This window comes from Aurantimonas endophytica (assembly GCF_014196845.1).
Classification (GTDB): Bacteria; Pseudomonadota; Alphaproteobacteria; order Rhizobiales; family Rhizobiaceae; genus Aurantimonas; species Aurantimonas endophytica.
In genome coordinates this window covers 1-56,741 of record NZ_JACIEM010000005.1, presented here as the reverse complement: position 1 = coordinate 56,741, position 56,741 = coordinate 1, and the positions used below count along the sequence as shown (strand labels likewise).

Annotated in this window: 50 protein-coding genes, 1 tRNA gene and 1 riboswitch (1 of these 52 running past the window's edge); of the genes, 22 read left to right on the top strand and 29 right to left on the bottom strand. The window is 68.0% G+C overall.

The genetic code is table 11. The features are described from left to right. A protein-coding gene (xth, locus tag GGR03_RS17830) for an exodeoxyribonuclease III (protein ID WP_183210139.1) crosses the window boundary here: on the bottom strand, window positions 1-414 show its 5' portion. Its footprint begins 399 nt before the window's first position; the window shows 414 of its 813 coding nt (coding positions 1-414); the start codon lies at window positions 412-414; its stop codon lies beyond the left edge, outside the window. An 11-nt stretch (window positions 415-425) separates the two neighbouring features. After that, entirely contained in the window at window positions 426-1,196 is a 771-nt protein-coding gene (locus GGR03_RS17825; RefSeq protein WP_183210138.1) for a hydroxypyruvate isomerase family protein, read from the bottom strand. A 239-nt stretch (window positions 1,197-1,435) separates the two neighbouring features. Here GGR03_RS17825 and GGR03_RS17820 point away from each other — a divergent pair, with 239 nt between their 5' ends. From GGR03_RS17820 to GGR03_RS17805, 4 genes are all read left to right on the top strand, one after another. After that, window positions 1,436-2,428, top strand: coding sequence for a threo-3-hydroxy-L-aspartate ammonia-lyase (locus GGR03_RS17820; RefSeq protein ID WP_183210137.1), 993 nt, complete (start codon window positions 1,436-1,438; stop codon window positions 2,426-2,428). Between the two features lie 113 nt (window positions 2,429-2,541). Continuing rightward, window positions 2,542-3,054: a FecR domain-containing protein gene (locus GGR03_RS17815; RefSeq protein WP_183210603.1), complete on the top strand. Its 513-nt coding sequence runs from the start codon at window positions 2,542-2,544 to the stop codon at window positions 3,052-3,054. Further along, complete coding sequence (locus GGR03_RS17810; protein WP_183210136.1) at window positions 3,051-4,910, top strand: CHASE2 domain-containing protein; 1,860 nt, start codon at window positions 3,051-3,053, stop codon at window positions 4,908-4,910. The genes GGR03_RS17815 and GGR03_RS17810 overlap by 4 nt, the downstream gene beginning before the upstream one ends. Before the next feature lie 70 nt (window positions 4,911-4,980). Beyond that, window positions 4,981-6,150 carry an FAD-dependent oxidoreductase gene (locus GGR03_RS17805; protein ID WP_183210602.1) on the top strand — a complete coding sequence of 390 codons (1,170 nt, stop codon included), beginning with the start codon at window positions 4,981-4,983 and terminating at the stop codon, window positions 6,148-6,150. Window positions 6,151-6,157: 7 nt separating this feature from the next. On the opposite strand, the gene GGR03_RS17800 is transcribed toward GGR03_RS17805, so the two are convergent. After that, a complete protein-coding gene (locus tag GGR03_RS17800; protein WP_252920294.1) occupies window positions 6,158-7,111 on the bottom strand; it encodes a serine hydrolase in 954 nt (317 codons plus the stop codon). 290 nt (window positions 7,112-7,401) lie between these two features. Here GGR03_RS17800 and purU point away from each other — a divergent pair, with 290 nt between their 5' ends. Next, window positions 7,402-8,256 (top strand): formyltetrahydrofolate deformylase, encoded by an 855-nt coding sequence (purU, locus tag GGR03_RS17795; protein ID WP_183210135.1) that lies wholly within the window; start codon window positions 7,402-7,404, stop codon window positions 8,254-8,256. A 30-nt stretch (window positions 8,257-8,286) separates the two neighbouring features. Here purU and GGR03_RS17790 read toward each other — a convergent pair whose 3' ends face one another. The 4 genes from GGR03_RS17790 to GGR03_RS17775 all read right to left on the bottom strand — a co-directional run bounded on the left by GGR03_RS17790 (window position 8,287) and on the right by GGR03_RS17775 (window position 12,295). Beyond that, on the bottom strand, window positions 8,287-9,372 hold the full coding sequence (locus GGR03_RS17790) for an ABC transporter ATP-binding protein (RefSeq protein WP_183210134.1): 1,086 nt from the start codon (window positions 9,370-9,372) through the stop codon (window positions 8,287-8,289). After that, a complete protein-coding gene (locus GGR03_RS17785) occupies window positions 9,369-10,193 on the bottom strand; it encodes an ABC transporter permease (protein ID WP_183210133.1) in 825 nt (274 codons plus the stop codon). Before GGR03_RS17785 ends, GGR03_RS17790 begins: the two co-directional genes overlap by 4 nt. Then, window positions 10,190-11,101, bottom strand: coding sequence for an ABC transporter permease (locus GGR03_RS17780; RefSeq protein ID WP_183210132.1), 912 nt, complete (start codon window positions 11,099-11,101; stop codon window positions 10,190-10,192). Before GGR03_RS17780 ends, GGR03_RS17785 begins: the two co-directional genes overlap by 4 nt. 69 nt (window positions 11,102-11,170) lie before the next feature. Then, entirely contained in the window at window positions 11,171-12,295 is a 1,125-nt protein-coding gene (locus tag GGR03_RS17775; RefSeq protein ID WP_183210131.1) for an ABC transporter substrate-binding protein, read from the bottom strand. Window positions 12,296-12,513: 218 nt separating this feature from the next. Here GGR03_RS17775 and GGR03_RS17770 point away from each other — a divergent pair, with 218 nt between their 5' ends. The 3 genes from GGR03_RS17770 (at window position 12,514) to GGR03_RS17760 (ending at window position 15,190) form a co-directional block, all read left to right on the top strand. Then, a complete protein-coding gene (locus GGR03_RS17770) occupies window positions 12,514-13,413 on the top strand; it encodes a CehA/McbA family metallohydrolase (RefSeq protein ID WP_183210130.1) in 900 nt (299 codons plus the stop codon). A gap of 132 nt (window positions 13,414-13,545) precedes the next feature. Next, window positions 13,546-14,253 (top strand): DUF1045 domain-containing protein, encoded by a 708-nt coding sequence (locus GGR03_RS17765; RefSeq protein WP_183210129.1) that lies wholly within the window; start codon window positions 13,546-13,548, stop codon window positions 14,251-14,253. A gap of 58 nt (window positions 14,254-14,311) precedes the next feature. Further along, window positions 14,312-15,190 (top strand): SMP-30/gluconolactonase/LRE family protein, encoded by an 879-nt coding sequence (locus GGR03_RS17760; protein ID WP_183210128.1) that lies wholly within the window; start codon window positions 14,312-14,314, stop codon window positions 15,188-15,190. Window positions 15,191-15,199: 9 nt separating this feature from the next. On the opposite strand, the gene kduD is transcribed toward GGR03_RS17760, so the two are convergent. The 8 genes from kduD to uxaC form a co-directional block, all read right to left on the bottom strand. Next, window positions 15,200-15,958 (bottom strand): 2-dehydro-3-deoxy-D-gluconate 5-dehydrogenase KduD, encoded by a 759-nt coding sequence (kduD, locus tag GGR03_RS17755; protein ID WP_183210127.1) that lies wholly within the window; start codon window positions 15,956-15,958, stop codon window positions 15,200-15,202. Next, window positions 15,955-16,779: a 5-dehydro-4-deoxy-D-glucuronate isomerase gene (gene kduI, locus GGR03_RS17750; protein ID WP_183210126.1), complete on the bottom strand. Its 825-nt coding sequence runs from the start codon at window positions 16,777-16,779 to the stop codon at window positions 15,955-15,957. Before kduI ends, kduD begins: the two co-directional genes overlap by 4 nt. A gap of 80 nt (window positions 16,780-16,859) precedes the next feature. Further along, entirely contained in the window at window positions 16,860-17,192 is a 333-nt protein-coding gene (locus GGR03_RS17745; RefSeq protein ID WP_183210125.1) for a cupin domain-containing protein, read from the bottom strand. Window positions 17,193-17,217: 25 nt separating this feature from the next. Next, a complete protein-coding gene (locus tag GGR03_RS17740) occupies window positions 17,218-18,696 on the bottom strand; it encodes a mannitol dehydrogenase family protein (RefSeq protein WP_183210124.1) in 1,479 nt (492 codons plus the stop codon). Between the two features lie 5 nt (window positions 18,697-18,701). Further along, complete coding sequence (locus GGR03_RS17735) at window positions 18,702-19,982, bottom strand: TRAP transporter large permease (RefSeq protein WP_183210123.1); 1,281 nt, start codon at window positions 19,980-19,982, stop codon at window positions 18,702-18,704. Between the two features lie 7 nt (window positions 19,983-19,989). Then, complete coding sequence (locus GGR03_RS17730) at window positions 19,990-20,505, bottom strand: TRAP transporter small permease (RefSeq protein ID WP_183210122.1); 516 nt, start codon at window positions 20,503-20,505, stop codon at window positions 19,990-19,992. An 82-nt stretch (window positions 20,506-20,587) separates the two neighbouring features. Beyond that, window positions 20,588-21,577 carry a TRAP transporter substrate-binding protein gene (locus tag GGR03_RS17725; RefSeq protein WP_210292200.1) on the bottom strand — a complete coding sequence of 330 codons (990 nt, stop codon included), beginning with the start codon at window positions 21,575-21,577 and terminating at the stop codon, window positions 20,588-20,590. A gap of 38 nt (window positions 21,578-21,615) precedes the next feature. Then, on the bottom strand, window positions 21,616-23,022 hold the full coding sequence (uxaC, locus tag GGR03_RS17720; protein ID WP_183210121.1) for a glucuronate isomerase: 1,407 nt from the start codon (window positions 23,020-23,022) through the stop codon (window positions 21,616-21,618). Window positions 23,023-23,091: 69 nt separating this feature from the next. Between uxaC and GGR03_RS17715 the strand changes: the two genes are divergently transcribed. The 4 genes from GGR03_RS17715 to GGR03_RS17700 all read left to right on the top strand — a co-directional run bounded on the left by GGR03_RS17715 (window position 23,092) and on the right by GGR03_RS17700 (window position 27,679). Next, complete coding sequence (locus GGR03_RS17715; RefSeq protein ID WP_183210120.1) at window positions 23,092-23,796, top strand: GntR family transcriptional regulator; 705 nt, start codon at window positions 23,092-23,094, stop codon at window positions 23,794-23,796. A gap of 54 nt (window positions 23,797-23,850) precedes the next feature. After that, window positions 23,851-25,047: a mannonate dehydratase gene (uxuA, locus tag GGR03_RS17710; protein ID WP_183210119.1), complete on the top strand. Its 1,197-nt coding sequence runs from the start codon at window positions 23,851-23,853 to the stop codon at window positions 25,045-25,047. Beyond that, on the top strand, window positions 25,044-25,943 hold the full coding sequence (locus GGR03_RS17705) for a PfkB family carbohydrate kinase (RefSeq protein ID WP_252920293.1): 900 nt from the start codon (window positions 25,044-25,046) through the stop codon (window positions 25,941-25,943). Before uxuA ends, GGR03_RS17705 begins: the two co-directional genes overlap by 4 nt. Before the next feature lie 107 nt (window positions 25,944-26,050). Beyond that, complete coding sequence (locus tag GGR03_RS17700) at window positions 26,051-27,679, top strand: serine hydrolase (RefSeq protein WP_183210118.1); 1,629 nt, start codon at window positions 26,051-26,053, stop codon at window positions 27,677-27,679. 9 nt (window positions 27,680-27,688) lie between these two features. Here the strand turns inward: GGR03_RS17700 and GGR03_RS17695 are convergent, their stop codons facing one another. Next, window positions 27,689-29,203 carry a UxaA family hydrolase gene (locus tag GGR03_RS17695; protein WP_210292199.1) on the bottom strand — a complete coding sequence of 505 codons (1,515 nt, stop codon included), beginning with the start codon at window positions 29,201-29,203 and terminating at the stop codon, window positions 27,689-27,691. Window positions 29,204-29,389: 186 nt separating this feature from the next. On the opposite strand from GGR03_RS17695, the gene GGR03_RS17690 reads away from it, so the two are divergent. From GGR03_RS17690 to GGR03_RS17670, 5 genes are all read left to right on the top strand, one after another. Continuing rightward, window positions 29,390-30,370 (top strand): sialic acid TRAP transporter substrate-binding protein SiaP, encoded by a 981-nt coding sequence (locus tag GGR03_RS17690; protein ID WP_183210117.1) that lies wholly within the window; start codon window positions 29,390-29,392, stop codon window positions 30,368-30,370. Between the two features lie 70 nt (window positions 30,371-30,440). Further along, the gene (locus GGR03_RS17685; RefSeq protein WP_183210116.1) at window positions 30,441-31,022 is read left to right on the top strand and encodes a TRAP transporter small permease; all 582 of its coding nucleotides are present in this window, start codon (window positions 30,441-30,443) and stop codon (window positions 31,020-31,022) included. A gap of 94 nt (window positions 31,023-31,116) precedes the next feature. Then, window positions 31,117-32,397: a TRAP transporter large permease gene (locus GGR03_RS17680; RefSeq protein ID WP_183210115.1), complete on the top strand. Its 1,281-nt coding sequence runs from the start codon at window positions 31,117-31,119 to the stop codon at window positions 32,395-32,397. 73 nt (window positions 32,398-32,470) lie between these two features. Beyond that, complete coding sequence (locus tag GGR03_RS17675) at window positions 32,471-33,085, top strand: glutathione S-transferase family protein (RefSeq protein ID WP_183210114.1); 615 nt, start codon at window positions 32,471-32,473, stop codon at window positions 33,083-33,085. A gap of 5 nt (window positions 33,086-33,090) precedes the next feature. Beyond that, complete coding sequence (locus tag GGR03_RS17670) at window positions 33,091-34,281, top strand: acetyl-CoA C-acyltransferase (protein WP_210292197.1); 1,191 nt, start codon at window positions 33,091-33,093, stop codon at window positions 34,279-34,281. A 69-nt stretch (window positions 34,282-34,350) separates the two neighbouring features. Here the strand turns inward: GGR03_RS17670 and GGR03_RS17665 are convergent, their stop codons facing one another. Beyond that, on the bottom strand, window positions 34,351-35,241 hold the full coding sequence (locus GGR03_RS17665) for a hypothetical protein (protein ID WP_183210113.1): 891 nt from the start codon (window positions 35,239-35,241) through the stop codon (window positions 34,351-34,353). Between the two features lie 213 nt (window positions 35,242-35,454). Between GGR03_RS17665 and GGR03_RS17660 the strand changes: the two genes are divergently transcribed. From GGR03_RS17660 to GGR03_RS17650, 3 genes are all read left to right on the top strand, one after another. Beyond that, window positions 35,455-36,180, top strand: coding sequence for a response regulator transcription factor (locus GGR03_RS17660; RefSeq protein ID WP_183210112.1), 726 nt, complete (start codon window positions 35,455-35,457; stop codon window positions 36,178-36,180). Continuing rightward, window positions 36,177-37,433, top strand: coding sequence for an ATP-binding protein (locus tag GGR03_RS17655; RefSeq protein WP_183210111.1), 1,257 nt, complete (start codon window positions 36,177-36,179; stop codon window positions 37,431-37,433). The genes GGR03_RS17660 and GGR03_RS17655 overlap by 4 nt, the downstream gene beginning before the upstream one ends. A 90-nt stretch (window positions 37,434-37,523) precedes the next feature. After that, the gene (locus GGR03_RS17650) at window positions 37,524-37,886 is read left to right on the top strand and encodes an RcnB family protein (protein WP_183210110.1); all 363 of its coding nucleotides are present in this window, start codon (window positions 37,524-37,526) and stop codon (window positions 37,884-37,886) included. Window positions 37,887-37,981: 95 nt separating this feature from the next. Here the strand turns inward: GGR03_RS17650 and GGR03_RS17645 are convergent, their stop codons facing one another. After that, the gene (locus tag GGR03_RS17645; RefSeq protein ID WP_183210109.1) at window positions 37,982-38,782 is read right to left on the bottom strand and encodes a polyphosphate kinase 2 family protein; all 801 of its coding nucleotides are present in this window, start codon (window positions 38,780-38,782) and stop codon (window positions 37,982-37,984) included. 175 nt (window positions 38,783-38,957) lie between these two features. Between GGR03_RS17645 and GGR03_RS17640 the strand changes: the two genes are divergently transcribed. Next, window positions 38,958-40,109 (top strand): YbfB/YjiJ family MFS transporter, encoded by a 1,152-nt coding sequence (locus GGR03_RS17640; RefSeq protein ID WP_183210108.1) that lies wholly within the window; start codon window positions 38,958-38,960, stop codon window positions 40,107-40,109. Here the strand turns inward: GGR03_RS17640 and GGR03_RS17635 are convergent. The 9 genes from GGR03_RS17635 to betC all read right to left on the bottom strand — a co-directional run bounded on the left by GGR03_RS17635 (window position 40,084) and on the right by betC (window position 50,912). Next, on the bottom strand, window positions 40,084-41,496 hold the full coding sequence (locus GGR03_RS17635; protein ID WP_183210107.1) for an alpha,alpha-trehalose-phosphate synthase (UDP-forming): 1,413 nt from the start codon (window positions 41,494-41,496) through the stop codon (window positions 40,084-40,086). The two genes, GGR03_RS17640 and GGR03_RS17635, sit on opposite strands and share 26 nt — an antisense overlap. A 72-nt stretch (window positions 41,497-41,568) precedes the next feature. Continuing rightward, window positions 41,569-42,294 carry a trehalose-phosphatase gene (gene otsB, locus GGR03_RS17630; protein WP_183210106.1) on the bottom strand — a complete coding sequence of 242 codons (726 nt, stop codon included), beginning with the start codon at window positions 42,292-42,294 and terminating at the stop codon, window positions 41,569-41,571. 46 nt (window positions 42,295-42,340) lie between these two features. Then, window positions 42,341-43,162 carry an N-acetylmuramidase domain-containing protein gene (locus GGR03_RS17625; protein ID WP_183210105.1) on the bottom strand — a complete coding sequence of 274 codons (822 nt, stop codon included), beginning with the start codon at window positions 43,160-43,162 and terminating at the stop codon, window positions 42,341-42,343. A 104-nt stretch (window positions 43,163-43,266) separates the two neighbouring features. Then, the gene (locus GGR03_RS17620; protein ID WP_183210104.1) at window positions 43,267-44,565 is read right to left on the bottom strand and encodes a D-amino acid dehydrogenase; all 1,299 of its coding nucleotides are present in this window, start codon (window positions 44,563-44,565) and stop codon (window positions 43,267-43,269) included. Window positions 44,566-44,713: 148 nt separating this feature from the next. Then, a riboswitch (glycine riboswitch) is annotated at window positions 44,714-44,802 on the bottom strand. Between the two features lie 156 nt (window positions 44,803-44,958). Further along, the gene (ugpC, locus tag GGR03_RS17615; protein ID WP_183210103.1) at window positions 44,959-46,029 is read right to left on the bottom strand and encodes a sn-glycerol-3-phosphate ABC transporter ATP-binding protein UgpC; all 1,071 of its coding nucleotides are present in this window, start codon (window positions 46,027-46,029) and stop codon (window positions 44,959-44,961) included. Between the two features lie 2 nt (window positions 46,030-46,031). Continuing rightward, window positions 46,032-46,880 (bottom strand): sn-glycerol-3-phosphate ABC transporter permease UgpE, encoded by an 849-nt coding sequence (ugpE, locus tag GGR03_RS17610; protein ID WP_163045273.1) that lies wholly within the window; start codon window positions 46,878-46,880, stop codon window positions 46,032-46,034. 18 nt (window positions 46,881-46,898) lie between these two features. Beyond that, window positions 46,899-47,780 carry a sn-glycerol-3-phosphate ABC transporter permease UgpA gene (gene ugpA, locus GGR03_RS17605; protein ID WP_183210596.1) on the bottom strand — a complete coding sequence of 294 codons (882 nt, stop codon included), beginning with the start codon at window positions 47,778-47,780 and terminating at the stop codon, window positions 46,899-46,901. Window positions 47,781-47,869: 89 nt separating this feature from the next. Next, on the bottom strand, window positions 47,870-49,174 hold the full coding sequence (gene ugpB / locus GGR03_RS17600; RefSeq protein WP_183210102.1) for a sn-glycerol-3-phosphate ABC transporter substrate-binding protein UgpB: 1,305 nt from the start codon (window positions 49,172-49,174) through the stop codon (window positions 47,870-47,872). Window positions 49,175-49,397: 223 nt separating this feature from the next. Beyond that, entirely contained in the window at window positions 49,398-50,912 is a 1,515-nt protein-coding gene (betC, locus tag GGR03_RS17595) for a choline-sulfatase (protein WP_183210101.1), read from the bottom strand. Window positions 50,913-51,211: 299 nt separating this feature from the next. Between betC and GGR03_RS17590 the strand changes: the two genes are divergently transcribed. Next, window positions 51,212-53,902 (top strand): cation-transporting P-type ATPase, encoded by a 2,691-nt coding sequence (locus GGR03_RS17590; RefSeq protein WP_183210100.1) that lies wholly within the window; start codon window positions 51,212-51,214, stop codon window positions 53,900-53,902. A 429-nt stretch (window positions 53,903-54,331) separates the two neighbouring features. Here the strand turns inward: GGR03_RS17590 and GGR03_RS17585 are convergent. Both GGR03_RS17585 and GGR03_RS17580 read right to left on the bottom strand, forming a co-directional pair. Next, window positions 54,332-54,408 (bottom strand) — tRNA-Met (locus GGR03_RS17585). Between the two features lie 213 nt (window positions 54,409-54,621). Continuing rightward, a complete protein-coding gene (locus GGR03_RS17580) occupies window positions 54,622-56,289 on the bottom strand; it encodes a long-chain-fatty-acid--CoA ligase (RefSeq protein ID WP_183210099.1) in 1,668 nt (555 codons plus the stop codon). Window positions 56,290-56,741: the final 452 nt, after the last annotated feature.

The following is a 56,741-nucleotide window of genomic DNA, read 5'->3' as shown; positions in this document are numbered from 1 at the left end:
GGTCTCGATCAGCATCTTGGCATGGTCGGCGAGGCGCTGGAACCAGCGCAGCTTGTAGTCGAATTTCGGCCCCGGGGCGGGGTTGCCGTTCGGCAGGTACAGGCAGCCGATCAGGACGCCCCGCACCGCCGCCTCGATATAGCGGCTCTGCTCGTCCGCGTCCTCGCCCGGCAGGCCCCGCATCGTTTCCAGCGGCCGGGTGCCGCGCGCGAGGATCGCGACGCCGTTCCAGCTGCGCTGCCCGTGCCAGATCGCGCCATAGCCGGCCTTCTCGAGCGCTGTGGCCGGAAACTTGCCGTCCGGGGCCTTCAGCTCCTGCAGGCAGACGACGTCCGGCGTCGTCTCCTCCAGCCAGCGCAGCAGGACGGCGAGCCGCCCGTTGACGCCGTTTACGTTGAAGGTCGCGATCCGCATCGCTGGCGCCGTCAGGCGGCCTGCATCCGGGCGAGCCAGCTGAGCCCTGCGTCCGTGCCGGCGCGCGGCCGGTACTCGGCCCCGACATAGCCGTCATAGCCCAGCGCATCGATCGCCGGCAGCAGCCAGTCATAGGCGACCTCGCCTTCGTCCGGTTCGGCGCGCGACGGCACCGCGGCGATCTGCACATGGCCGATCAGCGCCCGGTGCGCCTCGAAGCGCCGCAGCAGGTCTCCCTGCGTGATCTGCGTGTGGTAGCAGTCGAACATGATCTTCAGCTCCGGCCGGCCGACACGCGCGACGATCGCGGCCGCGTTTTCGATGCCGACGAGGAAATAGCCGGGCGCGTCGCGGTGGTTCAGCGGCTCGATCAGCACCGTCATCCCATGTCCCGCCGCCAGGTCGCAGGCATGGTGCAGATTGGCCTCGAACGCTTCCGCTGCGCCCTCCAGCCCCAGCGATTTCCCGGCCATCACATGGACGGCGGACGCGCCGATTGCGCCACCGTAGGCGAAGGCCTCGTCGATCGCGGCGCGCGCCTCCGGCTCGCGTCCCGGCAGGGCGGCAAGTCCGAAATCGCCGGCATCGGGCCCTTTTCGCGTATTGATCCCGAGCATCGGCAGCCCGGTCTCGTCGAGCGCTGCGCGCACGGCGCCGCTGTCCTCCTCATAGGGCCAGTGGCATTCGACGGCCGCGAAACCGGCGCGATGGGCGCGGCGGATCGCATCGGGCAGACCCATCTCCGTCCACAGGAAGCCGAGATTGGCGGAAAAGCGCGGCATCGGGGAACTCCCTGGCGGTATTCGCGCCACGAAAGCGGCGGCAGAGCCAGCAGCTGTTAACGGCAACGACAGGGTGCATCCATAGCTGAATCGGAAGCCGGAGTGGAAGCCGGGTCTTCCCCATTGCGTTTGCGCTGTAACGGACGCGCTTGGAATTCGGGCGCGCCGGGGTATCATGCGCCGCCATGCGCAACGCCTTCGGGCGGGCGCCATTCGAATGCCGCGGAGATCGCCTCTTCATGACAGCCTCGATTCTGGAAGCCGGCAGCAGCACCGGCTTGCCGGTCTTCGCCGACATTGGAGCGGCACGCCGGCGTCTCGAGGGCGTTGCACATCGCACACCCGTGCTCACCTCCCGCTTTGCTGACGAGCGTACCGGCGGCCAGCTCTTCTTCAAATGCGAGAACCTGCAGCGGGCCGGCGCCTTCAAGTTCCGCGGCGCCTACAACGCCATTTCGGCGCTGCCAGCCGAGGCCCGGCGCCGCGGCGTCATGGCCTATTCCTCCGGCAACCACGCCCAGGCGATCGCCCTGGCAAGCCGGCTGCTGGACGTCGCCGCAACGATCCTGATGCCGATCGATTCGCCGGCGATGAAGATGGCCGCGACGCGCGGCTACGGCGCCGAGGTGGTGACCTATGATCGCTACACGGAAGATCGCGAGACGCTGGCCCGCGATCTTGCGGCCGAGCGCGGTCTGACGCTGATCCCGCCTTACGACCATTTCGACGTCATCGCCGGCCAGGGCACGGCGGCGGCCGAGCTCATCGAGGAGACCGGGCCGCTCGACATGCTCCTCGTCTGCCTCGGCGGCGGCGGCCTCCTGTCCGGATGCGCCCTTGCCGCCACCGCGATGTCGCCCGGCTGCCAGGTGATCGGCGTCGAGCCGGAAGCCGGCGACGACGGCCGGCAGTCCCTGGCGAAGGGCGAGGTCGTGACCATTCCGGTGCCGCGATCCATCGCCGACGGCGCGCTGACGACGCATCTCGGCGAGCTTACTTTTCCGATCGTCCGCGAACTGGCGAGCGAGATCGTCACCGTATCGGATGAAGCGCTGGTCGAGGCGATGCGCTTTTTTGCCGAGCGAATGAAGATGGTGGTCGAGCCGACCGGCTGCCTTGCGGCAGCGGCCGCCTTCAGCGGCGCCGTTTCGTGCGAAGATCGCCGCGTCGGGGTGATCGTCAGCGGCGGCAATGTCGACCTGGCGAGCTACGCCCGCTTTCTCGCCGGTTGAAGCGTCCGCCGGGCGGCACGCAACCGTCGAATGTCGCGCGAAGCAGGCGCATAGGGTTAGTCGAGTGGCAGCCAATTAACAGGATGGCTGTCGGGTTCGAGGAGTGACGCGTGATGTCGGGATTTGCGGCCAAGATTGTGGCGAGCCTCGCCTTCGTCTGCCTGTCGGTCGGGGCGGCGACAGCCCAGCAGGCCGCGGCCTGCACCTCATCCACGCTGGGCAATCCGCCCCGCGAAACGATCCGTTGTCCGGGCGGACTGGTGATCGAGGCGGAGGCCGCCGCCGACATCACCATCCGGGCGCCGGCCGCGAACGCCGCCCCCACCAGCGTCGCTTTGACCGGCCGCGCTGTGCTGATCGATCTGACACCGGCCCGCAGCTTCCAGATCCTGACGCCGCACGCCATCGCCTCGGTGCGCGGCACCGTCTACGCCGTGGATGTCGAGACCGACACCACGGCGGTGTTCGTCTCGCGAGGCGCGGTGCAGGTCGCCGCGCGCCAGGGTCCCGGCGTCGTGACGCTCGGCCCCGGCGAGGGCGTCGACGTCCGCCCGGGCGAGCCGCTCGTCGTGCGCCGCTGGCCGCAGGAGCGGGTCGCGCGGCTCCTGGCCCGCTTCGGGCGATGATCCTGCGGCGGCCCGCCGGATACCTCCTGTGGACCGCCGTCGCCGTCCTTGCCACCATCGCCTGGTCAGGCTGGCTCGCCGCCATGCATCTTGCGGGTGAACGCAGCCTGGTCGACCGCATCGAGGAGCCGCTGACCGATCTCCGGCTGCTCGTCGCCGGGCCGCTGCCGCCGCCCGCCAATGTCGCCATCGTCGCCATCGATGATGCGACCGTGGCCTCGGAAGGCGGCTATCCGCTGCCTCGCAGCCGGCTCGCCGCTCTCGTGCGCGCCATCGATGCCGCCGGCGCCCGCGCGCTCGCCATCGATCTCCTGCTGGTCGATCCGACCACGCCGCAGGATGATGCCGCATTGGCGGAGGCGCTCGCGAGCATCCCGACCGTCATCGCCGCCGCCGGCCGGTTCGACCGCAGCGACGCGGCGGCCGGCGCCTTTCCGGCAACGGCAGACGAGCTGTGGCCGCTGCCTGCCTTCACCGCCGCGGCGTCGGTCGGATTCGCTAATGTCTCCACCGATGCCGCCGGCACGCCGCGCCACCTTCCCCTCCTCTTCCAAACCTCGCGCGGCCCGATGCCGGGCTTCGCGCTGCGGGCGGTCGGGCTCTACGACGGCATCGACCCGGTGCTCGGCCGCGACGGGGTCACGACGGCCGGCTCCGTCGTGCCGCTGGATCTTGGCTGGAACCTTCCGCTTCGCATCCATGGCCCGGCGCGCAGCATCGGAACCGTCAGCGCGGCCGATGTGCTGGCGGGAAACGGCCGGGCACTCGGGGGTCGCCTCGCGCTCCTTGGCGTCTCCGCGACGGCGGTCGGCGATACGTTCGCCACGCCGTTCGATCCGGTCACGCCCGGCGTCGAGATCCTGGCGACCGGCATCGCCAACCTCCTCGATGGCACCGCCCTCGTGCGGGACGTGGCGATCCGCCGGATCGACGCTGCGGCCGCGCTGGTCCTCTCGGTCGGCGGCGTGGCGCTGGTCTCGCTGCTGCCGCTCACCGCAGGGCTGGTCATCGCGGCGAGCGCCCTTCTCCTCTGGATCGCCGCAACCTTCGTGCTTCTCGGTGAGGGTCTCTGGCTGAGCGCCGGGCTGCCGCTCGCAGCCGCGCTGCCGCCGATCGGCATCGCCGTCCTGGCGCGCCAGATGCACGAACGCCGCGTGACGCGCCGGCTCGAAGAGGCCGAGCGAAGCCTCCGCCGTTTCCAGCCGCCGGCGCTCGCCCGGCGCATCGCCCGTGATCCGCAGTTCCTGCGAGAGCCGATCGAGCAACCGGCGGCGATCCTCTTCATCGACCTGTCCGGCTTCACCACCCGCAGCGAGGAACTCGGCCCGCTGCGCACGCGCGCCTTCTTGAAGGAGTTCCATACGATCGTCGTCGAGGAGACCGCAGCCCGTCAGGGCGTGGTGCTGAACTTCATGGGCGACGGCGCGATGACGGTGTTCGGCGTGCCGGATGCCGCGCCGGACACCACCTCGCAGGCGCTCGCCGCCGCCTTCGCACTGACGCGGCGCGTCGGCACTTGGCTGCGCACGGCGGCGGGCGTCTCCCATGGGATCGGGGTCCGGGTGGGCCTGCACTACGGCACCGTCGTGCTCTCCCGGCTCGGCCACGACGCCCACCAGCAGATCACCGTCAGCGGCGACAACGTCAATGTCGCGAGCCGGCTGACGGAAGTCGCCAAGGCGCATGGCGCGACGCTGGCCGTGTCGGCGGAGCTTCTCGATACGCTGGACAAGGATCGGGCCGGCTTCGGCGAGCCGGACTCGGTCCAACTGATCGAGATCCGGGGCCGGCGGCAGCCAGTCACGGTCGCGCTCTGGCTCGGCGGGAATCGCGACTCCGACGGGTCGCTCGCCTGACACGCCACCCCGCGTCCTGAACGAGCCGCATCCGCTCCTATCTAAGGGTCGACGAGATGGGAGAGCCCATCTGCCCGCCACCGACGAGGAAACCGAACTGTCCCCACCCGCTCCTGACCGCCATGTCGTCCTGCTGGGCGCCGGCCACGCGCATGTGGCGGTGCTGAAGGCCTTCGGCGAGCGACCGATGCCCGGCGTCCGGCTGTCTCTGGTGACGCGCGACGTCCGCACGCCCTATTCGGGCATGCTGCCCGGCTTCGTCGCCCGCCTTTACGACTATGACGAGCTGCTGATCGATGCGGCCGGCCTGGCGCGCTACGCCGGCGCGACGCTGCTGCGCGGCGAGGCCATCGGCCTCGACCCGCAGGCGAGAACGCTCTCGGTGCGTGGCCAGGGCGAGCTCGGCTACGACCTGTTGTCGATCGATATCGGCTCGGTGCCCAATCGCGCGCCGGACGCGGCCGGGATCCCGGTCAAACCGATCGGCGATTTCGTCGACCGGCTGGATGCGCTCGGCGGAGCGGCAGCCGCCGGCAGCAGCGACGACTTCACGGTCGCGATCGTCGGGACCGGGCCAGCCGGCGTCGAGCTTGCCTTCGCCCTCGCCCGACGCCTGCAAGGGGTGGGAGACGGCCGCGGAGCGACGATCGTCCTGGCGGGACGGGACCCGGAGATCCTGTGCGAACGCAGCCTCCGGACCCGCCGGCGACTGGCCCGCGCGCTCGCGGACAAGGGCATCCGGCTTGAAACCGGCTTCGATGTGACGGGCTTCGAGCATGGCGAACTCCGTGCCGCCGACGGCCGTCGCATCCGGGCCGACACCGTGCTCTGGGCCACCGAGAGCGCGGCGGCGCCCTGGCTGCGCGGCACCGGCCTGGCGCTGGACGCGAGTGGCTTCATCGCCGTCGATGCGACGCTGCGCTCGCTCTCGCACCCCGCGGTCTTCGCCGCCGGCGACATCGCCGCCCTGCCCGATCCGCGGCCCAAGGCCGGGGTCTTCGCCGTCCGGCAGGGCGCGGTGCTGGCGCGCAACATCCGCCACGCCCTGGAGGCAACGCCGCTCGAGCCCTACCGGCCACAGCGCCACTGGTTGACGCTGCTGTCGACCGCCGACGGGCGCGCCGTCGCCGACAAATGGGGACTCTCCCTCGAGGGACACTGGGTCTGGCGCTGGAAGGACTGGAACGACCGCCGCTTCGTCGACGGTTACAATGCGGTCGCGCGCCGCGCCTCGTTATAGTCCCGGCCTATTCGACCGTGATGCCGGGCGCGTACGACGGCGCGCCCGAGAACGCCACAATCGGTGCCGCGCCGAGATAGCGATCGATCAGTTCGGTGACATACGCATCCCGTTCGCGGCCGGAGCGGCCACCCATGACGACGACGAGAATGCGATGTCCGCCCCGCGTCGCGGTCGCGATGAGGTGGAACCCGGAGTCGCGGATGTAACCGGTTTTCAGGCCGTCGACGCCCGGCACCTTCCCGAGCAGCTTGTTGGTCGCGGTGTAGTGGCGGCCGCCGTAGTCGAAGCCGGTCTTCGAGAACATCGGCGCATAGGCCGGGAAACGCGCCAGCAGAGCGCGGGCGAGCGTCGCGAGGTCACGCGCCGTCGAGACCTGGCGCGGATCCGGCAGGCCGGAGGCGTTGACGAAGCGGGTGTGCCGCATGCCGAGCGAGCGGGCCTTGGCTGTCATCGCCGCGGCGAAGGCGGGCTCCGAGCCGCCGAGATTTTCGGCGATCGTCGTCGCGACGTCGTTCGCGGATTTCACCGCCAGCGCCTGCGCCGCATCGGCGACGCGGATCGTCGACCCGGGCTTCAGCCCCAGCTTCGACGGCACCTGCGCGGCCGCGTTTTCGCTGACGACGAGTTCGCTCCCGAGCGACAGCTTGCCGCTCGCCACCGTCTCGAACAGCAGATACAGCGTCATCATCTTGGTCAGCGACGCCGGATAGCGCAGCCCGTCCTCGGCGTCGGCATAGAGCGTCCGGCCGCTCTGATAGTCGAGCACGAGCGTCGAGACACCACGAATCTCCGGCTCGCCGAGGGCGATGTCGGTCGCCGACGTCGAGGCATAGGGCAGCAGCCCCGCCGAGGTCAGCTCCGTCGACCGGCAGGCGACGAGCGACAAGGCGAGGAAGGCGACGACCGCAGCCTTGGGGGCGTCGATCAGGCAGAACCGGCGAAAGCGGTTTCCGTTCACGGGGCGAACCTCGGTGTGGTTTCAATGAGCTAGGCGCGCCCGGCTTGGCCTGTCAAACTGACAGCATCCCCTTCAGGCTTGCTTAACGCTCCCTGTGCCCCGGCGAGCACAATTCGACTGACATTGCGTCGGCCCGAGTCGCTGTCCGGCCTGCGCAGCGCCGTGTCGCAGCCGCACGATGCTTTGCTGCAGTGCACCGCCTATGCTGCGGCAACCAGCGCGATTCGCTTGCCGGCACAAGCCGGCGGCGGTGATCGCCCTGCCCTGCAGACGAGACCGACAGGCCTGCCATGACCGACAACGCTTTCATCCTGACGCTCGCCTCGAAGGACCAGCCCGGCATCGTCGCCGCGGTGACGACCGAACTTGCCGACGCGGGCGCGAACATTGCCGAGAGCGCCCAGTTCTGGGACCGGCAGAGCGACCGGTTCTTCCTGCGCATCGCCTTCACCGCGCCGGCGGGAACGCAGCGCGACGCGCTGGAGCGGCAGCTCGCGCCGGTCGTCTCTCGCTTCGACCTTAAGACCACGATTGCCGACCTGTCGCGCGTGCCGCGGATCGTGCTGATGGTCTCGAAATTCGACCACGCGCTGCTGCACCTCCTCTACCAGATCCGGGTCGGCTGGCTGCGCGCCGAGATCGTCGCCATCGTCTCCAACCACGAGGATTCGCGCCGCACCGCCGAGTACGAAGGCGTGCCGTTCCATCACTGGCCGGTGACGCGCGAGACCAAGGCCGATCAGGAAGAGAAGCTCCTGACTCTGGTGCGCGAGAGCGATGCCGATCTCGTCGTGCTCGCCCGCTACATGCAGGTCCTGTCGGACAATCTCTCCCGCCGTCTCTCCGGCAAGATCATCAACATCCACCACTCGTTCCTGCCGAGCTTCAAGGGCGCCAAGCCCTATCACCAGGCGCACGAACGCGGCGTCAAGCTGATCGGCGCGACGGCGCACTACGTCACCGCCGATCTCGACGAGGGCCCGATCATCGAGCAGGAAACCGAGCGGGTGACGCATGCGATGTCGCCGGACGATCTCGTCGCCGTCGGCCGGGACGTCGAAAGCCGCGTCCTCGCGCGTGCGGTGAAGATGCATCTGGAGCAGCGGGTGATGATCAACGGCCACCGCACGGTGGTGTTTCAGTAGCCGCCCCGCCGCTCAGTACGGCAGCTCGGCTCAGGCCACCGCCGCCATCGTCGCCGGCGCCGCGCCCGGCTGCAGCGCGAAGACGTCGTGCGGCGAGAAGAACAGATCGACGACCGCGCCTCGGACGGGCGGCGGCGAGGTCGGGCGGTTGAACGTGTCGGCGAGGATCGTGCCGCCGGCGACGGAGAGACGCAGCCGTACCACCGAGCCGAGGAAATGCGCGTCCTCGACGCGGCCACTGAGCCGGTTGATCCGCTCCGGCGACGGCTCGAGCTTCACCGCCTCCGGCCGCAGCGCCAGCGTAACCGGCGAGCCGGTGGCCCCAGGGCTCGGCTCGGCGAGCGTCACCGGACTGCCGTCCACCGTCACGCTGCCGCCGGCCGTCCGCACCCCCTCGATCAGGCTGAGCGTGCCGACGAAGCCGGCGACGAAGCGGTTGTTCGGCCGGTTGTAGATCTCGAACGGCGCGCCGCACTGCTCGATCCGGCCCTCGCTCATCACCACGATGCGGTCGGACATCGACAGCGCCTCTTCCTGGTCGTGGGTGACGAAGATCGTGGTGATCCCGAGCTCGCGCTGCAGGGCGCGGATCTCCTCGCGCAGCGACAGGCGGATCTTGGCGTCCAGCGCCGAGAGCGGCTCGTCGAGCAGCAGCACCCGCGGGCTCGGCGCCAGCGCCCGCGCCAGTGCCACGCGCTGCTGCTGGCCACCGGAGAGCTGGTAGGGATAGCGGTCGGCGAGATGCGGCAGCTTGATCAGCTGCAGCATCTCCTCGACCCGCGGCGCAATCTCGCTTTTCGGCTTGCCGGCGACCTTCAGCCCGAACGCGACATTGTCGGCGACCGAGAGATTGGGAAACAGCGCATAGGCCTGGAACACCATGCCGATCCGCCGGCGGTTCGGCTGCTGGTGCGTGACGTCCTCGCCGTCGATGCGGATCGTCCCGGAACTCGGGATCTCGAAACCAGCGACCATCCGCAGCATCGTCGTCTTGCCGCAGCCGGAGGGCCCGAGAAAGGAGACGAACTCGCCCTTCTGGATGGCAAGGTCGAAGCCGTGCACCACCGTGTTGGGGCCGAAGCTCTTGGTGACGCCGGAAATGTCGAGAAAGCTCATCTTGCGGCACGCCTGGACAGGGTGAACAGGGAACGGGGCAAGCGGCGCCCGCCGGTCGCCTTGCGGCCGGAGAGCTGGATCAGCGCCATGCAGGCCCAGGTGATGGCAAAGGCGATCACCGCCAGCGCCGCCGGCTCGTAGGCCCGGTTGGCGCCGACCAGCGCCAGATAGGGACCGAAGGCCGGACGGTTGAGCAGGCTCGCCAGCACGAACTCGCCGATGACGATCGCAAAGGTCAGGAACGCGCCCGACAGCACCGCGGCCCGCACGTTCGGCAGGATGATCTTGAACAGGATGGTGCTGCGCTTCGCCCCGAGGCTCTCGGCCGCCTCGGTCAGCGTGCGGATGTCGATCGCCGCCATGCCGGTATCGACCGCCCGGAACATATAGGGCAGCGACAGAACCACATAGCCGAAGACGAGCAGGAGGTTGGTGCCGTTGGCGCTACCGGTAAAGGGCAGGAACGAGGAGGAATTGTAGAGCCGCAGATAGCCGAACACGAGGACGATGGGCGGGATCACCAGCGGTAAGAGCGTGATGAACTCGACTACCGGCCGCAGCTTGGGGAATTTTAGCCGCACCCAGTAGGCGGTCGGCACGACCAGCAGCGCCCCCAGCACGATGGTGGCCGACGCCGCGACGATCGAGAACAGGAACGTTTCGCGGAAGCGCGGGTCGGCGAAGACCACCCGATAGGCCTCGAAGCTCCAGATGCCGCGCAGCATCGACAGCGAGAACTCGAATGTCGCGACCAGCGGCAGCAGGAAATACAGCGCGCCGATCAGGACGACGAGATAGGGGCCGACTGTCGAGGCCTTCATCGCTGCCACCGCTCGGCGCGGGCCCGCAGCCACAGATAAAGAAGGTTCGAGCAGCCGGTGATGACGATCATCCCGAAGGCCAGCGCATAGCCGAGATTGGGGTTGTAGAGCACGTCGCCGCGGATCTGCGCGTAGAGCAGGATCGGCACGATGTTGAGCGACGACCCGGTCAGCGCATAGGCGGTGGCGATCGCCCCGAAGGCGTTGGCGAAGAGCAGCAGGAAGCAGCCGAGGATCGAGGGCGCCAGCACCGGCAACCCGACCATCCGCCAATACTGCCAGCTGGTGGCGCCGAGGATCGACGAGGCCTCGCGCCATTCCTTCTTCAGCCCGTCCAGCGCCGGCGCGATGATCAGCACCATCAGCGGGATCTGGAAATAGAGATAGGTGATCGTCAGGCCCCAGAACGACAGGAGGTTGAAGCCGAGCCGGTAGATGTTGATGCCGAAGCTCTCGTTGAGGAACACCGTGACGAGGCCCAGCCGGCCGAGCGTCGCCAGGAACGCGAAGGCGAGCGGGATACCGGCGAAGTTCGAGGCGACGCCGGAGAAGGTGAGGATGGTCGGGCGGATCCAGGCCGGCAGTCCGCCATGGACGATCGCATAGGCGATGAAGAAGCCGATCAGCGCCCCGAGCGCCGCCGAGGCGGCGCTGATCTTGATGGAGATCCAGTAGGCCGCCATGATCTGCGGCGTGAACAGGCCATGGATATTGGCGAGCGTCAGCGCCCCGGTCGGATCCTGAAAGGCACCGAAGACCAGGTAGACCGTCGGGCCGACCAGGAAGAGTAGCGCGAAAAGGAAGAACGGGACGATGCCGAGCCAGGCAAGCGAGGCCGACGGGCCTTTCGCAGGCGGCCCCGCGACCGACCGTGCATCCGGCAGAACTCCGTCGACGACTGACGCCATGCTTCCCCGCTCCGACGCCTTGCCTGATGGGACCGCCGGCTGGCGGCGGTCCCCTTGTTCAGACCGAGATTACTGGACGGTGGCGCCGACGACGCTGTCCCACTGGCTGGTGATCGCCGCCTTGGCGGCATCCTGGTCCTCGAGGCTCGGGAACTTCGCCTTGTCGTAGGCGGCGGCCGGCGGCAGACGGTCGAGCAGGTCCTGCGGGATCTTGCCGGCGGCCGACATCGCGTTGAAGCGGATCGGGTGGCAGTAGCCCTTCAGCCAGGTCAGCTGGCCCTCGTCCGAATAGAGATACTCCATCCAGAGCTTGGCAGCGTTCGGATGCGGCGCGTAGGCGCTGATCCCCTGGACGTAGACGCCGGCGACGACGCCGGAATTCGGCACGACGACTTCCGTCGGGGGGTTGCCGGCGAGCGTGTCGCGCGAGGAAAGCGCGTTGTAGTCCCAGTGGATCAGCACCGGCGTCGTGCCCTGCGCCAGCGTCGCGGTGGTGCCGACCACCGGCACGAAATTGCCGGCTTCGTTGAGCTGCTTGAAGAAGTCGAGACCGGCCGTGCCGACAGCCGCCGCGTCAGCGTCGGGGCTCTGCGCGAGGCCAGCTGCGTAGACGGCCTGGATCGCCTGGTTCGAGGTGCGCGGATCGCCGGCGAGCGCGACCGAGTTGGCGAATTCCGGCTTCAGGAGATCGGCCCAGTCCTGCGGGACCTCCTCGACGATGTCCTTGTTCACCTGGAAGGAAAGCACGCCGTAATAGTCACCGTACCAGTGGCCGTCGGCATCCTTGGCCTCGTCCGGGATCTCGTCCCAGGTCGCGACCTTGTAGGGCATCAGCAGGCCCTCGGCCTGGGCTGCCGGGCCGAAGGAAAGGCCGACGTCGATGACGTCCGGCGCCTGCGGGCCGGTATTGCCCTGGTTGGCCTTGATCGCCTCGATCTCGTCGCCGGAGCCGGCGTTCGGGTTGAGCTCGTTGATCTCGATGCCGTACTTCGCCTTGAAGCCGGAAATCATCTCGCCGTAATTGCACCAGTCGTGCGGCAGGGCAATCGTCGTCAGCTGGCCTTCTTCCTTGGCCGCGGCGACGAGTTCGTCCATCGACATCGCCGCTCCGTCGGCAGTCTGGGCGAAGGCCGCGCTGGTCGAAAGCGACAGGATCGCGGCGAGTGAAGCGATACGTTTGCAGGACCTGTTCATAACGAAACCCTCTCTGGCCGTCCGCCGCGATTGGCGAAGGCGATCAACCCCAGTCGTCTCACTCGGAGCGCCGGTGCGGTAGCACCGCCGCATGACACTTCGATGTCGCTTTCCGGCCGCAATGTTCCGGTCGCCTGCCAGGGCGCCTCCAAGGCGATCCGTCATCAATCCGATATTAAGCACCGCTAACCCGTCATCCGGCAAGAGCAGGGAAAACCATGACCGGATTGTCCGCCTTCACGGCTGCCGGCCGCTTCTATCGCGGCAACATCCACACCCATTCCGACCGCTCCGACGGGGCGCTGTCGCCGCATGAGGTCTGCCGCCATTACGAGGAGGCAGGCTACGATTTCCTGTGCCTCTCGGACCACTTCCTGGAGCGCTTCGGCTTTCCCGTCACCGACACGACGGCCTTCCGCAGCAACCAGCTGACGACGATCTACGGCGCCGAGATCCACGCGCCCGAGAACAGCCACGGCGAAATCTGGCATCTGCTCGCCTGCGGCCTGCCGCTGGATTTCGCGCCGCTGCAGCCCGGCGAGGATGCCGTGGCGCTGGCGACGCGCGCCGTGGCCGCCGGCGCCTTCCTCGGCATCGCGCATCCGCAATGGTCGTCGCTGAGCATCGAGGACGGGCGCCAGATGGCCGGCATCGCCCATGCGGTGGAGATCTGGAACACCGGCTGCGACGTCGAATGCGCCCGCGGCGACGGCACGATGCTGCTCGACGCGCTGCTCAACGAGGGCCACCGCCTGACCGGCTACGCCGCCGACGACGCGCATTTCAAGCTGGCCGACTACAATGGCGGCTGGATGATGGTGAAGGCCGAGGCGAACGAGCCCGAGGCGCTGCTCGCGGCGATGAAGGCCGGCGCCTATTACTCGACGCAAGGGCCGGTGATCCTCGGTCTTGTCGTCGACGCCGATCAGATCGAGATCACGTCCTCCGCGGCCGTCACGGTCTCGCTCGTCGGGCGCGGCTCGCGGGCGGAATGCGTGACCGGCCGCCAGCTGACCCGCGCTACCCTGCCGCTGACGCGCTTCGCCGGCGACTGGTGCCGGGTGGTGGTCACCGATGCCGCCGGCAAACGCGCCTGGTCGAACCCGATCTGGCTCTGAGGGTACCACCCGAAGCGGCCAGCGCTGGGCAAATCGGGTCGGAGGGCCTATGTCCGCCCCGCCGCCACATAATGTGGTCCCCGACGAGGCTCCTGCGGCCACCGCACCACCAAGCTGACTGTGACCCCGCCCATGCGCGCCGCCATCTATTTCACGCCCCCCGCCGGCGCCGCCCTGACCCGGGCGGCTGCGGAATGGCTCGGCCGCGGCGCCTTCGACGGCGAGCCGACCCGGCCGCGCGACAAGCGCCTCGATCCGCTGGTCGAACAGCCGGCGCGCTACGGCTTCCACGCCACGATGAAGGCCCCCTTCCGCCTCGCCGAGAGTACTGACCTCGCCGATCTCGATGCCCGGCTGGCGGCTTTCTGCGCCTCGCGGGATGCGTTCGACATCGACCGGCTGGTCATTGCCAGGCTCGGATCGTTCTTCGCCTTCGTCCCCGAGACCCCGCCGGTCGCGCTGGCTGAACTCGCCGAAGCCGTCGTGCGAACCTTCGAGCCGATGCGCGCGCCGACGAGCGAGGAGGAAATCCGCCGCCGCGACCCGGACAAGCTCAGCGAGCGCCAGCGCGAACAGCTGGCAGAATGGGGCTACCCGTACGTGTTCCACGATTTCCGCTTCCACATGACGCTGACCGGTTCGGTCGAGAAGGCCGAGCGGGCCAAGGTGGAGAAGCGGCTCGCCAAGCATTTCGGCTCGCTCGACGGCGCCCCCATCGCCATCGACCGGCTGGCGATCTTCATCGAGCCGGAGCCCGGCGCGCCGTTCCGGCTGCATTCGATGCACCCGTTCGATCCCCGCCGCGACAGGGCGGAGGTCGCCGGCGCGCTTGTCGCTTGACTTGCCGGCCGGCGCCGTTCTTGCCTCATCCAGACTGTCGTTACCGGGAGGAATCGAGATGACGGATGTAAGCGTCGGGGTGTTTTCCAGCATTGCCTGCCGGCTCGGCGAGGGCGCGACCTACGACCCGGCGACCGGCACCGCCTGGTGGTTCGACATCGAGGGCAAGGCGCTCCTCGAAAAGCCGACCGATGCCGACGAGGCGACCGTCCACCCTTTGCCCTTCATGGCGAGCGCGCTGGCGGTGATCGATGGCGACCGCCAGCTGATCGCCGCGCAGGACGGGCTCTACGTCCGCGACCGCCGCAGCGGCCGTCTGTCGCTGCACAAGCCGTTGGAAGCCGAGAACACCGCCACGCGCTCCAATGACGGGCGCGTGCATCCTTCCGGCGCGCTGTGGATCGGCACGATGGGGATCGAAGGCGAGCCCGGGCTCGGCGCCATCTACTGGTATCGCGCCGGCGAATTGCGCCAGCTCTATCCGGGCATCGGCATTCCGAACTCGATCTGCTTTTCGCCGGACGGCCGCATCGCCTATTTCACCGACACCAAGCTCTACCGGCTGATGCGCGTCGCGGTCGACCCGGCAAACGGCCTGCCGATCGGCGAGCCGCAGACCTTCTTCAACCATACCAGCCGCGAGGGCGGCATCGACGGCTCGGTCTGCGACGTCGACGGGCAGGTCTGGAACGCCCGCTGGGGCTCGGGCATGCTCGACACCTACGCGCCGGACGGCACCCGCATCGGCTCGGTCGCCATCGGCGCCCGCCAGGTCACCTGCCCGGCCTTCATCGGCCAGAGCGCCGACCGGCTGATCGTCACCTCCGCCTGGAGCGGCATGTCGGACGCCGAGCGTCGGGAAGACCCCGACGCCGGCAAGACCTTCCTCCTCGACCTGCCGGTCAAGGGCCGGCACGAGCCGAAGGTGCTGCTGTAGGCTCGCGGCTCAGCGGGCGAGCCAGCCGCCATCCACCGGCAGCACGGCACCGTGGATGTAGCGCGCCGCATCCGACGCCAGGAACACCGCGGCGCCGCCGATATCGGATGCCTCGCCCCAGCGCCCGGCCGGAATGCGCGACAGGATCGCCGCGGTGCGGTCGGGATCGTCGCGTAAGGCCGCCGTGTTGTTGGTGACGATATAGCCTGGTGCGATGGCGTTGACGTTGATGTCCTTGCCGGCCCACTCGCAGGCGAGCAGCTTGGTCACGCCGGCGATGCCGTGCTTGGAGGCGGTGTAGCTGGCGACACGGATGCCGCCCTGGAAGGTCAGCACCGAGGCGATGTTGACGATCGAGCCACGCCGGCTGTCCGCGATCGCCGTCTTGCCGAAGGCCTGCGACAGGAAGAACGCGGTCTTCAGGTTGAGATCGAGCACGTCGTCCCAATCCGCCTCGGTGAAGTCCACCGCGTCGGCCCGGCGGATGATACCGGCATTGTTGACCAGGATGTCGAACGGGCCTTGCTCGGCAGCGGCCGCCGCGAAGAGGTCGACCGCCACGTCCTTGTCGGCCAAGTCACCCAGCCACTCGCTTGCGGTGCCGCCGGCGGCGGCAATCGTCGCCAGCGTCTCGTCCATCGACGAGCGCCCGGCGCAGGCGACCGTCGCCCCGGCCTCGGCCAGCGCCAGCGCGATGCCCTGGCCGATGCCGGTATTGGCGCCGGTGACGAAGGCACGCTTGCCGGAAAGGTCGAAGCGTCCGCTCATTTGAGGTCGCTCATCGCGACCATGTCGACGTCGCGATAGTCGACATTGTCGCCGGCCATCGCCCAGATGAAGGTGTAGGAGGCAGTGCCGGCGCCGCAGTGAATCGACCAGGGCGGCGAGAGGACCGCGTCCTCGTTCTTCACCACCAGATGCCGGGTCTCCGCGGGATCGCCCATCATGTGGAATACCCGCGCCTCTTGCGGCAGGTCGAAATAGAGATAGGCCTCGGAGCGGCGGTCATGCAGATGCGCCGGCATGGTGTTCCAGACCGAGCCGTTGTGCAGCGTCGTCATGCCGACGACGATCTGGCAGCTCTCCATCACGTCGGGATGCACGAACTGGAAGATCGAGCGGTCGTTGGAGGTCTCGGCGGCGCCGAGATCCACCCGCTTGGCGGCGTCGATGGTCACTAGCCGCGTGTCGAAGCGGCGATGTGCCGGCGCCGAGAGGATGTAGAAGCGCGCGCCCTCTCCGGAAAAGGTTAGGGGCCCGTCGCCGAGCCCGACATAGAGCATGTCGCGATTGCCGAGATCGAAGGTGCCGCTCCCCGTTCGCACGCTGCCGGCCGTGCCGACATTGACCACCACCGCCTCGCGCCGGTCGAGGAAGGCCGGCGTGCCGGTCTCCTTGGCGCTGTCCAGCACAAGCTCGCCGCCGGCTGGCACGGCACCGCCGACGATCAAGCGGTCGTAATGGCTGTAGACGAGGCTGATCTCGCCCGGCAGGAACAATCCCTCCATAAGGAACTCGCTGCGCAGCCCTCCGGTGTCGAGGGTCTTGGCGTGGCGCGGGTCGATCGCCTGGCGTGTTTCGATCTTCATGGGGTCTCGTCCTTCAGGTGTCTTGGTGGGTGCGCAAGGCGCAGCAGCGCCGCAGTGAGGATCGACGGCGCTGCCGGATGTCAGCGCGTCAGAAAATCTTCCCGCGCCGGGGCGAAGACGTCGATCAGGCGGCCGCCGCTGGCGCTCTCGCAGGAATGCAAGGAATTCGACGGCACGACGATGCTGTCGCCCTCGCCAATCGTCCGCATCTCGCCGGAGACGGTGAAGTCGAAGCTGCCGGACTTCACGTAGGTGGACTGCAGATGCGGGTGGGCGTGCGGCGGACCGTAGCCGCCCGGCTGGAACTCGACCTCGACGACCATCATCTCCGGCGTGTGCGACAGGATCCGGCGCCGGACCTTCTCGTCCACCTGCGTCCACGCGCCGGCGGTCTGGGCGGTTGCGTTGCTCATGTTCTCTCCTTCGGGCCGTTGCGGCTCAATGCCCGCCGCGGCCGTATTGCGAAACGGTGGCCGCAGCGCCGCGATCGAGCAGCGCCGCGAGTGCGGCGACGACGGGGCGGACGAAGTCGTCCGAGGCCGCCAGGTCGCGACCGAATATCTCCTCGACGCCGAGATAGGCCGCAGCCAGTTTCTCGGGATCGCGGCCGGCCACCTCGCCGATCGCCTTCAGCCGGTCGGCCATCGGGTCCCTGACGTCGATCGCGGCGCCCTTCTCGTCGACGGCCGTGACATAGCGCATCCAGGCGGCGACACCGAGAGCCAGCCGGTCGATCGGCGCGCCAGCCCCCAGCCGGTCGCGGACCGTGCCGAGCAGCCGTTGCGGCAGCTTCTGCGAACCGTCCATGGCGATCTGCCATGTCCGGTGCTTCAGCGCCGGATTGTTGAAGCGCCGGACGAGCGCGTCGCGATAGGCGCCGAGATCGGCCCCGGGCACGTCGAGCGTCGGCATGACTTCCTCGGTCATCAGGCCCATTATCAGCCGTGCGAAATCGGGGGCGGCCATGGTCTGCGCCACGGTCTCGTAGCCGGCGAGATAGCCGAGATAGGCCAGCGTCGAGTGCGAGCCGTTGAGCATCCGGAGCTTCATCCGCTCGAACGGCTCGACGTCGCCCACCATCTCGGCGCCGACGGCGGCGAAGTCCGGGCGGCCGGTGGGAAAGCGATCCTCGATCACCCATTGGGTGAAGGGCTCGGTCATCACCGGCCAGGCATCCTCGACGCCGAGTTTCGCCGAGATCTCGGCGATGTCCGCCTCGCTTGTAGCCGGCACGATCCGGTCGACCATCGTCCCTGCGAAGGCGACGTCGTTCTCGACGAAGCGCGCCAGGCCGCCGTCGATCAGCGCGGCGTATTGCGCAACGATCCGGTGCACGGTCGGCCCGTTCTCCGGCAGGTTGTCGCAGGGCATCACCGTAAACGGAACGATCTTCGCCTCCCGCCGCCGCCGCAACGCCTCCGCCAGCAGGCCGGGCGTCGAAATCGGGGCGCGCGGCCGCACGAGATCGGCGGCAACATCCGGATGGGCCGGGTCGAGATCGCCCGTCGCCGGGTCGTGGCAATAGCCCTTTTCCGTGACGGTCATCGAGACGATGCGCACCGCCGGGTCGCACATCGCGGTCAGCAGCGCTTCCGGGTCTTCCGGCGCGACGTAGATTGTCTTCAGCGAGCCGACGACGCGCAGCTTCGTTTCGTCGCCGGAGCGGATGGCGACCGTGAAGAGATTGTCCTGCGCAGCCAGCGCGTCGCGCATGTCGGCACGGCGCAGCGATGCGCCGACGATCGCCCATTGCGGGTCGTCGGCGAGTATATCATCGAGATAGACCGCCTGATGGGCGCGGTGGAACGCCCCGACACCGAGATGCACGATACCGGCGGCCGTCATGCGCGAGTCGTAGGCGGGTCTGCGGATCTGGGGATCCAAGTCCGGCAGGGCCCGGAGCGACAGTCGATGCATCGCGCTCACCGGAACAGCGACGGTAACCAGAGCGACACGGCCGGAACATAGGTCACGAGGCCCAGCACGAAGACCGCGGCGCCGTAGAATGGCCAGATCGAGCGCATCGCCTGCCACACCGAGATCTTGCCGATGGCGCAGCCGACGAAGAGCACCGCGCCGACCGGCGGCGTGCAGAGGCCGATGCCGAGATTGAGCACCATGATCACCCCGAACTGCACCGGGTCGACGCCATAGGCGGTGACCACCGGCAGGAAGATCGGCGTGGTGATGATGATCAGCGGCGACATGTCCATGAAGGTGCCGAGGCCAAGCAACATGACGTTGACCATCAGAAGGATGATGAACGGGTTGTCGGAGACGCTCTTCATGAAGGCGACGAGTTCGGCCGGGACCCTGAGATAGGCGAGCAGCCAGCCGAAGGCGGCCGCCATGCCGATGATCAGCAGCACCATGGCCGTGGTGCGGACCGCCCCGAGGGTTGCCTGGGTGAAATCCTCGAAGCTGAGCGAGCGGTAGCAGATGATGGTCGCGACGACGGCGTAGACGACGGCGATGCAGGAGCTTTCCGTCGCGGTGAAGACGCCCGAGCGTACCCCGCCGAAGATGATGCCGATCAGCAGCAGCCCGGGAACGGCGCCGACGAAAAGGATCGCCACCATCCGCCATCCGGGGAAGGTCTCGGTCGGGTATCCCCGACGCACCGCCACCCACCAGCCGACGATCATCAGGCTGGCGGCGAGCAGCAGGCCCGGCACGACGCCGGCCGTGAACAGGTCGGCGATCGAGATCGTGCCGCCGGCCGAGATCGAATAGATGATCATGTTGTGCGACGGCGGCATCAGGAGCGCGATGATCGACGAGACCACGGTGATGTTCACGGCGTAGTCGGCGCCGTAGCCGCGCTTTTCCATCTGCGGCACCATCAGGCCGCCGATCGCCGAGGCATCCGCGACCGCCGACCCCGAGACGCCGCCGAACAGCGTCGAGGCGGCGACGTTGACCTGGCCGAGGCCGCCGCGCGCATGGCCGACGAGCGAGCCGGCGAAGGCGACGAGCCGGCCGGCGATGCCGCCGCGGACCATCAGGTCGCCGGCATAGATGAAGAACGGGATGGCGAGCAGCGCGTAGACGCTGAGGCCGGAATTCAGCCGCTGGAAGACGATCATCGGCGGAATGCCGATATACATGACCGTCGCCAGCGAGGCGATGCCGAGACAGAAGGCGATCGGCGTGCCGATTAAAAGCAGGAACACGAAGGTCCCGAAGAGGATGGTGAGTTCCATGATGGCGTCAGTCCGCAATCGCGAAGGCGTTGGCGTTCTCGAGGCCGCTGAAGCGGCGCAGGATGCGCTCGACCGTGAACAGGATGGACAGGCCGCCGCCGACGATGAGCGGCAGGAAGCTGAGGCCGACGGGCAGTCCCAGTGTCGGGATGACCGCGCCCCAGGTGCCCTGGAGCAGCTGGGTTCCGAAGATCATCATCGCCAGCGCGAAACCGAGCACCGCAAGGTCCGAGACGGTGCGCAGCAGGATCTTCCCGGTTGGCGGCATGACATACATGAGGACGTCGAAGCCGAGGTGATAGCCTTCGCGGATTCCGACGGAGGCGCCCAGGAAGATGAACCAGGCCATCAGGATGACCGCGACGGACTCCGACCAGCTCGGGCTGCTGTTGAGCACGTAGCGGCCGAAGACCTGCCAGAAGATGACGAGGGTCATCGCCACGAGCCCGACGCCGGCGGCGTAGAGCGCGGCTTTCGCGAGCATCCGGATGAATGGCTCTATCGCGAGCAGTACGTCACGCATGAGCGCGCGGCTTTCGTTCGTTGCGGGAAAGCAGGACGGACGCCCGGCGACTGGTGTCGTCGCCGGGCGTCGGCGGATGGGACTACTCGGTCGCCTGGATACGGGCGACCATGTCCTTCAGGACGTCGCTGGTGACGTGCTTCTCGTAGACCGGCTTCATCGCGTCCATGAAGGGCTGCTTGTCGATCTCGCGGACGATCTCGACGCCGGCGTCGGTGACGACCTTCTCCGACTCCGCCTCGCGCGCCTGCCAGAGCTTGCGCATCTCCGCGACGCTGTCCTGGGCCGCGGTCCGGATGATCTCCTGATCCTCCGGGGTGAGCTTCTCCCAGCTCATCTTCGACATCACGAGGATTTCCGGCACGCTCATGTGCTCGTCGAGCGTGTAGTACTTGGCAACCTCGTAGTGCTTGGAGGATTCCAGGCTGGGCCAGTTGTTCTCCGCGCCGTCGATGACCCCGGTCTGGATGGCCGAATAGACTTCGCCGTAGGGCATCGGGGTGGCGTTGGCGCCGAGCGCGTTGACCATGTCGACGAAGACGTCGGACTGGATGACGCGGAACTTCATGCCGGCCAGATCATCCATCGAGGTGATCGGCTTCTTGGAGTTGTAGAAGGAGCGGAAGCCGGCGTCGTAGATCGCCAGCCCGATCATGTTGTGCGGCGTGAAGGATTCCAGCACCTCCTGGCCGATCGGGCCGTCGGTGACGGCGTGCAGATGATCGGTCGAGCGGAAGATGTACGGCAGCGAGAAAGCCCGCGTCGCCTCGACAACGTTGTTCATCGTGCCCATCGAGACGCGGTTGAGGTCGATGACGCCGAACTGCGTCTGCTCGATCGTGTCCTTTTCCTCGCCGAGCTGCGCCGAATGGTAGACCTCGATCGCAATGCGCCCATTCGAGCGCTCCTTGACGAGCTCGCCCATGTACTTGACCGCCTCCACGGTCGGATAGCCGTCCGGATGTGTGTCCGACGAGCGCAGGACGATTTCCTGCGCGAAGGCCGACGACGCGATACCGGCAAGCGCGGTGGCGACGGCGAGCCGCGTGGCGATAGTCCTGATCATGCCCATGCTGTGCTTCCTCCCAGAATGCAGCGGCGAAGCCGCCGTTAGAGCCTGTAGGCCTCCTTGGCCAGGCGATAGGTGAGATCGTGCGCGACCTCGAACGCCTCGTCCTCATCGAGGCGTCCCGTCGTCACGAGCTCGGCGAGATACCCGCAGTCCACCCGCCGCGCGACGTCGTGCCGGGCGGGGATCGAGCAGAAGGCGCGCGTATCGTCGTTGAAGCCGACGGTGTTGTAGAAGCCGGCCGTCTCGGTGACCTGTTCTCGGAACCGCTTCATCCCCTCGTATGAATCGAAGAACCACCAGGGCGGCCCGAGCCGCAGCGCCGGATAGACGCCGGCGAGCGGCGCGAGCTCGCGGCCATAGACTGTCTCGTCGAGGGTGAAGAGGATGATGGTGAGCCCCGGCTCCATCCCGACCACGTCCAGCATCGGCTTCAGCGCGTCGACGTAGTTCGTCGGCTGCGGGATATCGAAGCCCTTGTCGCGGCCGAAGGCGGCGGCGACCGGGACCGAATGGTTGCGGAACGAGCCGGCGTGGATCTGCATCACCATGCCGTCCTCGACCGACAGCTTCGCCATCTCGGTCAGCATCAGGGCACGGAACAGCTCGCGCTCATCGGGAGAGCTCTGCCCGGTCCGCACGCGGTCGTAGAGCGCCGCCGCCTCGGCAGCGGAAAGATCGGCGGTGCGCGCGGTCGGATGGCCGTGATCCGTCGCCGTCGCGCCATGCTCGCGGAAGAAGCTTCGCCGCGCCCGATGCGCGTCGAGATAGCCGGCGAACGTGCCGGTGTCGCAGCCGGTCAGCTCCCCGAGCCGGACGAGATTGCCGGCAAAGCCCGGGAAGTCCGGGTCGACGACCGCATCCGGCCGGTAGGTCGTGATCACCCGCCCGCTCCAGCCGCTCTCCTTGATGGCGCGGTGATAGGCCAGATCGTCGAGCGCCCCCTCGGTTGTAGCGATCACCTCGACGCCGAAGCGCTCGAACAGTGCCCGCGGCCGGAAATCCTCCTGCGCCAGGCACTCGGCGATGCGGTCATAGGCGCGGTCGGCATTCCCGGCCGACAGCCGCTCGTTAATCCCGAAGAGGTTCTGGAAGGCGTCGTCCAGCCACAGCCGCGTCGGCGTGCCGCGGAACAGATGATAGTTCTCGGCAAAGCGCCGCCAGATCACCCGCCCGTCGGTCTCGACCGGCGAGCCATCCACCGAAGGCACGCCCAGCTCGGCCAGCTTCACGCCCTGCGAGACCAGCATCCGGAAGATGTAGTGGTCGGGAACGACGATCAGGTGCGCCGGGTCCGGAAAATGCCGGTTCTCGGCGAACCACCGCGGATCGGTATGACCATGCGGGCTGACGATCGGCAGGGACTGTACAGTCTCATAGAGCGCCCGGGCTACAGCCCGCGACCGCGCTTCCGTGGGAAACAGCCTGTCATCCGCCAGAAGCGCCATGGTTCTCCTCACCCTCAGCTTGTGTGTGGACTGGTATGGTAGTATGCGAAGGGTGTCAAGAGGATGGCCATGCCGCACCAACCCGCTCTTTCGTCACCTGTTTTGCCTGCCCGCGGCACCATCGCGGATGCCGTGTTCGCCGAGCTGCGCCAGGCGATTCTCGAGCTGCGGCTGCCACCGGGCACGGGTATTTCCGAGGCCGAGATCGCCCGCCGCATGGGCGTATCGCGCCAGCCGGTGCGCGAGGCCTTCATCCGGCTGGCGCGGACGGGCTATCTCAGGATCCAGCCGCAGCGGCGTACCGAAGTGGTCAAGATCTCCGTCCGCGAGGTGCTGAATGCCCGCTTCATCCGGGAAGCCCTCGAAGTCGCGGTCGTCCGCGAGGCCTGTGCGGGCGACAGCGCCGCGCTGGTGGAGAGGCTGGGCGAGAACCTCAAGCTGCAGCGCGCCGCCCAGGCCGCCGACGACCGACGCGAATTCCATCATCTCGACGACATGTTCCACCGTCTGATCGCGGAAGGCGCCGGCTGCGGCTTCGCCTGGACCCTGATCGACGAGCAGAAGGCGCAGATGGACCGGATGCGCTTCCTGTCCCTCGCCTTCGGCCAGCCGGCTGTCTACGACGACCACATGGCGATCTTCGAGGCCATCAAGGCCGGCGACCCGGCCGCTGCGGAGGTCGCCATGCGCACCCATCTGGGTCGCCTCAACCAGCATCTCGTGCGCCTGAAGGCCGAGTTCGAGCAGTTTTTCGACGACGCGAAAGAGGCCTGATCGTCGCCAATTTGACTGAGGCACCGGAAGACCGGGCCGGAGACGGGGGAAGACATGCAGGAGACGTGGCGCTGGTTCGGCCCGCAGGACCGGATAGAGCTTCATGAGATTCGCCAGACCGGCGCGAGGGGGATCGTCAACGCACTGCACGAGATCCCCTATGGCGAGGTCTGGAGCGAGGATGCGATCCGCGCCCGCCAGGCGATCATCGCGGCCGATCCGGCCCTCGGGCTGCGCTGGCAGGTGGTCGAGAGCCTGCCCCTCCACGAGGGCGTCAAGCTCGGTGACGGCGACCTGTCGCGCATCTTCGACGCCTATCGCCAATCGCTGCGCAATCTCGCCGCCTGCGGCATCGAGATCGTCTGCTACAATTTCATGCCGCTGCTCGACTGGACGCGCACCCAGCTGGCCGAGCCCCTCCCCGGCGGCGGCAGCAGCCTGCGCTTCAACATGCACGAATATGTCGCCTTCGACGTCTTCATGCTGGAGCGGCCGGGCGCCGCCGATGGCCTTTCACCCGAGCTGCTGGCCCGCGCCAAGGCCTGGTTCGACGCCTCGGACGAAGCCGCGCGCGAGCGCCTGCTCGGCGCGATCATGGCGGGCCTTCCCGGCGCCTACGAGCGCTACGACGTGCCCGGCCTGCGCGAGGTGCTGAAGCGCTACGACGGCATCAGCCGCGAGGATGTCCGCGCCAATTTCCGTCGATTCCTCGAAGAGGTGATCCCGACGGCGGAAGAGGTCGGCATCCGGCTCTGCGTCCATCCGGACGACCCGCCGCGCTCGCTCTTCGGCCTGCCACGTGTCGTCTCAGACGCCGACGACATCGCCTTCGTGTTGGACTGCGTCGACTCGACGGCCAACGGCCTGACCCTCTGTTCCGGCTCGCTCGGCGCCAATCCCGCCAACGACGTCCCGGCGATCGCCGCGCGCTTTGCCGAACGAATCCATTTCGCCCATCTGCGCAATGTCACCAAGGATGCGGACGGGTCGTTCGAGGAAGCCGATCATCTGGGTGGTGACAACGACATGGTGGCGCTGATACGCGTCCTCCTCGCGGAAGAACGCCGGCGCATGGCCGCCGGCCGCGCCGACTGGGAGATCCCGATGCGACCGGACCATGGCCACGAACTGCTCTCGGACGTCGGCCGCGGCACGCATCCGGGCTACCCGCTGATCGGACGGCTGCGCGGCCTCGCCGAACTGCGCGGCGTGATAGCGGCGGTCAACGCCATCGACGGTGCCGCCGCGTGAGCACGCCGAAGACGATCGTCTCGATCGGCGAATGCATGGTCGAGCTCGCCTCCGCCGGGGACGGGCTCTACCGTCGAGGCTTTGCCGGCGACACGCTGAACACGGCCTGGTATCTGCGCCGCGAACTCGGCGACGACTGGGCCGTCGCCTATCTGACCGCGCTCGGCACCGACGGCACGTCGGACGAGATGCAGGCCTTCTTCGCCGACGCCGGCCTCGTCACGGATCACGTCCGCCGCATACCAGAGCGTATGCCGGGCCTCTACATAATCCATCTGGAAGGTGCCGAGCGCAGCTTCTCCTACTGGCGCGACAGCGCCGCCGCCAGGTTGCTGGCCGCCGATCCGGCGCATCTCGCCCGCGCCTTCGCGGCGGGCGACGCCTTCTACTTCTCCGGCATCACGCTGGCGATCCTGCCGCCGGCAGATCGGCAGCGCCTGATCGAGCAGCTCGCCTCGGCGAAGGCCGCCGGCAAGGCCGTCGCCTTCGATCCGAACATCAGGCCGCGGCTATGGCCGGACCCGGCCGAGATGCGCGATGCGATCACCGCCGGCGCGGCCGCTTCGACGATCTGCCTGCCGAGCTTCCCCGACGAGGCAGCCGCCTTCGGCGACGCCTCGCCGGACGCGACGGCCGACCGCTATCTTGGCTGCGGCGTCGGCGAAGTGGTGGTCAAGGACGGCGCCGATCCGGCGCTGGTGGCGACGTCTTCCCACCGCGAGCGCATCCAGCCCGCGACGATCACCGACGCTGTCGACACGACGGGCGCCGGCGACAGCTTCAACGCCGGCTATCTCGCGGCCCGGCTCGCCGGCGTCCCGGCGCCCCACGCCGTCCGCCGCGGCCATGCCTTGGCCGGCGAAGTCGTCCGGCACTATGGCGCGCTGATCCGCTGACGCGGCAAACCCTGCTTCCCGGCGGCGGGATTTCCCCATCCGTCTGACCTGGCGTAAGCTTCCTCGGCCGGCTGCTTTCAGCCGGCTTGACGCGAGGGAGCACCGCGATGATCCGGTTGGCTGGACTGGCAGTAGCACCGTGGCTGCTTTGGCCTCTCCTCGGCGCCTTCATCGGTCTCATGCCGGCGCCGGCCGGTGCCGACGATACCGCGTCGTCGCCAGCAACGCTCCTGCCCGCTCCCGTCGCGCCGGTGCCACCGCTTCTCGACCGGCAACAGGTGGACGCCGCCATTGGCCGCCTCGACGGGATCGTCGATGCGGCAATGGCGAAGACCGCGATCCCCGGTGTCGCGGTCGCCGTCGTCTACAAAGACGAGATCCTCTACGCCAAGGGCTTCGGCTTGCGCGAGGTCGGCCAGCCGGAGCCTGTGGACATGGACACCGTGTTCCTGCTCGCCTCGGTGTCGAAGCCGATCACCTCGACGATCCTGGCCCGTCTCGTCGGCGACAAGCTGTTCGACTGGGACGATCCGGTGCGGGGCCACGATCCGTCCTTCGCCCTGTCCGATCCCTATGTCACCGAGAACGCGACCTTCGCCGACCTGCTGTCGCATCGCTCGGGGCTGAACACGGGGGCCGGCGATCTCCTCGAGGATCTCGGCTTCGACCGGGAGACCATCCTGTCGCGGCTCGACCAGCAGCCGCTGGACCCGTTCCGCTCCACCTACCACTACAGCAATTACGGCTACACCGCCGGCGCGGTCGCAGCGGCCAAGGCGGCCGGCGAGCCCTTCGAGGACATCGCCGAACGAGTGTTGTTCGAACCGCTCGGCATGAGCCGCTCAAGCTATCGCCACACCGATTATCTCGGCCATGCGAACCGGGCGCGGATCCATGTCCGCGTCGGCGATCCGGCCGAGCGGCGCTGGGAAGCGCGCTACGACCGCATGCCCGATGCTCAGGCACCGGCCGGCGGCGCCAGCGGGTCTATCTCGGACCTCGCACGCTACCTGCGCCTGCAGCTTCGCGACGGCAGCTTCGAGGGCGAGCCCATCGTCGATGCCGGTGCCCTCGCGACCACCCATCTGCCGCATATCGCCGGCCGGCTTCCGGCCGATCCGACGGAGCGCGCCGGCTTTTATGGGCTCGGATGGAATGTCGGCTATGACGATCTCGGCCGCGTCACGCTCGGCCATTCCGGTGCCTTCGTCCTCGGCACCTCCACGGCAATCCTGCTGCTGCCCGGCGAAGAGCTCGGCATCGCCGCCATCACCAACGGCGAGCCGATCGGCGTGCCCGAGGCGATCGGCTCGACTTTCATGGACATTGCCCAGCATGGCGAGCAAACTGTCGACTGGCTGAGCTTCATCGGCGGCTTCTTCGCCCATGAATTCGCCGTGGACCCGGCCGGGCCCGACTATGCCGAGCCGCCCGCAAGCGCCGAACCGCCGCGCGCCGACGACGCCTATGCCGGCACGTACGACAACAGCTATTACGGACCGCTCGTGGTGGAGACGGAGGGCGGTGCGCTGTCGATGAAACTGGGTCCCGCCGACGCGCCCAAGCGCTTCCCGCTCACCCCCTACGATGGCGACGTCTTCACCTTCGAGCCGATCGGCGAGAATGCCGCCCCGCTGTCCGCGGCGCAGTTTCGAACGGGAGACGATGGCGGCATCGCCAGCGTGACCCTGGAATTTTACGACCGGACCGGCCTCGGCACGTTCACCCGAAACTGACCGGACGCCTCACATCGTCGCCCCGATCTGCCAGGGCACGAACTCGTAGTCGCCGAGCCCCTGCGCCTCGGACTTCGACACCTCGCCCGAGGCGACGCGCAGCAGAAGCTCGTAGATCTCGCGGCCGGCCGCCTCGATCGACATGCCTTCCGAGACGATCCGCCCGGCGTCGTAGTCCATGTCCTCGGTCATCCGCCGGTACATCTCGCTGTTCGTCGCGATCTTGATCGAAGGCGCCGGCTTGAAGCCGGCCGCCGACCCCCGACCCGTCGTGAACGCCACGAGGTTGCAGCCCGACGCGATCTGGCCGGTGACCGAGGCCGGGTCGTAGCCGGGCGAATCCATGAAGACGAAGCCCCGCTTCGTGACGGGCTCGGCATAGCGGAAGACCCCGGTCAGCGGCGTCGTGCCGCCCTTGGCGGCGGCGCCCAGCGACTTCTCGAGGATCGTCGTCAGCCCGCCCTTCTTGTTGCCGGGCGAGGGATTGTTGTCCATCGAGCCCTTGTTGCGCGCGGTATAGTCCTCCCACCACTCGATCAGTCTCACGAGCTTTTGGCCGGTCTTCTCGTCGATGGCCCGGCGGGTGAGCAGATGCTCGGCGCCGTAGATCTCCGGCGTCTCGGCCAGCACCCCGGTTCCGCCCTGCGCCACCAAGAGGTCGCAGGCGTAGCCGAGCGCCGGATTGGCGGTGATCCCCGACCATGCGTCGGAGCCGCCGCATTGCAGAGCGACCATCAGCTCCGAGGCCGGGCACGGCTCGCGCGTCGCCGCGTTGGCGATCGGCAGCATGGCACGGATCTTCTCGATGCCGATCTCGACCGTGCGGCGAAGCCCCGCGACGTCCTGGATGTTCATCGCCTGGAACATCGGCCCCTTCTCGATGCCGTAGGCCTCGAGCAGCCAGTCGATCTGGTTGACCTCGCAGCCGAGGCCGACCATCAGCACGCCGGCGACGTTCGGGTGCCGGGCATAGCCCCACATCACCCGCTGCAGCGCGTCGAACCCTTCGCCGTCGCCGCCCATGCCGCAGCCGGTGCCGTGGACATAGGCGGTGACCCCGTCGACATTCGGATAGGCGGCGAGTTCGTCCGGCCCGAAGGCCTCGGCGATCTTGCGGGCGGCGGTCGCCGAGCAGTTCACCGAGGTGAGCACCGCGATCGTGTTGCGCGTGCCGATCCGCCCGTCGGCGCGACGATAACCCATGAACGTATCGCGCAGCGCCTCGGGCACCATCGCGACAGGCCTTAGATCCGTGGCGAAGTCGTAATTATGCGCCGTGCCCCGGAACGCGACATTGTGGGTGTGGACATGCGCGCCGGCGGCAATGTCCTCGGCGGCATAGCCGATGATCTGCGCGTATTTCATCACCGGCTGACCGGCGGGGATCGGCCGCGTCGCAATCTTGTGGCCGCGCGGGATCAGGCCGAGCGTCAGCGTCTCCTCGACCGCCGTGCCGGCCTCCAATGCGCGCAGCGCGGTGACGACGTTGTCGGATGGATCGAGGCGGACCGTCGGCATGCTCATGGTCGGGCCGTTCCTGCAGTCGCGATCGCCCCGGCGCCGGTGCGATCGGTGGTGAATATTGCCAGCCGGGGACGGGCTGCGCCCGCGTCGGCGGCACGCCGAGGAATACCACAACGCGCCATTGCGCTTCGACGCGCAGCCAATATGATGGCCGAAAAAACAGTGTATACATTAGGGAGGAAGATCATGAAACACACGCGCCAGAAGTTCGTGCTGCTCGCGTCCGCCGCCGCGCTGGCGATGTCGGCACAGTCCGCCGCGGCGGAAACCGTGCTCAAATGGGCCCATGTCTACGAGGCCAGCGAGCCCTACCATACCTGTGCCGTCGAGACGTCCGACAAGCTCAAGGCCGCGACCGAGGACCGCTATGCGATCGAGGTTTTCCCGGCGTCCTCGCTCGGCAAGGAAGAGGACATCAACGAAGGTCTCGGCCTCGGCACCGTCGACATCATCTATACCGGCCAGCTCTTTGCCGGCCGGGCCTATGGCGCGGTGGCGATCGGCGGCGCGCCCTACATGTTCCGCGACTACGATCACTGGGACAAGTTCCGCTCGTCGGACCTCTTCGCCGAACTCGCCGAAGGTTACCGCGAAGCCTCCGGCAACCACATCGTCGCCACGACCTATTACGGCCAGCGCCACGTGACGGCGAACAAGCCGGTCCTGAAGCCCGAGGACATGGCGGGCATGAAGATCCGCGTACCGAACGCGCCGCTCTACATGATGTTTCCGAAGGCGGTCGGCGCCAATCCGACCCCCATCGCCTTTGCCGAGGTATACCTTGCACTGCAGCAAGGCACGGTCGACGGGCAGGAGAACCCGCTGCCGACCATCCAGGCGAAGAAGTTCCACGAGGTCCAGTCTGACATCTCGCTGACGGCCCACATCAACGACGCGTTGCTCACCATCATCGGGGGCCCGACCTGGGACCAGATGGACGAGGGTGATCGAGAGGCCCTGGTCGGCCTTCTGAAGGAAGCCTCCGACTGCGCGACCGAGCAGGTCCGCGAGACCGAGGCGGAACTCGCCGCCTGGTTCAAGGAGCAGGGCGTCAACGTCCACGAGGTCGACGTCGCGCCGTTCCGCGAGGTGACGATGGAACTGCACAACGGCCCCGACGCCACCTGGGAACAGGAAGTCTACGACCGGCTCCAGGCCATCGAGTAGGTCCTCCGACCGCAGTCCATCCCGGGCGGCGCTGCCGCCGCCCGGTCACGCGCAGGCAGCGGAGACGATGATGGCATCAGACCACCAGAGACCCGAGCCCGAAGCAGGCATCCGGGCGGAAGAGCCCAGCGCACTGGCCTCCGAGCCGGTGGACCTTTCCGACATCCGATGGAGCGACGGGCTGGTGCTTCTGGTCTTCTGGCTCCTGTCCTTCGTCGTCTTCCTGCAGTTCTTCACCCGCTACGTGCTCAACAATTCCCTCGGCTGGACCGAGGAGGTGGCGCGCTTCCTGCTGATCGGCGTCACCTTCATCGGGTCGGTCATGGCGGCCCGCAAGGAAAGCCACATCGCGGTCGAGCTGTTCTATCGCTACCTGCCACGTCGAGGTCGCTACGTGGCGCAGCTTGCGGTCGACGTGATCTCGCTGGTCTTCTTCGCCGCCATGGGCTGGTTCTGCGCCGAACTGGCATCCAAGACCCAGCAGATGATGGTCTCGATCGACGTGCCGAAGTCCTGGATCTACTGGGGCGTCACCGCCTGTTTCGGCTTCATGGCGATGTACGCGCTGCTGGCCCTCCTGCGCCACGTGCGCACCGGCACCAGCCGGCTCATCGACCCCGAGCGCTTCGCCCTGACCGGAACCGGTCTTTGACAGGGCCGCACGCCGGAACGGGCCTCCGCTCGCCGCCATCACCGGTGGACGCTTCGCGCGACCGCCGCTCGACGCTCCTCGACGGCAGGTCCCCATGCTCCTGACACTCCTCTTCGTCCTGCTCCTGGGCATGATCGTTCTCGGCGTGCCCGTGGCGATCGCGCTCGCCGGCTCGTCGGCGGTCTTCATCCTGGTCGAGGGCCGGGTGCCGGACGTCGTCGTCATCCACCGCATGATCAACGGCGTCGATTCCTTCCCGCTGCTGGCCATCCCGTTCTTCATCCTCGCCGGCAATTTGATGAACGCCGCCGGCATCACCGAGCGGATCTTCGATTTCGCCAAGGCGATCTTCGGCTGGATGCGCGGCGGCCTCGGCCACGTGAATGTCGGCGCGTCGGTGATCTTCGCCGGCATGTCGGGCGCCGCCGTCGCCGACGCCGGCGGTCTCGGCGCCATCGAGATCAAGGCGATGCGCGACGCCAATTACGAGCCCGATTTCGCCGTCGGCATCACCGCCGCCTCCTCGACGATCGGGCCGATCATCCCGCCGTCGCTGCCGATGGTGATCTACGGCGTCGTCGCCGGCGCCTCGATCGGCCAGCTCTTCGCCGCCGGCTTCATCCCCGGACTGCTGATGGCCGTGTCGCTGATGGTGATGATCGCCGTCTATGCACGCATGCGGGGCTACCCGATCGACCAGCCCTTCGCCCTGTCCATCCTCGGCATCACCTTCAAGCGCGCCTTCCTGTCGCTGATGACGCCGGTGATCATCGTCGGCGGCATCCTGTCGGGGGCCTTCACCCCGACCGAGGCGGCGATAGCGGCCTGTGCCTGGGCACTCATTCTTGGCCTCGTCGTCTATCGGACCTTGTCGCTGAAGCGCTTCCTTCGGGTCTCCTTCGACACGATCGAGACGACGGCGGTGGTGCTGTTCATCGTCGCGGCCGCATCGATCTTCGCCTGGATCCTCACCTCCAACCGGGCGCCCGAGCACTTCGCCGCGATGATCCTGACGGTGTCGGAAAACCCGATCATCGTGCTTCTGCTGATCAACCTCATCCTCTTGGTGGTCGGCTGCTTCATGGAGACGGTGGCGGCGATCACCATCCTCACGCCGGTGCTCCTGCCGATCGCCATCAAGATGGGCGTCGATCCGGTGCATTTCGGCGTCATCATGGTGTTGAACCTGATGATCGGGCTGCTGACGCCCCCCATCGGCATGGTGCTCTATGTGCTCTCGCGCGTCTCCGGCATCCCGTTCGAACGCTGCATGCGTGCCACCATGCCGTTCCTGGTGCCGCTGTTCTTCGTGCTGGGGCTCGTCACCTTCATTCCGGCTCTCACCATGTGGCTGCCGACCTTGCTCTATCGCTAGAGCCGGATAGCTTGGGGGCGCCGCGACGCCCCCGCTCCTCGTCGCCGGCAGGGACACCTGAACGAGGTACTGAATGCGTCTCTACAAGAACCCCACTTCGCCCTTCGCCCGCATCGCCCATGTCGCGCTGATCGAGGCGGGTGTCGACAATCTCGATGTCCGGGTCGTCGACCAGTGGGCCGATCCCGCCGAATTGCTGGCGGTGAACAGCGCCGGCCGGGTGCCGTGCCTGGTGCTTGACGACGGCACCGCTATCGCCGAATGCCTGCTGATCGCCGCCTATACCGAACAGCTGCGGCAGGCGGGCAGCGACGGAGCCGCCGGATGGGACCCGGCCTGCCTGTCGCTCACCGGCACCGCCCTCGGGGTCTGCGACGCCGCCGTCCAGACGATGATCGGACGACGCATCCTCAGCGGCGGCTTCCAGGACGCCAGCTTCGACGGCCAGGATCTCGGCCGCAAGCGCCGGCGCGCGATGATCGAGGGGCTGCGCGTCGTCGAGGCGGCCCTTGCCGGCCGCGACGCGGCTGATCTCGATCTCGGGCTCATCACCGCGATCGTCGCGCTCGACTATGTCGACATGCGCTTTCCCGCCGCCGACTGGATCCCGCCGACGCCGCATCTCCGGGGACTTCGCGACCGGTTCGCCGACCGCCCCTCGCTCGCCGCCACGCGGCCCCCGAGCTGAAAGCCATGCCGATGCCGGATCCCGTCGTCATCCTCGGCGCAGCGCGCACGCCGCTCGGCAGCTTCCAGGGCGAGCTCATGCCACTCACCGCCCCGCAACTCGGGGCCTGCGCCATTGCCGCGGCGCTCGAGCGCTGCGGCGGCGCGCCGGATGACGTCTCGGAAGTGACGATGGGCTGCGTGCTGCCCGCCGGCCTCGGCCAGGCGCCGGCCCGGCAGGCGGCGATCGGCGCGGGCCTGCCGAAATCCGTCCCCTGCACCACGGTCAACAAGATGTGCGGCTCGGGCATGATGGCGGCGATGATCGCCCATGACGGCCTCGTCGCCCGCCCCGAGGGGCTGCAGGTCGCCGGCGGCATGGAATCGATGTCCAACGCGCCGTACCTGCTGCCGAAGGCGCGCGCCGGCCTGCGGCTCGGTCACGGCGAGGTCGTCGACCACATGTTTCTCGACGGGCTGGAGGACGCCTACGACAAGGGGCGGCTGATGGGCACGTTCGCCGAGGATGCGGCCGAGGCGTACCAGTTCACCCGTCAGGCGCAGGATGCCTATGCGGCGGCCTCGCTGGCGCGCGCCCTCGCCGCTGCCGAAGGCCAAGCGACGGAAACGGAGATCACCCCCGTCGCGACGACGACGCGCAAGGGAACGTCGACCATCACGCATGACGAGCAGCCTCGGAAGGCGGACCCTGCCAGGATCCCGCTGCTGAGGCCGGCGTTCCGGGAGGGCGGCACCGTCACCGCCGCCAATTCCTCGTCGATTTCGGACGGTGCAGCGGCCCTGGTACTGTCCCGGGAGTCTTTCGCCGAACAGCGGGGTATCGCGCCGCTGGCGCGGGTCGTCGCGACCAGTCGATATGCCGGCGAACCGGCCCTTTTCACGTCCGCTCCGGTGGAGGCCATTCGCCGCGTGCTCGATGCATCGGGCTGGAGGCTGGGCGACGTCGATCTGTTCGAGGTCAACGAGGCCTTTGCGGTCGTGCCGATGATCGCCATGCGCGAGCTTTCGATCCCCATCGAGGTGATGAACGTCAATGGCGGCGCCTGCGCCCTCGGTCATCCGATCGGCGCCTCGGGCGCGCGCATCCTGGTGACGCTGGTCGCCGCGCTTCGTCAGCGTGGTGCCAGGCGCGGCATCGCGGCGATCTGCATCGGCGGCGGCGAGGCGACGGCGGTAGCCATCGAGATGCTGCTCTGATCGGCCGCAAAGCAAAAGGCCGACCCCGCGAGGGGCCGGCCTTTCCAAAATCAGTCGAAGACCTTGTGGTCAGTCGCGATCGTGCTTGGGGCCCTTGCCCTTGCCGTCTTCGCCGTGCTTACGGTGCTCGCCATGATGCGGCTTGCCGTCACGGCCGCCGCGACGCTCGCGCATCTCCGCGCGACGTTCGGCGCGGGCTTCCCGCATCATCGACCGCACCAGACTGCGCGCCGAGTCGATCTGCTGGGGCGTCAGCGTCTGCTGCAGTTCGGCCAGCGCCGTCTTCAGCGTCTCGGCCCGCTCGCCCTGCTCGATCGCCCGGTCGGCCATGCGGTCCAGCATGATGAAGCCCGGTCCGGCGGACTCCGCCGCAACGGTGTCGTCGGCATCGTCCGCCGTGTCGACGCTGTCAACGGTTTCGTCGGCGTCCTCGCCCGGAAGATCGACCTGATCCTCGATCGTTTCTTCGAGCGCGGCATCGTCGGACTCGCCCGGCGCCTCGGGTGCCGCCTCGGCGTTTGGCATCATCCGGACGCCGCCACGACGCGGGCCCATGTGCGGCGGCTGCGCGCCGTCGGCGAAGGCGACCAGCGCGGCAGTGAAGGTCCGCCAGGCTTCCATCTGGTCCGGCTGTACGCCGATCCCGGTCTCGATGGCCGAGAGCGCACCGGCGACCTTGGCCGGCGAGAACATCCGCATCATCTGGCCGTGATGACCGCCGCGCGGGCCGCGATGGCCACGCCACTGCTCACGTCCGCCGCGCTCGCGTCCCATGCGCGGACCGTCGCCGCGCTGGGCGCCCGGCGTCGCCGGGCCGGCCTGGGTGGCGCCTGCCGGACCCTGGCCCTGCGCGGGAGCCTGGGCATAGGCGGCACCGGTGCCGGCCATGAGCGCCGCGCCGAGCAGCGCGATCAGCTTCGACGGGCGACGGGTCCGGGAATTGGTGGAAAGACGGGTCATGCGAATATCCTCTCGTTCGATGACTGGGTAGACCCTGAACCTAGGCGCCTGATGTTGCGGTCTTGCGGCCAAGTGTTGCGAAACATGGCCACGCGGCGGAGAGTTGTTGCGAAACATTGCCAGGGCGGCCGCTGCAACCTCCCGTTACAAGATTTCCCTCGCCTCCTGCGTCGGCAGCGGTGAGAAAAGGCGACCAGCCTGAGGATGCGCAGCATGAGCCAGCCCCACATTCTCGTCGTCGACGACGATCCCGAAATCGGCCGCCTTCTCGGGCGCTACCTCGAGAGCCAGGGTTTTCGCTGCTCGATCGCCGCGTCCCGGCGCGCCTGCGAGCAGAAGATCGGGGATTCCCGTATCGACCTCGTGGTGCTCGACGTTATGCTGCCGGACGGGTCCGGCCTCGACATGTGCCGGGACATGAAGGAGCGCCGGCCGGACATGGCGATCATCCTTCTCACCGCCCTCAAGGAGGACGTCGACCGGATCATCGGCCTCGAGCTCGGCGCCGACGACTATCTCGGCAAGCCCTTCAACCCGCGCGAGCTGGCGGCGCGGATCCGGGCGGTGCTGCGGCGCGGCGGCGAGGCCCCCGCCGAGCGGGCGCCGGCGCTCTATCATTTCGACGGCTTCTCGGTCGATCCGGAGCGCCGCATCGTGCGGGCCGCGGACGGCGAGGAGATCGTCCTCACCGGCGCCGAATTCGACATGCTGATGATCTTCCTCGACCGGCCCGGCCGCGTCCTGTCGCGGGACGTGCTGATGGATCTCCTGCACGGCCGCACCGCCGATCCTTTCGACCGGTCGGTCGACGTGACGATGAGCCGCCTGCGCCGCAAGTTCAACGATGGCGGCGTGTTCCGCCTGTTCAAGACCGTCCGCAATGGCGGTTACCAGTTCGCCGCGCGGGTCGACCGTCGCGAGGAGGGGGCGGAGCGATGAGTTCGCTCAGGGCGCGGCTCGCCATCCTCCTCGTCCTGGCGATCGTCGCCGTCGTCGCGGTCGCCGCCGGCGTCTCGGTGCAGGTCTTGGAGCGGCCCGACCGCGAAAGCTTCCGCCAGACCTTCGCTGAGGAGGTGCGGATCCTCGCCTCGGTGCTCGCCGACGATCCCGCCGCCGCCGAACGGCACGGCATCGTCACCGCGGGGGAGCCGGTGCGCGAGCCGGGCTTCATGGTCCGGGAGGCACGCGGCATCCAGCGGTCCCTGGCGGAGATCGGTCTCGACATCCCGGTGAGCATCGTCGGCGATCCGCAGGCCCGCACCCGCCAGCTCGCCTTCGAATTCGCACCGGGCGAATGGGCCTATCTGCCCTATCCCGGCTTCCCGCCGCGCAACTGGCCGGTCTTCGTCTTCTATATGGCCCTTGTCGTCGCTGGCGCCGCAGCGGTCTCGCTGTTTGCCGCCACCAAGGTGACGCGGCCGCTGCGCCTGCTCGACGAGGCGGTCTCGACGGTCGGCGCCGACGGCCTGCCGGCGCACGTGCCGGAGGACGGCCCCGCGGAGGTCCGCGCGACAGCGGCGGCGCTGAACCGGCTCACCAGTCGGGTGCGCGACGCGATCGAGAGCCGCATGCGCCTCGTCGCCGCCGCCGGCCATGATTTGCGCACGCCGATGACGCGCATGCGGCTGCGGGCGGAATTCCTGCCCGACGAGGATCGCGAAGTCTGGCTGAAGGACCTCTCCGAGCTCGACCGCATCGCCGACAGCGCCATCCGCCTCGTGCGCGAGGAGGTCGACCCCTCACCCGGCGAGGCCATCGCCCTCGGGCCTTTGGTGTGCGAGATCGCCGCCGAGCTCCGCGAGATCGGGCGCGTCGTGGAGGAGGTCGACCCCGGCATGGAGCCGCTTTCCGCGGCCGCCCGTCCCTTCGCGCTGAAGCGGGCGCTGCGCAACCTGATCGACAATGCCGCCCTGCATGGCGGCGGTGCCCAGGTCAGCCTGCGGCGCGGCAGCCACGATGAAGCGGTGATCGTCATCGCCGACGACGGGCCGGGCATTCCCGAGGCGGTGATCGGGCGCGCCTTCGAGCCGTTCTTCCGGGTCGACCCCGGCCGGCGCCAGTTCAAGCCGGGTGCCGGGCTCGGCCTCGCCATCGCCAAGGAAATCATCGACGGGGCCGGCGGCTCGATCAGCATCGTCAACCGGCCGGGCGGCGGGCTCGAGCAGACCGTTCGCTTGCCGCTGGCCGCCTGACGGGCCAGCAACAAAAGACACGTTTCGTAACTGGATCGATGGGCGTCGGGCGCGGTTAGTTCACCGACCGGGACGTCAGGAGATCAAGCCATGTTCATGAAATCACTCGCCGTCGCACTCAGCCTCGCGGTCGCGCTTCCGGCCTTCGCCGTGCCGGCCAGCGCCGCCGGCGGCAAGGTCGTCCACCGCACGGTGGTCAAGGAGAAGACCGTCGTGCATCGCGGCAAGGAAGTCCGCCACGATCGCCGCGACGCCCGCCAGCAGCAACGCAACTGGCGCCATCGCGGCGGCCGGGTTCCGGCGCAATATCGCGGCCGGAGCGTCGACGACTGGCAGCGCCACGGCCTGCGCCGCCCGGCCAACGGCCAGCGCTGGGTACGCGTCGACAACGACTATCTGCTGGTCGCCGCGGCCTCCGGCCTGATCGCCAGCATCGTTGCCGCGTCGCGCTGATCGCGGCGTATTTTTCGCGGATTTCATAGGGGCCGGTCGAAAGACCGGCCCGCTTACGTTCCATTCCCGCCAGCTAAAGCGTGGGGCTCACCTCGTCAGCCCTTCGCCTCCTTGACCTCCTTGCGGAAGCGCGCCTCGAGCTCGGGGTCGAGCGGCGGCGGCGACAGGTCCACCCCGGCCGCCAGCCGTGACGCCACCCCTTCCAGCGCCGCCACCCGGGCGTATTTCTTGTGGTTCGCCGGAATGACGTGCCAGGGCGCCCACGCGGTATCCGTGCGCGCCAGCATCTCGTCGGCGGCGCGCTCGTAATCGTCCCATTTGTCGCGATTGCGGAAATCCTCGAAGGAGAGCTTCCAGCGCTTCAGCGGATCGTGCAGCCGCTTCTCGAAGCGCTTCAGCTGCTCCGCCCGGTCGATATAGAGAAACACCTTGGCGATCCGGGTTCCGGCATCGACCAGCTGCTTCTCGAAGGCGTTGATCTCCTCATAGGCCCGCTCCCATTCCGGCTCGGCGGCGAAACCCTCGACCCGCTCGACCAGGACGCGGCCGTACCAGGACCGGTCGAACACGCCGATCTCGCCCTTGGCGGGCAGCCGGTCCCAGAACCGCGCCATGTAGTGGCGCTCGGCGTCGCGTCCCTTCGGCGCGCCGATCGGCCAGACGCGGAAGCCGCGCGGGTCCATGACGCTCGCCATGCGGCGGATGGCGCCGCCCTTCCCGGCGGCGTCCCACCCCTCGAACACGACGACCGCTTCGTCGCCCGTCTTGAGATAGGCCTGCTGGATCTGCTGGAAGCAGGTCTGCGCATCGCCTAGCCGCGCCTCGTAATCCTGCTCGTCGAGCCGCGTCGTCAGATCGAGATCGGCGAGGCGCACGGCCGTCTTCTTCTCGGACATTCCATCATCCTTCTGCTCGAGGCCGCTACATAGCGCTGGCGGGCACGCGAGCGATCCCGCGGCCCGACACGTTTGGACGGCCGCGCAGTACGGGCTATATCGTCGGCGCGCCGTCTCGTTCCTGCCGACCCGACACTGTCCTGCTCCGGGCCGCCGCCCTACCGGATCCCGCCCGATGAACCCTGCCAACCGTCTGCTCCTCGGCGGCTTCCTCACCCTCGCGGTCGTGATGGGGGTGGGGCGGTTTCTCTACACGCCGCTTCTGCCGCTGATGCAGCGCGACTACGGGTTCGGGCCGGACATCGCCGGGATCATCGCTGCGGCCAACTTCGCCGGCTACCTTGCGGGCTCCATCCTCGCCTCCTTCGTGCCCGCCGGGCCGGCCCGCCGCCGGGCGCTGCAGCTCGGCCTCGTCGCCAGCGTCACGACGACGATCGGCATGGGCCTCACCGACGATCTGCCCGCCTGGCTGGTTCTGCGCGGCATCTCCGGCCTTGCGAGCGCCTTCGCGATGATCGCCGCCGCCGGCATGATTGCCGAGGCGCTGGCCCGCATCGGTGCCGAAGCCAGGCTCGGCTGGGTGTTCGGCGGCGTCGGGACCGGGATCGCGGTGTCGGGCCTGCTGGTCCACACCGCCTCGCCTGCCCTCGACGCATCGGGTCTCTGGATCGCTGCCGGCCTCGCCTGCCTGCCGCTGGTGCCGGTGATCATCGCCGAAGTGCGGGACCGCCAGTTGCCGGCGCTGAGCCGCGCGCCCGATCCGCGCCGGCGCGTGCCGCGACCGCTGCCGTTCTGGCCGCTGCTCGTCAACTACACCTGCGAGGGCCTCGGCTACTCGGTCTTCGCCACCTTCATCGTGGCGATCGTCAAGAGCCGGCCGGGCCTCGAGGACATGGGCGACTGGGTGTGGATCATGGCCGGCCTCGCGGGACTGCCGAGTTGCCTGGTCTGGTCGAGGATCGCCGAGCGCATCGGCTTCGCGGCGGCCCTCGCCTGCGCCTACGTGGCGCAGATCCTCGGCGTCATGCTGCCGGTGCTGAGCGGCTCCGCTCCCGCCGCTTTGCTCGCCGCGCTGCTGTTCGGCGGTACCTTCATGGCGATCACGGTGCTGACCATGCCGCTCGGCCGCCACGGCCTCGGCGGCCGCGGCTTTGCCGTGCTCACCGCCGGCTTCGGCCTCGGCCAGATGCTCGGGCCGCTGGTGGCCGGCTTCCTCGTTGCCGGTGATGCCGACTACAATGTCGCGCTCGCCGCTTCCGCTTCGGTGCTGGGCCTCGGTCTCGTCGCGCTGCTCGTGGCCGTCAGGCTGCGTCCGTCTCCGGCGTGACCGGGTCGAAGCTTTCCAGCGACGCCAGGAATTCGTCGCACCAGTGCGCCGCCGTGCCGGCGAACACCGCCTCGCGCATCCGCTCCCAGCGATGGCTGCGCTCGTCGAAGGACATCGTCAGCGCCCGTTGCAGGGCGCGGGCTATGTCGTCGGTCGAATAGGGATTGACGATCAGCGCATCGGACAGCTCGGCCCGCGCGCCAGCGAAGCGCGACAGTACGAGTACCCCGGGATCGCTGGCATCCTGCGCGGCGACGAACTCCTTGGCGACAAGGTTCATCCCGTCGCGGAGCGGCGTCACCAGGCAGACCCGCGCAGCCCGATAGATGCCGGCCAGCGCGCGGCGGGTGAAGCCGCGCGTCATGATCTGGATCGGCGTCCAGTCGAGCGTCGCGAAACGCCCGTTGATATGCCCGGCGAGTTCTTCCAGCTCCCGCCGCAGATCGACATAGGCGCCGAGTTCGGAGCGCGACAGCGGCGCCACCTGCAGGAACTGCACCTTGCCGCGATTCTCCGGATAGTCCTCGAGCAGTCGTTCGAAGCCGCGGAACCGCTCCACCAGGCCCTTGGAATAATCCATGCGGTCGACGCCGACGATCTGCAGCCGATCGCCGGCGAGATCGCGCAGCATCTCCTCGTGTTCGCCGGCTTCCGGCGATGTGGCGAAGCGCGAATAGCCGTGGGCATCGATCCCGATCGGAAACGTCTGGGCCATCACGGTCCGGTCGCCGACCCGGACCCGGCGCCCGTCCAGCTTCTCGCCGCCCAGCTCGCGGATGCAGAAGGCCACGAAATTGCGCCGGTCGGTCTCCGTCTGGAAGCCCACCACGTCATAGGCGAGCATGGCGCGCACGATGTCGTGGCTGGCCGGCAGCGCGGTGAAGATCTCGGGCGGGCAGAACGGGATGTGCAGGAAGAAGCCGAGCCGGCCCTTGAAGCCGCACTGCCGCAGCTCCGAGCCGAGATAGAAGAAATGGTAGTCGTGGACCCAGACGAGGTCGTCCTCGGCAAGCAGCGGCGCGAGGCGCGCGGCGAAGCGCTGGTTGACCGAGCGATAGACCCGGTCCGACTGCCGGTCGAAATGCGCCAGGTCCAGCCGGTAATGCAGCAGCGGCCAGAGCGAGCGGTTGGCGTAGCCGTAATAGAATCCGTCGATGTCCTCCTGGTTCATGTCGATCGTGGTCATCGCCACGTCGTCCTGAACCTCGGTGTGCTCGGCGCTGAACGTGCCTTCCTCGGAGATGTCCCCGCTCCAGCCGAACCAAAGGCCGCCCCGGCGCTTCAGCGCGTCGGAGAGGCCCACGGCGAGACCGCCGGCCTTGCCCTCGTCGTTGAGCGGTCCCACACGGTTGGAGACCACCACCAGTCGTCGCTGTCGGTCAGCCATTCGTTCCCTTCCCGCCTCCCTCGGCCCGGCACTCGCCGGATCCGCCTTGTCCCATCCGGCAACAGCCGTCGCTCACGTCGCGGCGCCCAGCCAGTGATGCACTGCGCCGACATCGGCGAGGCGATGGTCCGCGACACTCTCCTTCGTCCCGACCTTGATCGCGACCCCGCCATTGTCCCGCACATGCCGGAGGGCGAACTCGTCGGTCGTGTCGTCTCCGACATACACGGGAACGCGCCCGGCGAAAGGCGGCTGCCGAAGCATGTCGGCGACGGCGACGCCCTTGTCCATGCCGGCCGGATGCACCTCGACGATGTTGTCGCCGAGCATGACGACCAGGTCGTCGCGCCCTCGCGTCGCCATGGCCATCGCCTGCTCCGCCTGATCCTTGAGATCCGGCGCGGTCCGGTAGTGCAGGACCAGCGCCGTGCCCTTGTCTTCGAGCGTCAGCCGGCTTTCCGCAAGCAGCGTCGGGGCGAGAGCGTCGCGGATGGCCTCGAGCGTTTCCGGCCCGGCCAGCCGTTCGACCGCTCCGTCCGGGCGAAGCCGGCGCTCCAGCCCGTGCACGCCCGCCGCGGCAAAACGCAGTGGCGACAGGAAGCGATCGAGATCGGCGATCCGCCGGCCGCTGACGATTGCCAATGCCCCGGAGAGCTCTGCGCGCAGCGCCTCGAGCCGCGCCAGCGCCTCGGGCGCGATCGCCACCGCAGCCGGATCGTCGACGAGGTCGACGAGCGTGCCGTCGAAATCGAGGAAGACGGCGTGGCGGCGGGAATCGATGAGAGGCGGCTGCGACATGACCCGACCTAACACAGGCGGAGGGCCTGCCGCAGCCAGAAATTGTTCAGCGGGCGAACGGCGGCCGGGCCAATTTCTCCAGGGTCGCAGCATCGGCGATGCCGGTTCCGGCCAGCGAAACCGAATGCTGGAAGGCCCGGAGCGCCGCTTCCGTGAGCGCTCCGAACACGCCGTCGACGCTGATGGCGTGGCCGTGCTGTCGCAGGCCGGCCTGCAGCAGCTTGACGGCTTCGCCGCGCGCACCGCGGGCCAGCGTCGGCTCCTCCGCAGGCGCGGCAAGCAACCGGCCCGCCTCGCGCCAGGCGGCGGCGATCTTCTCGTCATAGCGGTTGCGCTTGTAGGCGGGGCCGTTATAGCGCCGCGCGAAACCGGCATGGTCGCCATCCGCCAGCCGCCGGTGGAGATGACCCAGCTTCAGGAAACGCGCGCCGATCGCGAACTGACCGTCGGCCGATAGGCGGGCCGTGTGCCGGAATTCCTCCGCGCGGCCATAGCCGAGCGCCTGCCAGTGCGCGCCCATGACCTGGCAGAGTCCCCACGACGTCGAGGCGATCGCCGCCGCCGCATCGATTACCGCTGCCCGCTCGAACAACCGCCAGCGCGCCGACTGGGCGCCTGGGTTGGCCACCGCCCCGGCACGGGGATGCGCGAGGCCCTCGGCCCGTGCGCGCTGGCGCGCCGGCCCGGCAAGCAGCCGGTCGAAATAGTGACCCTCGAAACGGATCAGCGGCTCCGCCCGGCCGTCGAACACCGCCAGCGCGACGCCGCGCGTCTCGACCAGCGCCACCGCCAAGAGCACCGCCGGATCGACGCCGGCCGCCTCTCCTGCTCTGCGCGCTGCCGCGACAACCATCCTGTCCACCGCCATGCTCCGCTCCCGTCCAAACCGTGACGGGTCCAGTGTCGCAGCGGTCATGCGGACGGGGAGAAGTTTCCTGCACGCCGCCCCGCCTCGGGGCGGCGTGCAGGAGATCAGGCGGCGTTGGAAGCGAGCGCGGCGGAAGCGTGCGCCGGCGCGTGGCCGGTGACGCGCGTGCCGGCAAAGCTGCCGGCGACCTCGTCGGCGATCATGTCCGCCGTCGCCGCGGCAAGCGTCCAGCCGAGATGGCCGTGGCCGGTGTTATAGAAGACGCCCGGCCGCTTGCCGGGTGCAACCCGCGGCAGCATGTCGGGCATCATCGGCCGGAGACCCGCCCAGGGCACGACGGAATCGGTCGAGACGCCCGGGAAGCGGCTGCGGCTCCACTCGACCAGCGGGCGGATGCGCGAAGCCCTGATGTCGCGATCCTCGCCGGCGAACTCCGCCGTGCCGGCGATGCGCAGCCGGTTGGCGCCAAGGCGGCTGGTGACGATCTTGGCGTGTTCGTCGAGCAGGCTGACCCAGGGCGCGGCCTCGCGGCTCGCCGCGTCGGCGAGTTCGACCGTCACGGAGTAGCCCTTCACCGGGTAGATGTTCACCCGATCGCCGAGCTGGGCGGCAAAGCGGCGGCTGCCGACGCCTGCACAGACGACGATGCCATCGAAATGATCGCGGCGCGGCTCCTTGGCCGGCACCGCCCCGTCCCGCCACGCGACGTCGACGCCGCCGCTGGCGCGCGTCGCCACCGAGCGCACGTCGGCGTTGAACTGCAGGCTCGCACCCTTACGGCTGCAGGCTTCGGCAAGGCGCCGGGTGAATTTGTGGATGTCGCCGGTGAAGTCGGATTCGGTGAAGAACCCGCCGATGAACTTGCCGCGGATGGCCGGCTCGATGGCGGCGATCTCCGTCGGCGTCACCGACCGGCGGTCGAGCCCGCCCTTTTCCAGCAGCCGGTTGACCCTGGCCGCATGCTCGAATTCGGCCTGCGTCTCGTAGACGTGCAGGATGCCGCGCTTCTCGAGATCGAAGTCGAATCCCTCGCGATCGGCCATCTCCAGCAGATGCCGCCGCGCCTCGATGGCGAGCCGCGTCGTGGCGATCGTGTTCGCCTCGTAGCTGCGCGCGGCCAGCACGAATTCGAGCATCCAGCTGATCTTGTGCCAGGAGGGCGCCGGATGGACGAGCAGCGGCGCATCCTTGCGCAGCATCCATTTAAGCCCCTTCAGGAAGGTGCTCGGCTGGTTCCAAACTTCGGCGTTCGAGGCCGAAAGCTGGCCGCCATTGGCGAAGGAGGTTTCCATGGCGGCATAGGCATTGCGGTCGAAGACCGTGACGTCGAAGCCGCGCAGGAGAAGCTGGTAGGCGGTGGTGATACCGGTGATGCCGGCGCCGATGACGGCGATGGAAGTCATGACGATCCTCTCATCCCGCCGCGGCGGGAATGTCGTTCATGCCCCTCCCGTCATGAGCCTGAGAGTTTCACGGGGCGGGGAGAATTCCACGCACCGCTTTCTCCTTCGGCGGACGTTCCTTTCGGAACGTCGCTCTTCGGAATTCGCGCCGACGCAGCGGTCCTTTTGCCTGAGAGTTTCCGGGGCGGTTGCTCCTTCGGCGCCGGCCTTTCGGCCAGTCTCTCCCGCATGCGTCTATGCCTTGGTTGTAGGCGCTTATGTGCACTGCCGCAAGACGCGGCACACATGCCTTTGGCATTGCACCCATGCAGATTGACGAGGGCAAACATGCATCTTCAACAGGGCCGGTCCTGCCTCGTCGTCTGCGGGTCGGAAGCGACCGGCTTCGCCGTATCAGTCCAGCCGGCGGCCGCTCGCGCTGTCGAACCGGTGCACCGCATCGAGCCGCCCGGCGGCCCGGACCTTCGTCCCCGGCTCCAGATGGCTGTAGCCCGGCACCCGCACGGCAATCTCCGGCCCCTTCTCGGCGAGAGCCCCGAAGACATAGCTCTCGGCGCCGACCACTTCGACGCCGGTGACCGTCAGGTCGGCGACGAACTCGCCGGGCTCGCGCCCCGCCTCGACCAGCCGCATGTGTTCGGGCCGGATGCCCAGGACGACACCTTCCGAAGCGGCGCCCGGCAGCCCGTCGAGCCCCGCCAGTCCCTCGCCGGCGCCGCCCGTCGAATCGAGCGGCACGAGGTTCATCGCCGGGGAGCCGATGAAGGTCGCGACGAACAGGCTGGCCGGCCGCTCATAGAGATCCATCGGCCGGCCGGCCTGCTCGATCCGCCCGCCATTCATCACCACCAGCTGGTCGGCGAGCGTCATCGCCTCGAGCTGGTCGTGGGTGACGTAGAGGCTGGTCGTCGCCAGCCGCCGCTGCAGCCGCCTTATCTCGGCGCGCATCTGCACGCGCAGCTTGGCGTCGAGATTGGACAGCGGCTCGTCGAACAGGAAGGCCGCCGGCTCGCGGACGATGGCTCTACCCATCGCCACGCGCTGGCGCTGGCCGCCGGAAAGCTGGCCGGGCTTGCGGTCGAGCAGCGGCGCGATCTCGAGGATCCCCGCCGCCTCGTCGACCCGCCGGGCGATCTCCGGCATCGCCATCTTGCGGTTCTTCAGCCCGTATTCGAGGTTCTGCCGCACGCTCATATGCGGATAGAGCGCGTAGTTCTGGAACACCATGGCGATGTCGCGCTCGGCCGGCTCCAGCTCGTTGACCACGCGCTCGCCGATCCGGACCGTGCCGGAGGTGATCGATTCCAGCCCCGCGACCATGCGAAGGAGGGTCGACTTGCCGCAGCCGGACGGCCCGACCAGCACGACGAATTCGCCGTCGTCGATGCTGAGCGAAACGCCCTTCACCGCTTCGACGCCGCCGGCATAGACCTTGCGGATGTCGGTGAGTTCGATGCGAGCCAAGCCTATTTCTCCGATTCGACGAGGCCGCGCACGAACCAGCGCTGCATCAAGACGACCACCAGGACCGGCGGTGCGATGGCGAGGATCGCGGTGACCATCACCTGCGGCCACGGCGTATCCGCGTCGGCAAAGGACACCATCTTCTTCAGCGCGATGACGATGGTGTTCATCTGGTTGTCGTTGGTGACGAGCAGCGGCCACAGATACTGCGTCCAGCCGTAGATGAAGAGGATGACGAAAAGCGCCGCGATATTGGTCTTCGACAGCGGGATGAGGATGTCCCGGAAGAACCGCATCGGGCCGGCCGCGTCGATCCGCGCCGCCTCCACCAGTTCCGGCGGGATCGTCATGAAGAATTGCCGGAACAGGAGCGTCGCGGTCGCCGAGGCGACCAGCGGCAGGATCAGCCCCGCATAGGTGTCGATCATGCCGAGGTCGACCATCACCTTGTAGGTCGGCAGGATGCGCACCTCGACGGGCAGCATCAGCGTGATGAAGATCAGCCAGAAGAACGCCATGCGGAACGGGAAGCGGAAGAACACGATGGCGAAGGCCGACAGGATCGAGATCACGATCTTGCCGATGGCGATGCCGAGCGCCATCACCGTCGTGTTGAACAGGAGCGTGCCGACGCCGACGCCGCCGATCCGGCCGACGCCGCCGAACAGCGCCTGGCTGTAATTGTCGACGAACTCGCCGCCCGGCACCAAAGGCAGCGGCGGCCGCAGGATGGTCTGCAGCGTCTGCGTCGAGGCGACGAAGGTGTAGTAGATCGGGAACGCCACGATCAGGACGCCCAGGATCAGCACCAGATGCGCTATGGGACGGCCGATGCCGCCGCGCTCGATCATGCGAGCCTCGTCAGGGCATCAGCCATAGTGCACCTTCTTCTCCACATAGCGGAACTGCACCGCCGTCAGGCAGATGACGATCGCCATCAGGATCACCGACTGCGCCGCCGAACTGCCGAGATTGAGGTTCACGAAGCCGTCGTTATAGACCTTGTAGACCAGCGTCTCGGTCGCCCGCGCCGGCCCGCCCCCGGTCACCGAGTCGATGATGCCGAACGTGTCGAAGAACGCGTAGACCGTGTTGACCACCAGCAGGAAGAAGGTCGTCGGCGCGATCAGCGGGAAGACGATCGTCCAGAAGCGCTTGGTCGAGCCGGCGCCGTCGATCGCCGCCGCCTCGATCAGCGATTTCGGGATCGACTGCAGCGCCGCGACGAAGAACAGGAAATTGTAGCTGATCTGCTTCCACGCAGCGGCGACCACCACCAGCACCATCGCCTGGTCGCCGTTGAGCAGCGGATCCCAGTCGTAGCCGTTGCGGCGAAGCATGTAGGCGAACGTGCCCATCGCCGGGTTGAACATGAACAGCCAGAGCATGCCGGCAACGGCCGGCGCCACCGCATAGGGCCAGATCAGCAGCGTGCGGTAGAACGCCTTGCCGCGCAGCACCTTCTCCACCGACGTCGCCAGGAGCAGCGCCAGCGTCATGGCGAGGACGGCCGTCGAGATCGAGAAGACCGCCGTCACCTTGATGGCATTGAGATAGGCGGGGTCGGACAGCACCGCCTGGAAATTGTCGAGGCCGACGAAGCGTGTGCGCAGCCCGAACGGGTCCTGGCGGAGCAGCGACTGGTAGATCGCCTGGCTCGCCGGCCAGTAGAAGAACACCAGCGTGATCGCCACCTGCGGCGCGAGCAGCAGATAGGGCAGCCATTTGTTCGGGAAGACGGCTTTCACCAGCGGCGACATTCATGCTGGCCCGGAGCTGATCGCCCCGGGCGGAAAGGGAAGTGCCGGGCGATGGGCGCCCGGCACGGTCGCTGTGAGTCTTACTGAGCCTCGGCGATCGCCTCGTTGCCGAGCTCGACGATGCGGTCGAGCGCGGTCTTGGCGTCGATGTCGCCGGCCAGCATCGCCTCGAACTGCTCGTTCTGGATGTCGCGGATCTGCGGCAGGTTCGGCAGGCGCACGCCCTTGGAATTCTCGGTCGGCTCCTTGCCCATCATCTGGCTGATCGGGGTCTCGCGGCCGGGGTTCTCGTCGTAGAAGCCCGACGCCTTGGTCTCCTCATAGGCTTCCATGGTGACCGGCAGATAGCCAGACACCTGGTGCAGGCGCGCCTGGATGGCGGGCTGCGAGAGGAAATTGAAGAACTCCGCGATGCCCTTGACCTCGTCGTCGGACTTGCCGCCGAACACCCAGAGGCTGGCGCCGCCGGGAATGGTGTTCTGCGGCGCGCCTTCGGCGTTGGCGTCGTAGGGAAGCTGGCCGATGCCGTAATTGAGGCCTGACTTGACCACGTCGCCGAGCCCGCCCGAGGACTCGGTCAGGATGCCGCATTCGCCCGACAGGAACAGCTGCTTGGCTTCCGAGGTGCGGCCGCCGTAGCGGAACACGCCGTCCTTGGCGAGGTCGGCGATCGCCTGAAAATGCTCGACATAGATCGGCGCATCGAGCTCGAGCTCGACGTCGGTTCCGGCGAGCCCGTTCTCCTGCGTGCCGTAGGGCACGTTGTTCCAGGCGGCGAAATTCTCGAGATGGATCCAGGTCAGCCAGGTGGATGTGTAGCCGCACTCGGCGGCGCCGGAATCCTTGATCTTGCGGGCGGCCTCGAAGACCTCCTGCCAGGTCTTCGGCGGATTCTCGACGTCGAGCCCGGCCTTCTCGAACACGTCCTTGTTGTAATAGAGGATCGGCGAGGACGAGTTGTACGGGAAGGACAGCATGGTGCCGTCCGGCTTGGAGTAATAGGCGACGATGCCGGGCAGGTAGTTGGACTTGTCGAATTCGTAGCCGCCGGCCTCGAGCACCTCGGCCACCGGCATCACGGCGCCTTCGGCGCCCATCATCACGCCGGTGCCGACGTCGAAGACCTGGATGATCGCCGGCGGCTGGCTGGCACGGAACGCGGCGATGCCGGCGTTCAGCGTCTCCGGATAGGTGCCCTTGAAGACCGGCTGGATCGCGTAGGCATCCTGGGACTCGTTGAATTCCTTGGCCAGCGTGTCGACGACTTCGTTGTTGGCGCCGGACATCGCATGCCACCACTGCAGTTCGGTGACGGCGAAGGCCTGGCTGGCTCCGGCGATCAGCGCGCCGAGGGCGACGGCGGCCCTGAGAAATTTGCGGGTCATGTTGGTTTCCTCACCGTTGAAGCGACTCTCGGGCCCTGTTGCCGAGCTTGTCCAAGCCGCCGTTCGTAAGAGTGCTTCAAAACCGGTCCGTGACACAATCATGAAGCTTGGATGACAGCCTCAAAAGGCGCCAATCGCACGTTTTTTCGCCAGCAAGCGCACGACATGCGCTCGCTGACGGCGGTTGGGTGGGACCGCCAGGCCGAGGCGTCGGCAGGAGCGCCTATTCGCCGCGCGGAAAGCGCTGCGATTCTTCCAGCGTGTTGAGATCCATGTGGTTGCGCATGTAGCGCTCCGACGCCTTCTGCAGCGGCTGATGGTCCCACGGGTAATAGGCGCCGTTGCGGAGCGCCTCGTAGACGACCCAGCGCCGCGCCTGGCTCTCGCGCACGTCGGCGTCGAAGCGCGCCATGTCCCAGCGCGCCCGCATCTCGGCCTCGAACCCCGCCAGCGTCTCGGCATGGGCCGGGTCGTCGGCGAGATCGACCAGCTCGTGCGGATCGGCTGCGAGGTCGAAGAGCTGCGGCGGGTCGAGCTCGCAATGGTTGAACTTGAAGCGTCCCCGCCGGATCGACACCAGCGGCGCCTCGGAGCCTTCCGCCGCGTATTCCATGTAGACCGGCGCGGGCGAGGCTTCGCCGCGCGCCACCGGCAGCAGCGAATGGCCGTCGGTCCACGGCGCGACCGCGCCGAGGTCGATGCCGGCGAGATCGCAGAGCGTCGACGCCAGGTCGATGGTCGAAACCGGCGCGTCGACGCTGCGTGGATCGAGCCCGGGGGCCATGAGCATCAGCGGCACGCGGGCCGAGCCCTCGAAGAAGTTCATCTTGAACCACATGCCGCGCTCGCCGAGCATGTCGCCGTGGTCCGACAGGAAGGCGACGATGGTGTTGTCGTCCATCCGCGTGCGGGCGAGCACGTCGAGGATCGAGCCGATCTTCTCGTCGACATAGGAGATATTGGCGAAATAGCCGCGCCGGGCCCGGCGGACCTCGTTCTCGGTGACGTGGAAGCTGGTGGAATCGTTCGCCCGGTAGAGCCGCTGCGAGTGGGGGTCCTGCCGCTCGTAAGGGATCTCCCCGACCGCCGGCAGAAGCTCGTCGCAATCCTCGTACAGGTCCCAGAAGCGGCGCCGCGCGACATAGGGGTCGTGCGGATGGGTGAAGGAGACGGTCAGTGCCCAGGGCCGGTCGTCGGCGCCCCGCGACAGATCGTAGAGCTTGCGCTCGGCGTGATGGGCGACCTCGTCGTCATACTCCATCTGGTTGGTGATCTCGGCGACCCCTGCCCCCGCCACCGAGCCGAGATTATGGTACCACCAGTCGATCCGCTCGCCGGGCTTGCGGTAGTCCGGCGTCCAGCCGAAATCGGCCGGATAGACGTCGGTCGTCAGGCGCTCCTCGAAACCGTGCAGCTGGTCCGGGCCGACGAAGTGCATCTTGCCCGACAGGCAGGTGTGATAGCCCGCGCGACGCAGGTGATGGGCATAGGTCGGTATGGCCGAGGGAAATTCCGCGGCATTGTCGTAGACGCCGTTGCGCGACGGCAGCTGCCCGGACATCACGGCGGCTCTGGCCGGCGCGCAGAGCGGGCTCGGCGTATAGGCGTTGCGGAACCGCACCGAGCGCGCCGCCAGCGCCTTCAGGATCGGCGCGTGCAGGAAATCCGCCGGCCCGTCGGGAAACAGCGTGCCGTTGAGCTGGTCGACCATGATGATCAGGATGTTCGGACGGTTCATGAATTCCCCTGCGTGGCTGTCGCCGCAGGGATAGCGCGGACGGGGCGCGGGAGCCAGCCGCCGCCCGCCGCTGCGCGGGGGGCTTGAGCCCCACGACACAGCGTTCCACGCGGAGCCATCTGCCAGAGGGGATTTGCCGTCATGCGACGGAGAGATTGATCCGCGACAATGCGCGTGCGGCCATATCGCGAGAGTGGTCGCACGGATCGACAGGTGGGGACGGCTCGGGCAGCACGCACGATTGCCCACCGCTCGGCGACACACCGGCCGCAAACGGCGGGACGCTCGAAGGATACTGCATGAACGACGCCACTCCGCACCACGCGCTCGAAGCCACGGCGACGCTTGCCGCCTTCGACACGGCGGCGACCGGCCTCAGTCAGGACGAAGCGGCACGGCGCCTGCAGCGCGACGGACCGAACCGCCTGCCCGCGGCCCCGAAGCGCAGCCCGGTGCTGCGGTTTCTGCGGCATTTCAACAATGTCCTGATCTACGTCCTGATCGCTGCCGCGATCGTTACCGCCGTGCTGGGCCACTTCGTCGACACCGCCGTCATTCTGGTCGTGGTGATCGCCAATGCCGTCATCGGCTTCGTGCAGGAAGGCCGGGCCGAACAGGCGATGGCGGCGATCCGCGACATGCTCGCGCCGCACACGTCGGTGCTGCGGGACGGCGAGCGGCGCACCATCGACAGCGCCGAAGTCGTCGTCGGCGACGTCGTGCTTCTGGAGGCGGGCGAGAAGGTCCCCGCCGACCTGCGGCTGATCGAGGCCAAGGGTCTGCTCGTCCAGGAGGCCATCCTCACCGGCGAGTCGGTGCCGGTGGACAAGGATACTGCCCCCGCCCCGACCGACGCCCCGCTGGGCGATCGCACGGCGATGGCGTTCAGCGGCACGCTCGTCGCCGCCGGCACCGGTCGCGGCGTCGTCATCGCGACCGGTGCCGCGACCGAGATCGGCCGGATCAGCGGCATGCTGTCCACGGTCGAGACGCTGACGACGCCGCTCGTCCAGCAGATGGACCGTTTCTCCCGCTGGCTGACGGTATTGATCCTGCTGATCGCCGCCATCCTCCTCGCCTTCGGCTACTTCCTCGAGCATTTCGCCTTTGCCGACATGTTCATGATCGTCGTCGGGATCTCCGTCGCCGCGATCCCGGAGGGGCTGCCCGCCGTCCTCACCATCACGCTCGCGGTCGGCGTGCAGGCCATGGCACGGCGGAACGCGATCGTCCGGCGGCTGCCGGCGATCGAGACGCTGGGCGCTGTCTCGGTGATCTGCACCGACAAGACCGGCACGCTGACCCGCAACGAGATGATGGTCGCCTCGGTGGTCACCGCCGGTGACCGGTTCGAGGTCGAGGGCGCCGGCTACGCTCCCGAAGGCGCCATCCGCCGCGGCGAAACCGGCATCGATGCGGGCGCGCATGAAGCCCTGGGCGAGATCGCCCGCGCCGCCGCGCTCTGCAACGACGCGGTCCTGCGCGATGACGGCGGAAGCTGGACGATCCAGGGCGACCCGATGGAGGGCGCGCTCCTGGCGCTATCGCGCAAGATCGGCGGTATCTCGCCCCGCGGCGAATGGCGCCGCGCCGACGAGATCCCCTTCGACGCGCGGCATCGCTACATGGCAACGCTCGATCGCGACGGCAACGGCGCCGCACGCGTCAGCGTCAAAGGCGCGCCCGAGCGGATCCTCGCCATGTGCGCCGGGCAGCGCGGGCCGGACGACAGCATCGAGAAGCTCGACGAACACGCGTGGAACGAAGCGGCCGAGGCGATCGCCGCGAAAGGCCAGCGCGTACTCGCCATCGCCACCCGCTCGATGGCGGACGGGCACGCGACGCTGCAACACGCCGATCTGGAGGGAAAGCTTGTCCTTGTCGGACTGGTCGGCCTCATCGATCCGCCGCGGCCGGAAGCCATCGCGGCGGTGGCGCAATGCCGGCAGGCGGGCATCCGCGTGAAGATGATCACCGGCGACCATGCCGGCACGGCGGCCGCCATCGGCCGGCAGATCGGGCTGGAGAACCCGGACAGCGTGCTGACCGGCACTGACCTCGACATGATGGACGATGCGGCTCTCGGCAATGCGGTCGCCGAGACCGACATCTTCGCCAGGACCAGCCCCGAACACAAATTGCGGCTGGTGACGGCGCTGCAGTCGCGCGGTCTCACGGTCGCCATGACCGGCGACGGCGTCAACGACGCCCCGGCGCTGAAGCGCGCCGATGCCGGCATCGCCATGGGCCTCAAGGGCAGCGAGGCGGCCAAGGAAGCCGCCGGGCTGGTACTCGCCGACGACAATTTCGCCTCCATCGTCGCCGCCGTCCGCGAGGGGCGGACGGTCTATGACAACATAAAGAAGGTGATCAGCTGGACGCTGCCGACCAATGCCGGCGAGGCGCTGACGATCATCGTCGCGCTGCTCTTCAGCATGTCGCTGCCGGTGACCGCCATCCAGATCCTCTGGATCAATCTGGTCACCAGCATCACGCTCGGCATCGCGCTCGCCTTCGAGCCGACCGAGGAGAACACCATGCGCCGCCCGCCGCGGCCGCGCGGCCAGGCGCTGCTCTCCGCCGCGCTGACCTGGCACATCGTCCTCGTCGCGCTGCTGTTCCTCGCCGGCGTCCTCGGCATCTATGCCTATGCGGTCGACCAGGGCTATTCCGAAGCGCTGGCCCGCACCATGGCGGTGAACACGATCGTCGTGCTGGAGATCTTCCACCTGTTCTTCATCCGCAATCTCTACGGCACCTCGCTGACCTGGGCAGCGGTGCGCGGCACGAAGATGGTCTGGGCGACGGTGCTCCTCGTCACCGCCGCGCAGTTCGCCTTCACCTATCTGCCGGTCATGCAGACCGCCTTCGGCACAGTCGCCGTGCCGGTCCAGGACGGTATGCTGATCGTCGGCATCGGGATCGTGTTCTTCGCCGTCATCGAGGTCGAAAAGCAGCTGCGCCTCGCGCTTCTGGCCGGCAGGGCCTGAAAGGCTGGTTCGGGCTCCGTTTATGAATTGGCAGAACCGCAAGGGGTGAGGCGGCGGCCGCTGTCGCTGTTCCTCGCGGAGCGGTGGGACGGGCGCTCACGCCACCGCCAGCGGCGTGGGATGCCAACCCTCTCGGCCGTCATCCTTGGGCTTGACCCGGAGACCCCTGCAAGCCGCTGGAGCTGCCGAATGCGCCTCCAAGGCTCCGGGCGGGCACGAAGTCTCCGCCGAATGACCCGTTTTGGCCGTGAGGCATGGGTCCCCATGCCAAACCGCCGAAAACGCCACGACGGCGCCGAAAATGCCGGCACTCGCATCGAAGCACGACTCTTACAACACGGCACGGTGAGCCGCGCCGGTCGACCACCTTCCCGCCACCCGCGCCACAAACGAAAACGCCCGCGAAGCCGGAGGCTTCACGGGCGATTTTGGTTGCGGGGACAGGATTTGAACCTGTGACCTTCAGGTTATGAGCCTGACGAGCTACCGGGCTGCTCCACCCCGCGCCATGACCGAAGCGACTCGATGCGCCGCCGGTGAGAGGGATATATGCGACAGCACGATGAATGAAAAGGGGCTTTGCCGGAAACCCGGAACAAAAACACTCGCTCGGCCAGCAAAGGTGCAAGCCGATCTGTCATCGCGCCCCGCAAGGCTAGCAGAACCCCCTTCGGCTGAGAAGCGCCCGGTCGGCGCGACGCTGCGGGGGTCCTCGCGCCTCAGTCGCGCAACTCCCGCCGCAGCACCTTGCCGACCCCGCTCTTCGGCAGTTCGTCCCGGAACACCACCTCGCGCGGCCGCTTGTAGCCGGTCAGGTTGTCCCGGCAGAACGCCTTCACCGCCTCCTCGGTGATCGCCGGGTCGGTGGCGACGACAAACAGCTTCACCGCCTCGCCCGAATTGTCGTCCGTCATGGCGATCGCCGCAGCTTCGGCGATTCCAGGCATGCGGGTCGCCACCTCCTCGATCTCGTTCGGATAGACGTTGAAGCCGGAGACGTTGATCATGTCCTTCTTGCGGTCGACGATCTTGAAATAGCCCCGCTCGTCCATGACGCCGATGTCGCCGGTGCGGAAGAAGCCGTCCTCGGTCATCACCCGCGCCGTCTCGTCCGGCCTGTTCCAGTAACCGACCATGACCTGCGGCCCCCTGATGGCGATCTCGCCGCGTTCGCCGACGGGCAGATCCTTCCCCGCTTCGTCGATGATCCGAAACTCGGTGGAGGGGAGCGGCATGCCGATCGTGCCGGAGAACTCGGTCGCGTCGGTCGGATTGCAGCTGGCCGACGGGGAGGTCTCCGAAAGGCCATAGCCCTCGCAGATCGAGCAGCCGGTCTTCTGCCGCCACAGCTCGGCCGTCGCCGCCTGGACGGCCATGCCGCCACCCACGGAGAGTTTCAGGCTCGACCAGTCGATGTCCTTCACGTCGGGATGACGGGCGATCGCGCCGAACAGCGTGTTGACCGCCGGGAAGGAATGGAAGCGATGCTTCTTCAGCTCCTTCAACGTCGCCTTGATGTCCCGCGGATTGGGGATCAGTATGTTGCAGCCGCCATTGCGCATCGACAGCATCATGTTCACGGTGAAGCCGAAGATGTGGTAGAGCGGCAGCGCGCAGACCGTCAGCTGCTGCTCCCCCGGCTTCATGTCGCGCAGCGCCGGCTGGTTCCACAATTCCGACTGCAGAACATTGGCGATGATGTTGCCGTGGGTGAGCGTCGCGCCCTTGGCGACACCCGTCGTGCCGCCGGTATATTGCAGCACGGCGACGTCGCTTCGCTCGGTCTGCTCGGAGCGGAACATCCCGGCCCGGCCCTTGGCCATCGCCTGCTTGAAGGTCACGGCGCCCGGCAGGTCGTAGGCGGGTACCATCTTGCGGAGGCGGCGGACAACGAAGTTGACGATGTGGCCCTTCAGCGTCGGCAGCATGTCGCCCATCGAAGCGACGACGACGTGCTCGACCGGGGTCTCGCTCCGGCAGGCCTGGAAGGTCTTCGCCATGTTCTCCAGGATCACCAGCGCCTTCGCGCCCGAATCCGACAGCTGGTGCGCCAGCTCCCGGGGCGTGTAGAGCGGATTGGTGTTCACGACGACCATGCCGGCCCTGAGGATACCCGCCACGGCGACCGGGTACTGGAAGACGTTCGGCATCATCAGCGAGACGCGGTCGCCCTTTTTCAGCCCGAGCGACTGTAGATAGGCGGCAAAGGCTCGCGATGCCTCGTCGATCTCGCCGAAACTCTTGGTGGCGCCGAGAAAGTGGAATGCCGGCTTGTCCCGGTTCTTGGCAAAAGCCTCGTCGAGCAGTTCCGCCAGCGAGCGATAGGGAAACGCCGGCAGCTCCGCCGGAACGCCTGCCGGATAATGCTGCAGCCAGGGTTTATCCATGTGGTTCTTCCTCCCTTTTTATCAGATCTAGGGATAGCCGAAGCCGGCAGCGAACCACAATGATTTCCGTTTACGTCAATGCGGGAACCGGCCTCGACCGAAGCGGACAGGCTCCCCTCGAGCGAGAGAAGCGGTAGTTCGACGGGGCGCAGGCGGTGGGTTCCCGACGGAACTGCCGAGGCACGCTGGACAACAGCGCGAGTCGCAGACTCCACCACGTCGAACGTTATCGCCAAGCCCGGGCCTGGCGGCGGCCTTGCCACCGCGGACCCGAATCCGGACGCACGAACGCCCCCGTTTTTGGGACGGGGGCGTTGGTGGGATATGGCGATGTGTATGGGGTGTTTGTGAAGTTTCTCACGCTTGCGATTTGCAGACCTGGCGGCGACCGACTTTCCCGCGTCTTGAGACGAAGTATCATAGGCGCTGGGGCGTTTCACGGCCGAGTTCGG

Coding starts and splice junctions, on each gene's coding strand:
- GGR03_RS17825 (WP_183210138.1), bottom strand. CDS start 1,196: ATGCCGCGCTTTTCCGCCAATCTCGGCTTCCTGTGGACGGAGATGGGT.
- GGR03_RS17820 (WP_183210137.1), top strand. CDS start 1,436: ATGACAGCCTCGATTCTGGAAGCCGGCAGCAGCACCGGCTTGCCGGTC.
- GGR03_RS17815 (WP_183210603.1), top strand. CDS start 2,542: ATGTCGGGATTTGCGGCCAAGATTGTGGCGAGCCTCGCCTTCGTCTGC.
- GGR03_RS17810 (WP_183210136.1), top strand. CDS start 3,051: ATGATCCTGCGGCGGCCCGCCGGATACCTCCTGTGGACCGCCGTCGCC.
- purU (WP_183210135.1), top strand. CDS start 7,402: ATGACCGACAACGCTTTCATCCTGACGCTCGCCTCGAAGGACCAGCCC.
- GGR03_RS17790 (WP_183210134.1), bottom strand. CDS start 9,372: ATGAGCTTTCTCGACATTTCCGGCGTCACCAAGAGCTTCGGCCCCAAC.
- GGR03_RS17785 (WP_183210133.1), bottom strand. CDS start 10,193: ATGAAGGCCTCGACAGTCGGCCCCTATCTCGTCGTCCTGATCGGCGCG.
- GGR03_RS17780 (WP_183210132.1), bottom strand. CDS start 11,101: ATGGCGTCAGTCGTCGACGGAGTTCTGCCGGATGCACGGTCGGTCGCG.
- GGR03_RS17775 (WP_183210131.1), bottom strand. CDS start 12,295: ATGAACAGGTCCTGCAAACGTATCGCTTCACTCGCCGCGATCCTGTCG.
- GGR03_RS17770 (WP_183210130.1), top strand. CDS start 12,514: ATGACCGGATTGTCCGCCTTCACGGCTGCCGGCCGCTTCTATCGCGGC.
- GGR03_RS17765 (WP_183210129.1), top strand. CDS start 13,546: ATGCGCGCCGCCATCTATTTCACGCCCCCCGCCGGCGCCGCCCTGACC.
- GGR03_RS17760 (WP_183210128.1), top strand. CDS start 14,312: ATGACGGATGTAAGCGTCGGGGTGTTTTCCAGCATTGCCTGCCGGCTC.
- kduD (WP_183210127.1), bottom strand. CDS start 15,958: ATGAGCGGACGCTTCGACCTTTCCGGCAAGCGTGCCTTCGTCACCGGC.
- kduI (WP_183210126.1), bottom strand. CDS start 16,779: ATGAAGATCGAAACACGCCAGGCGATCGACCCGCGCCACGCCAAGACC.
- GGR03_RS17745 (WP_183210125.1), bottom strand. CDS start 17,192: ATGAGCAACGCAACCGCCCAGACCGCCGGCGCGTGGACGCAGGTGGAC.
- GGR03_RS17740 (WP_183210124.1), bottom strand. CDS start 18,696: ATGCATCGACTGTCGCTCCGGGCCCTGCCGGACTTGGATCCCCAGATC.
- GGR03_RS17735 (WP_183210123.1), bottom strand. CDS start 19,982: ATGGAACTCACCATCCTCTTCGGGACCTTCGTGTTCCTGCTTTTAATC.
- GGR03_RS17730 (WP_183210122.1), bottom strand. CDS start 20,505: ATGCGTGACGTACTGCTCGCGATAGAGCCATTCATCCGGATGCTCGCG.
- GGR03_RS17725 (WP_210292200.1), bottom strand. CDS start 21,577: ATGGGCATGATCAGGACTATCGCCACGCGGCTCGCCGTCGCCACCGCG.
- uxaC (WP_183210121.1), bottom strand. CDS start 23,022: ATGGCGCTTCTGGCGGATGACAGGCTGTTTCCCACGGAAGCGCGGTCG.
- GGR03_RS17715 (WP_183210120.1), top strand. CDS start 23,092: ATGCCGCACCAACCCGCTCTTTCGTCACCTGTTTTGCCTGCCCGCGGC.
- uxuA (WP_183210119.1), top strand. CDS start 23,851: ATGCAGGAGACGTGGCGCTGGTTCGGCCCGCAGGACCGGATAGAGCTT.
- GGR03_RS17700 (WP_183210118.1), top strand. CDS start 26,051: ATGATCCGGTTGGCTGGACTGGCAGTAGCACCGTGGCTGCTTTGGCCT.
- GGR03_RS17695 (WP_210292199.1), bottom strand. CDS start 29,203: ATGAGCATGCCGACGGTCCGCCTCGATCCATCCGACAACGTCGTCACC.
- GGR03_RS17690 (WP_183210117.1), top strand. CDS start 29,390: ATGAAACACACGCGCCAGAAGTTCGTGCTGCTCGCGTCCGCCGCCGCG.
- GGR03_RS17685 (WP_183210116.1), top strand. CDS start 30,441: ATGGCATCAGACCACCAGAGACCCGAGCCCGAAGCAGGCATCCGGGCG.
- GGR03_RS17680 (WP_183210115.1), top strand. CDS start 31,117: ATGCTCCTGACACTCCTCTTCGTCCTGCTCCTGGGCATGATCGTTCTC.
- GGR03_RS17675 (WP_183210114.1), top strand. CDS start 32,471: ATGCGTCTCTACAAGAACCCCACTTCGCCCTTCGCCCGCATCGCCCAT.
- GGR03_RS17670 (WP_210292197.1), top strand. CDS start 33,091: ATGCCGATGCCGGATCCCGTCGTCATCCTCGGCGCAGCGCGCACGCCG.
- GGR03_RS17665 (WP_183210113.1), bottom strand. CDS start 35,241: ATGACCCGTCTTTCCACCAATTCCCGGACCCGTCGCCCGTCGAAGCTG.
- GGR03_RS17660 (WP_183210112.1), top strand. CDS start 35,455: ATGAGCCAGCCCCACATTCTCGTCGTCGACGACGATCCCGAAATCGGC.
- GGR03_RS17655 (WP_183210111.1), top strand. CDS start 36,177: ATGAGTTCGCTCAGGGCGCGGCTCGCCATCCTCCTCGTCCTGGCGATC.
- GGR03_RS17650 (WP_183210110.1), top strand. CDS start 37,524: ATGTTCATGAAATCACTCGCCGTCGCACTCAGCCTCGCGGTCGCGCTT.
- GGR03_RS17645 (WP_183210109.1), bottom strand. CDS start 38,782: ATGTCCGAGAAGAAGACGGCCGTGCGCCTCGCCGATCTCGATCTGACG.
- GGR03_RS17640 (WP_183210108.1), top strand. CDS start 38,958: ATGAACCCTGCCAACCGTCTGCTCCTCGGCGGCTTCCTCACCCTCGCG.
- GGR03_RS17635 (WP_183210107.1), bottom strand. CDS start 41,496: ATGGCTGACCGACAGCGACGACTGGTGGTGGTCTCCAACCGTGTGGGA.
- otsB (WP_183210106.1), bottom strand. CDS start 42,294: ATGTCGCAGCCGCCTCTCATCGATTCCCGCCGCCACGCCGTCTTCCTC.
- GGR03_RS17625 (WP_183210105.1), bottom strand. CDS start 43,162: ATGGCGGTGGACAGGATGGTTGTCGCGGCAGCGCGCAGAGCAGGAGAG.
- GGR03_RS17620 (WP_183210104.1), bottom strand. CDS start 44,565: ATGACTTCCATCGCCGTCATCGGCGCCGGCATCACCGGTATCACCACC.
- ugpE (WP_163045273.1), bottom strand. CDS start 46,880: ATGATCGAGCGCGGCGGCATCGGCCGTCCCATAGCGCATCTGGTGCTG.
- ugpB (WP_183210102.1), bottom strand. CDS start 49,174: ATGACCCGCAAATTTCTCAGGGCCGCCGTCGCCCTCGGCGCGCTGATC.
- betC (WP_183210101.1), bottom strand. CDS start 50,912: ATGAACCGTCCGAACATCCTGATCATCATGGTCGACCAGCTCAACGGC.
- GGR03_RS17590 (WP_183210100.1), top strand. CDS start 51,212: ATGAACGACGCCACTCCGCACCACGCGCTCGAAGCCACGGCGACGCTT.
- GGR03_RS17580 (WP_183210099.1), bottom strand. CDS start 56,289: ATGGATAAACCCTGGCTGCAGCATTATCCGGCAGGCGTTCCGGCGGAG.